Genomic DNA, 42,401 nt, shown 5'->3' with positions numbered 1-42,401 from the left:
ACCTACGAGGATGCGCTCATCGCGTTGATCGACGCAAAACGCAAGGGCAAGCAGCCGCCCAAACCGGTGCCCCCGCCGAAGGAGAACGTTATCGATCTGGCGTCGGTTCTCCGCAAGAGTCTCGCCAAGGAAGGCATCAAGGACCGCCCCAAAGCCAAAGCCGGACGCAAATCGGCATAGTCGCGGCATCTGAACGCCGCGCTGTTCAGATTGGGCGCTCGGGCTCGAGGCTTCCGCTCGAGTCAGGAGCAGAGTGTGAAGCTTTTTCAGGTGACGGCGATCCGGCAGCCGCGATGCTGTCCACCATCTCCAGCACAAGATGCGGCGCCGAATGATGAACCATGTGACCGGCACCGGCAACGATGCGTATCATCGAGCCGGTAGGACCGCGTGCAAAACGTTGGGAATGATAGTTGGTCTCGAGCAGGCTGTCCGCGTCCCCGGCCATGATACCTATCGGCGCGTTTGTCCTCCCTGCGGTCTTGGGAGCTAACGCGGCAACGGGGATCAGCAGACCAGATTCCGCGGCAGTCATTCGCAAGTGCGACGGTGCGCTGACCAGATCTCGCAAAGCATTTGAAAACTCTGGCGGGACAGGTTGCGGCCCAAACAGGCGGCGCATCAAAACGGGCCAGATCAGCCTGACGACAGGCGGCAGGATGGTGTGGCAAATGATGGTTCCCACGATTGGCAGTGCCGGCAGGGCGGCAAGCATGGCATCGAACCTTGCGGAGGGGAAATGATAGCCGGAGAGGAAAACCGCGCCACCAATCTCGTCCGGATACCGGGCCGCCCACTGAAGGGCGACCGATGCCCCCCAAGAACGATAGGATTGTCTGCCCCGATCCTCTGCGTGGCGCTCTGGAGCAGATCTGCCTGGGCCGCGGCGGTCCATAGGCGACCGCGCAGCCGAGTACTTCCGCCAAACCCGGGGCGGTCGAATACAATAACGCGATAACGCTTGGCTGCTTTGTCGACTAGACCGCTGGTTTGGAAGTCCTCAGCGGCGGAACCGTTCCCGTGCAGCAGAACCAGGTCCCTGCCGCTTCCAGCCTCGACATATCGAAGGCGGACACCGTCGACCTCTATGGTCCTTCCTTTCGCGCGGACGGAAAGCGCTTGCTTGGTCGCTGCTCGATTGTTCAACGCTAGCAAGGCCACCGCCGCAACCAGGCCGCCGACCCAGACGCGTGATGATCGTTTCAGTGAGAATTGAAACTGGAAAGACAAGCTGCCGTGCTCCTTGCGTAGGTTGCGGCGACTGGCGAATCGCCGCTGGGACGTCGCACCCAAAAGGCTCACCGTTTTCGCCATCCGAACTGAGACGCCACAAGGTTGTTCCGGCGCCTGATCGCCTGACCTTCGAACGAGGCTACGGGCTTAGCTCGGCCTAGGGCTCCTCGAGATTGAGCCCGCGGAAGGTCGAATGACAGCCGGGGGAGGCGTTAGTCTTGCCAGCCGTTTCCACAGACTGGATAGCCAAAAGAGCACCGGTGACGAGTAACCCTTGGGCTCCAAACATGGCGACGTGCTCGCGTTCAACTCGCACGATCAACCCACGCAGGGGGTCTGTAAATCTAAGGGAGCTAAAAAAGTTTTGGCTGATGGAACATCGCGCGGTTCAGCGTGTTTGCTTTCGACGAAAATGGAGAAATCAGGCCGTGAACAGCGTCATTTATCTCATAGGTCTCGTTGTCGTCGTGCTGGCAATTCTCTCCTTCCTCGGTTTTCACTAGGAGCCATTATGCAACGCGAAGGCGATCCAGGACGTCCAGCATCCGATTTCGATACGGCAAAGAGCGAGCTCTCCGACTGGCTCCAGGAAGAAACCCAAAATGCCACCCGGTTGATTCACGACGCCAGTGACGAAGTCGTCAGCAAAGCTGGCGAGTACGCGTCGGAAGCGCAGGAGGCTTTGTCAGGGAAGGCGCAGGAAACGCAGCGCGACATGAGCGCGAGCTTAGCCGCTTTTGGGGGCGCGTTGCGGGCAGCAAGTGAGCATCTGGCCAACAGCGATCAAGCCACCGTTTCGAAGTTCGTGCTTACTGCCGCTGGCGGGCTGGAGCGCCTCTCGTCCTCTTTGCGGGACAAACCAGTCGAACAAGTCTTAGGCGAGGTCAGGTCCTTCGGGCGCGAAAACTCTGGAGTGCTTATCGCCGGGTCGGTTCTCGCCGGTTTGGCTCTGGGACGCTTCATCAAAAGCTCGCCACCCGCTGATTCGAGCGAAGGGGACGGTCGGCTGAAAAGCAGTGGCGCCCCAAAGACTGTAACGCGCCCGAAGACCACAGGCAGCTCTCCACGGGACGACCTCACGTCATAACGAATGCAGCCACTTTCTTGGCCGAGCACGGAGCATGACCGATGAACAACGATCAGGACGGCCGCAGTCTCGCGAGCCTTGTGAGCGACCTTACACAGCAAGTGACGACCCTGCTACAGACCGAAACAAGGCTTCTGCGGGCCGAAATATCCGAAAACGTCAGCAAAGCCGGGCACGGCGCGGTCGAAGTCGTAGGCGGTGCCGTGTGCTTGCTGGCATCGCTGGTGGTACTGCTCCAAGCGCTCGTGATCGCTTTGGCTAAGGCGGGTCTGGGGGCCGGGTGGGCCTCGCTGCTCGTCGGTGTCGTCGTGGCGATCCTGGGGGTGATTCTCCTTCGCACGGGAATGGCCGGCATTGCGCCTTCCGGATTGGCTCCTGACCGCACACAAGAACAACTCAACAGTGATGCGCGTGTGATCAAAGGACAAATGAGATGAGCGAGAAATCGGCAGCCGAACTCGAACGCGAAGCCGAGATTGCCCGCGCAGCGGTCGTCGATACCGCCGAATCCATCCGCAGCAAAATGACACCCGGTCAGTTGATCGACGAATTCACCGGGTTGTTTGCTGGCGGCGCAGGGACCGCCGCCCTCAGCAGATTCCAGACCCAAGTCAGCGACAACCCTTTGGCCCTGATGCTGGTTGGGACCGGCCTGGCTTGGCTGATGCTTGGCAGCGGTGCGTCGGCGGGTGGCTCTCCTGCAACCCAGGCTGTCAACAATCAGGCCGACACGGATGGGGGGACGTTCGGGGTCAGCGATGTGACGGGGGCTGCGGAAGGGCCGAGTTCCGGACAAGAGATCCCCAATGGTGGACCATCGGCGGTCGCAGAGATGCTCTCGGATGCCGGCGGTACCGCTGGCTCGATTGCGAGCAATGCAAGCGAAGCGGCCGCAACTGCGGCTGGCGAGACCAAGGATAAGGTTGTAAACACCGTGGGGCAGCTTGGCTCCAGTGCGAGTGATATGGCTGTGCAGGCGAGTCGAACCGCGCAGGAACTATTTGAGCGCGAACCACTGGCACTTGCCGTCCTCGGCCTGGCGGCGGGTACGGCTATAGGCGTGCTTCTGCCTCGCACAACCATGGAAGACGAGCAACTCGGCGGCTACCGCGACAAACTACTTGGCAGCGCCAACAGTGCTTTAGAGGACAGCGTGGAGCAAGCGAAAGAGATCGCTGCCGAAGCTTACGAGACAGTCAAGAGCGAGGCGGACCGGCAGGGCTCGAGCGGCACCGCCGACACGTTAGCCGGTAAGGTCGGTGAGGTCGTCAAGGCCACCGCAAAAACTACCGAAAAGGCGGTTCGAGATCGACTTCCCGAATCGGATCAGTCCTCCACGGCCAAGCCCTAAGCCATCTGCAGGGTGCCAGGGCAGCGGTCAAATTGAACTTAGAGACACCCGTCGTGAACAAAACCGCGCGCCGACGGTTTGATTGCATGGAAACTGAGACACTGGTCGGCTATCTCGCGGCACTATGTTCAATGGTGAGCTTTACGCCGCAAGCCTGGAAGATCATAAAGACGCGCGACACGGGCAGTATCTCCGCGCCTATGTATGCGATTACGGCAGCAGGCTTCGCCCTCTGGCTCATCTTCGGGTCCATGAAAGGCGAGTGGCCGCTCATCATCACAAACGCCGCCTGTCTCGTCGTCTCGGCATTCATTCTTCTGATGACGGTCCTTCCTCGCGCGAAGAAGGACGCGGTCGCGGACGTGCTGGATCCCGCTGCCTCGAGGACTGAGCGATGATCTTCGTTTGGGTGCGTTCTGAGGTTTACGAGGCGCTCAGCGGTGGCAGCCAGGAATGACGCGCTCATGTCGGGAGTTCTCTTGTGGTTTCAGACGATGAAATCCGTCCTGGCGAAACATACGACTGCCTGGTCGTCGGCGGCGGACCAGCCGGCCTGACCGCCGCGACCTACCTGGGGCGTTTTCGGCGCCGGATCGTCCTTGTGGACGCCGGCCAAAGCCGCGCAAAGTGGATACCGGTAACCCACAACTGTCCCGGGTTTCCTGACGGTATTGCCGGTGTTGAGCTGCTTGATCGTCTGCGGCAGCAGGCACTGCTGAGCGGAGTCGATCTCGTGGACGATACGATCCACGACATTAAGCGGGGTGGGACCGATTTCATCGCCACGGCATCGGTTCCCATTCGGGCTCGCGCGGTGCTCATGGCCACCGGTATTGTCGATACGCTTCCAGACACGCCCGACGCCGCCGATATGATCAAGGCCGGCACGTTGCGGCTGTGTCCGATCTGTGACGCCTACGAGGTCATCGACGGACGGGTTGCGGTGATGGGCCCGGCAGATCACGCAATGAAGAAGGCGTTGTTTATGCGAAGCTACACAAGTGACGTCACCATGTTGGTCGAGACGACAACTCGATTCGACCCCGCCGCCGACGCCTTGCTCAAAAAGGCTGGAATCAAGGTGCACGCGTGCCTCCCGGGCTCGATCCGCTCTGCCGGCCATCAGGCGACCGTCAGGCTCGTTGCCGGAAACACGCTGTCTTTCGATACCATCTATCCCGCATTGGGCTGCACGATGCGATCGAAGCTGGCCACCAACCTCGGCGCGGAATGTGACGAAATCGGCAATCTTGTCGTGGATTCGCGCCAGCGAACCGCAATTGCGGGCCTCTACGCCGCAGGCGATGTGGTTGACGAAATCAACCAGGTCGCGGTCGCCTTCGGACACGCGGCGATCGCCGCAACCGATATGCACAGCTATCTTGCGCAAAACGAGTGAACAGGTCCGCCCTCGTTCAGTCGTACAGGATGGCGCGTGGCCCTCGCGGGGATATTCGTCGCTTCCCCGGCATCCTGGTGCCCCATTGGCGCCGTAAGAGCCTCAATGCGGCATTGACGAGACAACACCAATTGTGTGCGCATTCAGGCACTGCCGTCGATGCCGCTTATTCGCAACCGACGGGGTGCCGGCGTCTGCTGGGGAAAAACGGCGGAACAAACAAGGAGCCGCCTCGTTTGAACGGGGTGCCGCCCGGCGCGCTTTCAAGCAGGAGATGAGGATGGCAACCAAGAAAGCTTCGCAGACAAAGGGACTTGAGGATCTCTTCCACGACGGCTTGAAGGATATCTACTACGCTGAGCGCAAAATCCTTTCCGCCTTGAAGAAGATGGCGAAGGGAGCTGAATCCGAAAAGGTGATTGCTGCCTTTGAGAAGCATCGAGGTGAGACGGAAGGCCAGATCGAGCGCCTGCAGCAGGTGTTCGAGATCTTCGGCAAGCGGGCACAGGGAAAGACCTGCCCGGCAATCGACGGCATCATAGAAGAAGGGCAGGAGATCCTGGAGGACTTTCAACAGGCTCCAGCCCTGGATGCCGGGCTCGTGGCCGCCGCGCAAGCCGTCGAGCATTATGAGATCGCCCGATATGGAACGCTGATCACCTGGGCCGGTTTGCTTGGGCTGAAAAACGCCGTTCCGCTGCTCGAACAGTCGCTCAAGGAGGAGAAGGCGACCGATGAAGCACTGACGCAACTCGGGGAGGCCGGTGTGAACGAGAGAGCGATGCAAAAGGCGGCCTAGATATCCGCACTGGATCACGCCGAGGAGGTCCGTCATGGATGTCCGGCAATTCATGGCGCTTGACCAAGCAGCGGCCGCGCCTATGTCGCGGAACCGGCGTCGAGCAAAAGACAGCTCCTGTCCGAACGTCGCACCAAAGCTGTTGAGATCGATGAGATCGACCCAGGCGACGGCCGGGTGATCAACCATGATGGCGAGCAACTCGCTATCAGCGAGGCGGCAGACGGTTCGAGTGCCGGCTGCATCGACGGTTGGAACCCGGTCGACCGGACATGGTACTGGTCCTGCCACAGATGGGCCTTCGACGAACAAGGCGTGCTGCCGGCAAACAGGCCGCCGGAGGCTCGAGCGACGCCGCAGGCCGGGCTCACGGGATGAAGATCCTCGTCACCGGCGCTACAGGTTTGATAGGCGCCTCACTATGCGCGCGCCTGGAGGCGGAGGGACACGAAGTACGGCGCGTGCTCCGCCGCTCCCGACCTGCCGGCTCTTCGAAAAGTTCGGACGTCATTTTGGACATGACGGAGGCGGTCCGACCGGAGGACTGGAGTTCCCCTCTTTCAGGCGTCGATGCCGTCGTCAACTGCGCCGGCGTTCTGCAGGACAACGCGCGGGAAAAGGTTCAGGAGGTCCATGCCATCGCCGCTTCCGCTCTCTTCAGGGCCTGCGAACGGGCCGGCATCAAGACGGTCATCCACTTCTCGGCGATCGGTGTCGACCGCGATCAGCCGTCCGCCTTCTCCGCCAGCAAGCTGGCCGGCGACAAGGCACTGATGGCGCTCGACGTCGGCTGGGTGATCCTGCGTCCCTCGGTGGTGCTGGGGCGCGGCGTCTTTGGTGCAAGCGCATTGTTGCGTGGGCTAGCCGCGCTGCCATTGTTGCCGGCCATGCCCAATACCGGCCGCCTGCAGGTCGTTCAGCTCGATGACATTGTCTCCACCGTTCTTTTCTTTCTCCTGCCCACGAGTCCTTCTCGCTTGACGCTGGAGCTTGCGGGGCCGGAGGCGCTCACCATGACAGAGCTCGTCAGTCGTTACCGCCAGTGGTTCGGATGGAAGAAGACAGCCATATTCACCTTGCCCGGCTGGGCGGCGAGAGGCCTCTATCATTTGGGCGATCTGGCTGGATGGCTCGGCTGGCGACCGCCGATCCGCAGCAACGCGCAAAAGGAAATCGCGCGAGGCGCTGTTGGTGATCCGCAACCTTGGATCGTGACGACAGGCATTCACCCGGCAAGCTTCGCATCAGCATTGGCGGCAGATCCGGCAACGGTCCAGGAGCGATGGTTTGCCGGGCTCTATTTCATCAAGCCGGCGATCTTCGTTGTGCTGCCATTCTTCTGGATCATGACCGGCATCATCTCGCTCACGACAGGCTGGCGTAATGGCGTCGAACTGCTGATCGGCACTGCGGTGGCGCCCCACGCCGAGGCCGCGGTCGTGGCCGGTGCAATCGCCGACGCGGCTGTCGGCGCTCTGATCGCATTCCGGCCGACAAGCCGCCCGGGTCTTTGGGGTGCGATCGCGATCTCGCTGTCCTACGCCATCGCCGGCACCATCCTGCGCCCGGATCTCTGGAACGAGCCACTCGGCCCGCTGATGAAAATCCTGCCGATCCTCGCCTTGCACTTCGTTGCGCTGGCGATCTTGGACGAGCGCTGATGCTTTATTTCGTGGTCAAATATCTGCACGTCATCGGCGCAGCCGTGCTGCTTGGGACAGGGGCGGGGATTGCCTTCTTCATGCTTCTCGCTCACCGGACCGGCAATGCCGCAACAATCGCGGCAGTTGCCCACATCGTGGTTGTCGCTGATTTCCTCTTTACCGCGACTGCCGTCGTCGCGCAGCCGATCACCGGCGTGGCCCTCGCCTGGCAGGCTGGCTATTCATTGAGGGAAGGATGGATCGTGCTGTCGATTGTGCTCTATGTCGTGACCGGCCTGTTCTGGCTGCCGGTCGTTTGGATGCAGATGGAGATGCGCAATCTGGCGACGCGCGCCGCCACATCTGGCGACCCGCCGCCGGAGCGGTACAACAAGCTGTTTCGGTTGTGGTTTGTCTTCGGTTTTCCTGCCTTCGCCGCCGTGCTCGCCATCTTCTGGCTCATGATCACGCGTCCGCTCATCGTTTTGTTCGATTGACGGTGACAAGAGCTTCGCTGGCCACTGATGGGCAGCAGGTCCTTTGGCCAGGTGGTGAGTTCGGGAACCAACACGGCTTCTCACCCTGAACAGAAGGCGCGACGCCATAGGTGCTTTCCCCCGATTGGAGGGAGAAAGCGTTGCCATCAGCCTAAGCTGGAGGATGACACTAGCCGCGAGCGCCGTTACCGTCTGACCCCCTGGCGCGACTGGAGCCCCGGGTAGAACCGATCTGTTCGCTCTGTGCTCCGCTGTCCACGCGGGGGGAGCCAAGCATGGGTTCCTCACCCATCGGCTCGCCCGCGACCGTCGTGAACTCTCCGTTGCCGTCAATGGATTTGCCGCTCGACCAACGGCCCTCGGGCGGCGGCACGCCGTCGACGAAACAGTTGACGAAAGCATAGCTGACGTCGCGAAGTTCCTGTTCCTGGGGGAAGGAATTGGGAACCGGCAGTGAAGCCGCGAGCCCGCCCATGTCCTCGATGGCTGCTAACCATTGCTGCTGGTGCATCGTGTCGCGGGCGATCAGGAACGACAGCATCTCCTTCATGCCGGGATCGTCGGTCATATTGTAGAGGCGTGTGGCAAGCACTCTGCCACTGCTTTCCGCCGTGACATTAGCGATCATGTCGGCGGCGAGATTGCCGCTGGCGTAGACGTGTGAAGCATTGAAGGGCACGCCGTTTGAATTTTCCGGCAATGCCGCGAGTCCGGTGGAAAGGATGTGGCGGAAGTTCATGCCGTTCAACACGGAGCCGCCGATCGTATCGGCTGAAATGTCTTCTTGCAAAGACAGCGGCGCCCCTTCCAGATTCAACGCCACGGCCGTCGCGAGCATCTCGATGTGGGCGAGTTCCTCAGTGGCGGTGTTCAGCAGCAGGTCCCGGTACTTGCTTGGGCCGCGCGCCCCCCAGGCCCTGGAAGAAGTACTGCAGCGCAACTCGTATCTCGCCTTCGACGCCCCCGATCGCCTGCTGCAAGGCGCGAGCGAAGATCGGGCTGGGCGTTTCCACGCGCACAGGGAATTGCAATTTCTTGTCGGTGTAAAACATCTCATATTATCTCCATTGATCTCGCCCAACCGACCGCAGAACCAGATGTTCCTTCTGTTCGACAGTATTTATCCTGACCATGTCGAGTTGCACGCGCGTGCGCGAAACGTGTGCAATCCGCTTCGGCAGGGCGCGGTTGTTTGGCCGCAAGACCACCATGAAGCGACCCGCGGGGTGATCGCCTTCACCCCGCCCTCAAGGCCGCCCTGGTGCCCGGTTCGTCCCCCCTCATGGCGTCAAGCAGCTTGGATAGGAACGCCGCTAGCGCTTGTTCAGGCTGAGCCGCCTCTTCACTCAACATTTCGATGCCCCATCGACCCAGCACCGCCTCCTGGACGACGCTCGGGCTTGGCATGAATACGAACGATCTGGGGCGGTCGGTCTCATAGCCGGACAGCCTCCAGGTCTGCCACAGGCGGTGCAAAAGCAGGCGGATGTTCATATCCGACATGCTGTAGCCGATGAAAAGGATCGTCCGCCCCAATGCATCCGCGCGGAATTTCACATCCAGGGGTGAATCGAAGGACAGCCGGTCGAAATAGTCGGTCTCGGCCAGAATGAGGGAGGAGTCGTCGTCGAAGTCGCCGTGGTATTTGACGATCTGGGTGATACCGTTGCTGGCTTTGGCGATGTCTTTTGCGTTTGCGACCTTCACGTAGTCGCGGCTATGGACCTCGAAGGCGACCTCAAGGTTGCGATCGTAGTTGGTCGTGTAGATGATCGGGAAGTCCAGTGCCACGATCAGGCGGTGGATCTCCGAACGTCTCACTTTCTCACGCGAGACACTCCAGTTCCGATCCATCCAGCTTCGCAGCGGTCCGATGGTGCCCCGCTTCAACCGGTAGAACTCCGCCAGGGTCTGGTAGCTGACGTCCGACGGCGCGATGATGCCGTGATCGATGCCCAGGTCCTCGACCAGATGATCAATGAGCTTACGCCAGGAGGGCAGGCCGACACTCATTGACACGCCAGCCCCAACGAACAGGATCGCGCGCCGCTCCCTGACGGAACGCGCGAGCTCCTCGATGGGGGAAAGCATGGACAAACCTCCGACCGATAATCATCCCAACTACCGGGACGGTCGCCGGTTCCATTCTCGTGCAGGCGGTGACCCGCCGTGGGGTTTGCGACGCGCCGGGGAACAATCATCCGCATGGGGTTCGTAACGGGCGCAGCCGGAACAAAGCATTGTGCTCGCGGTTTAGCTCCGGCGCCGATCGCCAGCGGAGAAATGCATCAATGACAATCAAGGAGCCGGCACACTCGGGTAGGCTAGCCTGGCCGCACACAGCCAAGCGCGGCATGGACGAGCAGGACAGAAGCCAAGCAGAGGCTCGCGCCAGTCGGCATCCTGAAGCCGATCCTGTCGACGAATCGCGTAGCACCGTGAACTGTAACGAGCTACGGGCAAATCGCCAGACCCGCGAGAGAGCATGATGGCCAGGCCGGCCCCCACCGAACGATCCGGCCCGGTCCAGGATGTGGTAGACGGTGGTCAACACCGAGCGGTCGGCCGAACCTTCGAAAGCTTTTTCATGGCCGGCTTTGAATGTTCCTCTCACAGGCGGAACGACGGTGTCCGGCTCGATCTTGTTCGCGCTACCTCGCACAACATCCATGCCTTGGCGGACTACCGGAGCTGTGCCGAGCTCGGGCTTCGAACGATCCGAGACGGGTTGCGCTGGCACCTGATCGAAACGGCGCCGGGCATCTATGACTGGTCGAGTTGGGCGGCCATGATCGAAGCGGCTCGTGCCGTTGGCGTGCAGGTGATCTGGGATGTTTTTCATTACGGGTCGCCCGATCACATCGATCAGGGATCGCAGGAATTCATCGACGCCTACGCCGCTTTTGCCGCGGAGGCCGTGCGGTTCCATCGCTCCTTCACGGGCACCTCTCCGCTGCTTTGTCCAATCAACGAAATCTCGTTCTTTGCCTGGGCCGTCGAAGTCGGCTACTTCCCGCGTGTCGGCCCAAAGAAGCGCGGATGGTTCAAACGGCATCTCGTTAAGGCAGCGGTCGCGGGCATCCGTGCAATGCGACAGGCCGACCCCGACTGTCGATTCGTCTGGGCTGAGCCGCTGATCCATATCGCGCCTCGCGACGGCAGCCGAGCGGAACGGCAACGCGCGCAGAACGCCCGGCGAGGTCAGTTCGAGGCGTATGAGATGCTGATGGGACAGGTCGAGCCTGAACTGGGCGGCAGCCAAGATCTTGTCGACGTGATTGGCCTGAACTTTTATCCTCACAACCAATGGTATCTAAACGGTCCGACCATTCCCATGGGCCACCATGAATATCAGGCGCTGTCCGAGATGTTGCTCGAGGTCGCTCACAGGTTCCGCAAGCCGATGTTCATTGCTGAAACCGGGTCCGAAGGATCCGCCGGGCCAGCATGGCTGCATTATGTCTGCGATGAGGTCCGCGCCGCGATGAAGCTGGGCGTCCCCATCCAAGGCATTTGCATTTATCCCGTGACAGCCTATCCGGGTTGGGACAATTCCCGCCACGCCGAAGTCGGCTTGTTTTCTACCGTGCACGCGGATGGTTCGCGCAGCATCCGGCAGCCAGTTGCGGACGAGCTGGCGCGCCAGCGCCTTCTGTTCGCGTAAGCCCGGCCATCACGCGTGCAGCATGGGCCTGTCGGGTAGAACGGCATCGCGTTCGGCTTCGTCCGGCAAATGGTTACGGCGCGAGCACAGCAAATGTCGGCGCCTCCAACGAAGCCGAGGCCGGCAGGGTCTTCTGTATCCTCGCGAATGTGGCCAAGGCCTGACCCACCACTTGATCCATGTTGTAATAACGGTAGGTCGCTAGCCGTCCAACGAACCAGACGTTTGGGCAGGCGTCCGCCATTGCCTCGTAGCGTTTGTACAGCTCCTCGTTTTCGGCTCTCGGAACAGGATAATAGGGATCGCCTATATCGGTCGGGTATTCGTAGGTGAGGCTGGTTTTCGGATGCCGTTGGCCTGTCAGATGCTTATACTCCGTGACGCGGGTGTAGTTTTCCGTCTGCGGATAGTTCACCACCGCCACTGGCTGGAATTGTTCGCAATCCACTGTCACATGGTCGAACCGCAAGGAACGGTAAGGCAGACGGCCGAGCCTCCAATCAAAATATTCATCAATCGGCCCAGTATAGATGAGCTGCCGAAAGCCGATCTTGTCGCGTATCTCGCCATAGTCGGTCTGCAGCATCACCTTGATTTCAGGCCTGTCCAGCATCCGCTCGAACATCCGCGTATAGCCGCCGGCGGGCATGTTCTGGAACGTATCGCCAAAATAGCGGTCGTCGCGGGTGGTGCGGGTCGGCACCCGTGCCGTTACGGATTTACTCAGTTGGGACGGATCCACGCCCCATTGTTTGCGAGTATAGCCGCGAAAGAATTTTTCGTAGAGTTCCCTGCCCACGGTGCTGACCACCACGTCTTCGGCGGTTCGGACCTCCTCCACCGTTTCTCGTCGCGAAGCGAAAAATTCTTCCAGTTGTTCGGAGGTGAGATCAAGTCCGTAGAGACGATTGATCGTGTCGAGATTGATCGGGATGGGCAGCAGTTTGCCGTCTACCGAAGAGAGGACGCGATGTTCGTAGGGCCGCCACGCCGTGAACTGCGACAGGTAGTCGACGATGGATTGCGCGTTGGTGTGGAAGATGTGGGGACCATAGCGATGGATCAGGAGTCCCGCTTCGTCGTAGCAGTCATAGGCGTTGCCGCCGACATGATTTCTGCGGTCTATGAGCAGGACACTTTCGCGGCGTTGCGATGCAATGCGCTCGGCAAGCACGCTGCCGGCAAAGCCGGCTCCGACGATCAGCCAGTCGAACATCGTCAGGCTCTCCTGCGCAGCGGAACGACAGTTTTCATCGCCTGGACACCGTGGATGTGTGAGGTCATGGCATCCCAAGTGCGTTCCCACGACTTGTCGGCGAGATAGGCATCAACTGCCCTCACCTGCAGGTCTCTGGGGCGGGCAAGCATGCAGCGAAGCTTGGTCGCAATGTCGTCGGCGTCGACGATCTCGACGAGACCAGCCGCACCGTAGGTGCGAACGACATCAACGATCGCGGTGGAGATCACGGGCAGTCCGGCCGCAAGAAACTCGGGTGTCTTGGTTGGGCTGATGTATCGCGTTGCCTCGTTGAGCGCGAACGGCATCCAACCGACTGCCCAATGACGAAGATAGCTCGGCAGGTCGGCATAGTTCTTGGGCCCGAGCCAATGCAAATTGTCTGCCCGTGGCAGGGTCGCCGGATCGATCTTGACCACCGGCCCAAGCATGACGAACTGGATGTCGGGCATCGCGGCAGCCGTCTGGCCAACAAGGGCGATGTCGAGCCGTTCGTCGATCACGCCGAAATAGCCAACCCTTGGATGGGGAATGGCTGCCTGGTCGGATGGTTCCTCGCCCCCCTCTCTCGCCATGTTGAAATGAGCAGCGTCGATGCTGCTTGGAAACGCAAAGATCGAACGATGCTGACTGCGCTTTGCCTCATAGAGGCTTTGCCCGCCCGTGAAGACCAGATCGGCACGGCGGAACAGCGCCCTTTCCAGCTGTGCCAGTTCCGCGGGCGCGTCGCGGAAGGCGGACAACTCATCCATGCAATCGTAGACACACACATTGCAGCGCAGATGACTGCTGAAGCGCAGCGCCATTGGCGTGTAATACCACGCAATCAGCCGGTCATGAGGAACGGGTGCGACGAGTTCATTGACGAAGCTTCGCTGGATGGCGTCCACCTTTGTCGCGGATGTTCCAAGCGGGACGACCGGCGTGACAACCCTGATTGCCGGAGCTACGTCGTTCACGCGCATGAAGGGACCGCGGACATCTTCGAAGGCTGGTTCTTCGAAGTAAATTACCTGTTGCTGCCGGGCGGCGAGGGTCAGGAGGTGCTGTGGCCTTTGAAATACAAAATTCCATCGGAGATGTGAAAAGCAGATAACTACTGCATTGTACGCAATAGACGTGCTTTTTTTTGTTTTTGCCGGCGCGATTTCCATATATTTTCCCTTTTAATACGAGTCAAGTCTCGAAGAATTAACCTAGGTTAATTTTCGACACTCCTGCCTGATGCTTTCAGTTCCATCTAACTTTCGATTTAGTAAGTTGTTCCCGCGGTATTAATTGATTTGCGTGGCCGATCATCGGCCTCAACGATCAGAGGTAGGGCCGCTCGACTGCTTCGCGGGCGGTCCGAATGGGGCACGAGATCCGCTGGAATTGGGACCACGGCGCCCTAACGTGGCGCTTTGTCACTCCTCGAGCTGTTGAAGGCCTGTGGGAAAATCGACACGTGTTAGCCGACGCTGCTAGAATAAGAGCGCCTCGAATCAGTTTGTTTGGACCTGGGTGTCGGAAGCTGAGAGAGGCTGTCGAGGTTTATGGACATGCAGATCAATTTTGAAACGCACGTCTTTCCGTTGTTTCACCCGCAGCAGGTGGACGACCTGAAAGATCCTTGTCCCGTATTCGACGGAACGCTCTGGCACATGTTCGGATCGAGCGGCACCGTCACGAGCGAGGAATGGAAGATACTGCACGCCACAGCGCCGGATCCGCGTGGCCCCTGGACCGAGCATGAACCGATCGCCTTGCCGATCACCGGCTCGGGTGTGGCGGCGCCCGGTGTCATCCACGAAGGCGGGGTTTTCCACATGTTCATCCAGACCGAATTCATGAAGTCGGGTGGGCGGTGCGAGCATGCGGTGTCTAATGATGGTTTCCACTGGGTTGTTTTGACGTCGGCGATATTATCCCTGCCGGACACCGATGAAGATGGCATCTACGATCCCCATCCGGCGGTCATCGGCGGCAAGCGCTACATCGTCTACTCGGGAATGCCGAAATTCAGCAGGGTCCCGCAACCCGACGTCTATCTCGCACGCAGCCAGTCCGACTCCTGGTTCGGACCATGGAAGCGCGCTGGCAAGATCCTGGACCACCTGGACGTTCCGCATCACAACGCACGCGAGCATCCCGACTATGAATGGGGCATCGAAGGCGCTCAACTGGTCGAGTTGCCGGATGGACGCGTGCTGCTCAATGCAACCTGCTTCCTGCCCGAGGGGCCGCGCGGCAGCCGCCAGCGTGTATTCTTCGCAATTGCCGATCGCGTCGAAGGACCTTACGTGTCCGTCGGCCCAGTGCTGGATCCGGGCGAGCCGGGAGAGAACGGGCACTCGACTGTGATGATAGAGGGCCGGCAACTGACGCTGTTCTATCAGAGCCGGCGCGAGGCAACGAATCACAGGTGGCGCTATGGGCTGGCCACGTGCGACCTGGATCAGCAGATTTTTTCAAACGTCGCTTAACCCAGCGCGCCCGGAAAGGCGCCATCACCGCGACGGACAACCGTCCCTACGCAGTGCTCGTTTCGATCGAGAGTCGCCCTCAGGGCCGACCGCCGATGCATTGCGCGCGATAGGACGGCTCAACTTATTCGCTGAATCCAAGTGAGCCCGAGGGCGGGATTCGGCACCTGACGCTGTCGGATCGGACGTGGAAGATCTGGCGGCGGTCGCAGCAATAGTGAGCATCCATCCCGAGAGTCCGGCTACTGTCGTGATGGACCGGACGAGGCGACGGGCGCCACTGGAAGCGCGCGCTTGTGTGCGGTGCCGGCGTGCGCTTGAAATATGCGCGTGCGCGCGGCTTCGTCGATCTCTCGACCTTCAAGGAAGTCATCGATTTGATCGTAAGTTACGCCATAGGCATCTTCGTCCGGGCGAAGCGGAATTAGGTTCTCCAGGTCGGCAGTCGGAACCTTGGCAACTAATTGAGGCGGAGCGCCCAGATGCGCCGCCAAGGCGCGAACCCTACGCTTGTTCAACCCGGAAAGGGGAAGGATGTCGGCAGCACCGTCGCCGAACTTGGTGAAGAAACCCATCAGTGCTTCGGCCGCATGATCGGTACCGATGACCAGCCCTCGTGTGGCGCCGGCAAGCGCAAACTGGGCAATCATCCGCTCACGAGCCTTGATGTTGCCAAGCAAAAAGTCCTCTCGGCCGGCATCGCCGAGTTCGGTGCCCGCAAGCTTGATCGAATCCAGCATCGCGTCGGCGGCGGGCTTGATGTCGACCCGGCGCACTTCGTCTGCTTGTATTGTATCCAGTGCCCGCTGCGCGTCGCTCTCGTCGGCCTGTAAGCCGTATGGAAGCCGAACGGCCAGGAATCTGGCCTCATATCCTGCCGTTCGCAGTTCCTCCACGGCCCGTTGCGCAAGAAGAGCGGCGGCAAGCGAATCCACGCCACCGCTTACGCCCAGAACGTAGGTGTTGAGATTCGAGGCACGCAGATAGGTGCCGAGAAAGTCGATGCGTCGGCGCGCTTCAAGCGCGACGTCAAAACTGGACGAGACTCCCAATGCTTCGATAATCAGTTGTTGGTCGGTCATGCGCAGTTGCTCCTGACATCATAGCGTTCTGTCCAGTCGCCATACCACAAGGTCGGTGGCGGTCACCGTCTCGGTCTGCCAGCTGAAGCGGTTCTCAAAAAGCGATGATGACGCGCCGGTAGCGCAAAAACGGTGATGTACATTGGCGGGCTCGACGTTGGGTCCCCTTAGGAGAAAAAGGAACAGCGACGAAGAGCCTCACAGGTTCCCGACCTCGGCCGGGATCCTGCTCGGGCTTGGCTCAGGCTGGTTCTTCGAGGGAATCGTTCTGCATCAGTTGCTCCAGTGGCATCATATGGCGACCAGCCGGCTATCCCGCCGGCAGTCTTGAGAACCTTCGGTTCAACACGCCGCTCGATGGCTGGTTCCACGCCGACACATACGTGTTCGTCGCACTAGGTCTCATTGTGCTATGGCGTGCGACGCGCCAACCTCATCTCGGGTGGTCAGGAAAGTTGCTACTTGCAACGATGCTCATGGGCTTTGGCATATTCAACCTGGTCGAGGGAGTGGGCGATCACCAGCTTCTCGGCACACACTATGTCAACGAAACCGTCCCGCGGTTCCAGCGGGTCTACTGGGAGATCGGGTTGTTTGATTTGGGGTGCGCTGATGCTGCTCGGCGGGTGGGCCTTGTCAAACGGCAAGCGGAAATCCCGGCTGTGGCAGCTAAGAAGCGTTGGACTCTAGCGCTTATTTCAGTTTGCCTTGGAACCGGATTGTAGCAGCGATGTTGTTATAGACCTCTCGAGAACGCGGGGAAACATCGCACATGCTGACTGCCATTCGATCCTTCTTTGGCCGCAACACCCGGAGGAGGAACGCGGAAGAGCAGACCGATCGAGAACTGCCCATCAGGAAGGAACTCGACACCCTTGAGGCTATCCGCTTGACCGACATGGCCGGATTGGGCTCCTGGTCGCTCCACCGCTAGCCATACCTCTGATATGCCGCTACCATCAGATCGCCCCGAGCTTGCGTGCCGAGCATGTTGAGCCGGCAGCATCAGACCGCGGCACCGGCGGCTTCCAGCGGTTAGCGCCTGCCGTCCGAAGCATGCTCACGGAGGCCGCATCCAGCGATTGAGAGTGTTCGACGGAGTGGCTGGCGTCCATTGCGAAGCCCGAGGCCTTGATGACATAGATCACGCCGGCTTCAGCACCCCCTTGCCAGTTCGACTGCGGCTGACGGGTGATTGCATCCGAAGTCAAGTGTACCGATGCGACGCCGGAAGCGCGCCATCTTGCACGGCTCGAAGCGATAGCCGTTCGGCCACCGGGAAGATGCGACGGGAGTTTAGAGGTTTGGAGTACACGGGCTCCTACTCCAAGAGCGCGGTGCCCGGGCTCAAGCGGCCAGCCCCGACGACTTAGAGGGCTTGGTTGCACTATCCCACGGAGTGCTGGTTGTTACCCATGAAGCCTTGGATCCCAAGGCTATCGGAACCGTTGGGGTTTTCCTTCAGGTCCAGCCGAATTGTTCATCCGCCTGCTGTTCGGTGATGCCGGTGGAAGGCATGGCGCAGTGACGTTGAACTGAAGGCGAACGGGCTCGGTATGAACGGCTCTCGGGCGAGCACGTGAAGGAGTGTGAGACGGGGGACAGGGCGGCCGCCATTGAGGAGGTGCAATCCCGCTCTCATGTCCGGCTTTCCTGGTTCAGGTCCTGGCCTTCCACAATCAACCCGCAAGGGGTTCGCTACGCAAGCGTGCGACCTCTGCGGCTGCGCCTTCAAGGTGACCGCGGCCATGCCCTGAACACGTCGGCCGCCTGTCGAGCGGGGATGGACCCCGCCCAAAGACGGGAGCCAAACGATGTCGCACAATTTCACCCTTGCTCAGCACCATGCCTTCAATCTCGCGCAGACCTTGATGGTCCCGGTCACGCTCTTCCAAGTCGATGGCGAGTTCGGCGTCATGGTGTCGAGCGAATATGACGGTGACGAGGGCACGGCGGTCCACGAATACGATCCCTACGAGTACCGCCCGGCTCACTAAGCGGGGCTCGTTGCCTGCCACTTGCGCCCTACAGGGCGCAAGTGAGGCTTCGCCGCGAACACACCCCGGCAATGACGACGAGGTCGACGGCCTCTACCTGTACGACCCCACGGGTAGTCAGCCGGTTCACTGAACCGGCTTTCGTCAGGCGTGTCGCTTACGAGCGGCAGGCCGCAAGGGAAGCTGCGCCGCAGCCGGAGCCGCGCCCTTGCGCCCTTTGCTCTTCGCGCCGGTCGCTAAGGTGTTCCGCAAAGTGTGCGGAGAAGGTAACTGGATGAAAGGTCGGCCGAAGGCGGCCGGGAGAACAGAATGGAAAAGGCGGATATCGAAGAACTGCGTAGCCGGGTGGGATGTGATGCCGTGCTGGAGACGGGCGGTTTTGCGATCGACTTGAAGGAAAGCACGCGCAAGGCGATGAAGTACCGCCGCGCCGATGACATCATTATCGTCATTCACAATGGCAAAGGCTGGTTTGACCCGCTCTCCGACGCCAAGGGCGATGTCTATTCGCTGGTTCAGCATCTGGACGGCTGCGATTTTCTGGAAGCATTTGTGCAGGTGGGATCCCTGGTCGGCTTCGAGCCCCGCGAGCCGGAATGGAAACGACAATCGCCTGAAACGGAACATGATCGATCCATACCGGATCGTTGGGCGGCTCGGCGCAAGCCTCGGCGCGGATCGGCGACCTGGCGATATCTGCGCTACGAGCGGCACATTCCTGAAGAGGTCATCCGCGCAGCCATCGCCCAGAACCTTCTGCGGGAAGGGCCGTGCGGGAGCATGTGGGCCGCTCATCAGGGCGCCAACGGCGCGGTTACCGGCTGGGAGGAGCGTGGTCCCGAGTGGCGCGGCTTTGCCACCGGCGGCAGCAAGGTCTTGTTCCGTTTCGGGTTCAAACCTGCCGCTCGCATCTGCGTGACCGAAGCGGCCATCGACGCCATGAGCCTTGCGGCGATCGAGAAGGTCCGGCACGATACGCTTTATGTCAGCACCGGCGGCGGCTGGTCGCTGGCCACCGATGGCGCCATTCGCCTGTTAGGGGAACGGCCCGACGCGCGCCTCGTCGCGGCCACCGATGCGAACACGCAGGGTGAGGCGTTCGTGTCGCGCCTGCGTGAGCTGGCCGGCGAACTCTCCTGCGACTTCGAACGTCTGAAGCCGCTCGCGGAGGACTGGAATGCGATGCTGACGGACGCCGCAATCCCCTGATCGGGCAGAGAACGACCGCCTGCGCTTATGGTGCGCGATCGTGGATCGCGAGCCCGACCTTTGTCGTCATCTCAATCTGCAACGGCGCGCCAAGCCGCGACTCGGCCTCCAGCTTTAGCGCTTCGACACCGACCCCTGAGCCTCTGGAGTGTAGATTTCAAGGACAATCCCGCCTGTACCTTCGTCTGCATAAGTTACCTGCAGGCCAGCGTATTGGAGCTCTTCCCTCGTACGCAGCAGGTCTGAGAGGAACTCGATGGTCAGCGACTCTCCGCACACCATGATTCTGTCGACAGGCTCGTCGCCTGTCAGCCGCAGGACCAATCTGCGTTCGTCTCCTCCGTCTGCCAGGATAGCCCGCCCAGCCGAGAGGCGTTGGTCTCTCGTAACTGGCGCACGAGTGCGTCCGCCGTACTGCACTCGCAACAGTTTTGCTGTCTCCGGTGTGTCGGCATCGAGAACTGTTGTTGAGCAATCCAAGACTGGATCCACCGGTGCGGCGCTTCGGCTTCCGTGGCCGTGGGTGCGCCCGTAGCGACAAGGACGAAGGCTAAGACGAGCGTGCGGTTCATCGCCGGAGCCCGGCCATGCGGCCGAAGAGGGGAAGAAAATAAATGGACCCGGCTGCCGCATGCCCGCCTGCCGCGTCAAGTGTGAAGCTTCGCCCGGCTTTGCCGGCACTTGACCCGCCCGGACGGAGAGGCGGCCGCTGGGGAGGGGTCAGGAAGGGCTGAAGATGATGGTGATCCCCGAGGATGCGCCGCGCTCCAGTCCGACGAGGCTGAAGGAGCCCGCCAATGAGCCAATTTTCTCCGATCCGTAAAGTCTACCAGGGTATCGCCGACCGCCGGCAGATGTTCCGCATGTTCGATCGCCATGCCCAGCGCTCCAATCGGTTCGAGGATGCCAACGGCAGCCTTTATAGCGGCGAGTGGTTCGAGCTTGCCCAGCCCGAGCATGCCTACATGTTCAACATCCTGCCGCCGCTCTTCATCAAGGGCGAGATGTTCGCCATGCGCGAATTCCTGACAGGCAGCATCACCAGCGTCTTTTTCACGTTAAAAATCGACGACCGCATGCGGTTCTTCCACGCCTATTGCGACCTTGCCGACAAGGGTTCGCCCGCAAACATGCGAGCGGCGATCGTGGAGCGGGAGAGCCGGCCCGTCCGTGCAATGACACGCGAAGAGCGGATCGAGCATATCTATAGCAGCCAAGCTGCCAGTCCATCTCCGCTACCTTCCTTGTGCCGTTGCAGCGTGAGGGGGCGGCGATGTTCACGTTTCCCATTGTTGCGGTTCGCAAGGTCATCGATCGCGGCACGGCGGATGCCGCCATCAACGGCGGATTCCGCAATCCCTACTACGGCATGAAGCCGGGCGAGGGCGAGATTCCAGGGCTCTGGCTCGTCGGAGACCAGGGGGTCTACATCATGTCGAATGGAAACTCCCCGATGGCGAGCGCCCGCTCGTCACCTACTCCGAGGAGTGCCATCCGGTCGGAAATCCGGACTGGTTTCACTACAAGCATCGCCATTTCGGCGGCGATGACAGCATCGAATTCATCAGTGCCGAGCAGTTGCTCCCGATGTGCTGGCCGGTCACGCCTCGCGGCGTGGCCGGCCTTTCTTTTTGTTAACCATAACGGGCTGTCCTCGATCGCCGCTATCGCGACAGGCGGTTTTCATCGTCGATCAGGGTGAGACGGCAGGGCGCCACATCGCTCCATGTCCAGAGGACGAGATTAAGGTCGTCGTCCGTCGCTCCGGGGGCGAAGCTTCTGACGAGCAATCCATGATAGCCAGCCGCGACAAGTCTTCGTGCGAAGGCTTGCGTCTTCGCCTCTCCGGTTCCTTTCATCTGATCGCGCCAGGTCGTACCGGCGAGCCCCGCCGCATCCATCCCCTCCGCACGCAGTCGCTCATGGTCGCGGCTGTCAAAAACCGCCTCGATATCCGCATCATAAGACACGAGTGTCGTCGGCTGCAAACTGCCGGCCTGATTGGCTTCGCGCAACGCCGTCATGACCGACAAGGACATATAGAGCGCTGGCGTTCCCTTCCGGTTGAAACGGCCACCGTAAAGCTCCGCGCCATGGCCAGACATCGGCTCGCGTGCATAGATCGGATTCAGCGCCCGATAGAGTTCCCCCTTGAAATGCATCGACCGGATCAGGCGTGAACGCCGGCGTCGACCGCGTCGATATAGTCGAGCACGTCATCGGCGCGCCCATCACGGACCAGTTGCATCGCGGTCAGGCCGGAAAAGCCGGGCAGGGGCTCGGAGCGATACCAGGCATAGGCCATCAGCGCCGAGCCGAAGCGGGGCTCGACCTTGTTGACGATCTCCGTCATCTCGCGCAGCCGTCGCTGCGTCTTGTCCGAGCCAATGCGGTCCTTGCGCTGGATGGCATCCTTTCCGAGACCAGCGGTTCGGGCGATCTCCTCGCTGGTAGTACGCAAGGCGTCCGCGATTTTGCGCGGTGAAAAAAGTCCGCCGTCAGCATATTGGGCAAGTCCCATGACGCTTACCTCCATTCCTGTATGCCAATTATTATGACGCAATATAGCGTCAGGAATAGCGGAGTTCAATCCAAATTTGGGAAGAAGGCTGAAAAGAAAGGGGAGGCGAAAACCTGCTCGCAGATCGGGCGGACCGCTGACGCTTGCGCTGAACCGCGCCGCTCGCGATCCCGGCCACGTCGTCCTTCGCAGGGCTGTTAGCCCCGCTTGTCCTGCCGTGCAGGGATGCTCGGCCGCAGTTGCACCGGCCCGCTCGCTCCGCGGGCCGGGGGTGTCTTCGAGAAGAAGACGAGAAAGGACGCAGCGACGGGCTGTGTCCGGCAACCCCGTAAGGAGCATTTCCATGGAACTGAAATTTGTCGATCCGCGCGCGCTGAAGGGCAACCCCGACAAGGCGCGACGTTCCAAGTCCAGCCCGCAAGCCGACGCATTGCTGCTGGCGACCATTCGCGCCGTCGGTATCGTGCAGCCGCCCGTCGTTGTACCCGAATCCGATGGCGGCAACGGCTTCGTCATCGATGCCGGCCATCGCCGGGTCAAGCAGGCCATTGCCGCCGGGCTTGAAGAAATCGCCGTGCTGGTGGTCGAGCGCGCCGAAGATGGCGGCGCCATGCGCTCGCTCGCCGAAACGCTTGCGCATGAACAGCTCAATCCCGTCGATCAGTGGCGGGCGATCGAGCGTTTGCTCGCGCTCGGATGGACCGAGGAAGCGATCGCCGTCGCCCTGGCTCTGCCGGTTCGCCAGATCCGCAAGCTTCGTCTGCTCGCGAATGTCCTGCCGGCGATGCTCGATCAGATGGCCAAGGGCGATATGCCCAATGAGAGCCAGCTGCGCACCATCGCTTCTGCCTCGCTCGAGGACCAGAAGGAGGTCTGGAAGAAACACAAGCCCTCGAAGGCCGACCCCAAAGTGTCCTGGTGGAGCGTGACACAGGGCCTGCAGAAGACCCGCATGTATGCCCGCGATGCCAGCTTCGGCGACGAGCTGGCGCAGGCCTACGGCATTGCCTGGGTCGAGGATCTGTTCGCCCCGGCCGATCAGGACAGCCGCTACACCACCGACGTCGAGGGGTTCCTGGGCGCGCAGCAGGAGTGGATGACGCAGAACCTGCCCAAGAAGGGGGTCATCACCGAGACCAACAATTGGGGCCAGCCGGAACTGCCGAAGAAGGCGGAGCGCGTCTATGGCAAGCGGGGCAAGTCCGACCATACGGCCCTGTACCTCGATCGCGAGGGCAAGGTGCAGACGGTGCATTTCCGTATGCCGGAGGCGAAGAAGCCGAGGAAGGGCGAGCAGCCGGTCGGGGAGGGCGACGATGCTGCGATCGTCGTGAAGGCCCGTCCAGATGTCACCCGCAAGGGCATCGAGATGATCGGTGATCTGCGCACCGATGCTCTGCATGAAGCGCTGTCGCGGGCTCCGATCGATGACGACACGCTGATGGCGCTGTTGGTTCTGGCGTTCGCAGGGCAGAACGTGACGGTGGCGTCCGGCACGCGCGACATCTCGTATTACGGGGCTGCCGGCCTAGGCGAACATGCCGCCTGCCTGTTCGACCAGGAGGGCAAGCTCGACTTCGACATGGACACGCTTCGCGTCGCCGTGCGCTCGCTCCTGATCGACGTCTTGTCGTGCAGGGAAAACCGTTCGGACAGCGGCGTCGTGTCCCGTGTGGCTGGCGATGTGATCGGCGCGGACGGCTACCTGCCGAATATGGGTACGGAAGACTTTCTCTCGTGCCTGTCGCGACCGGCGCTGGAGGCCTCGTGCGCGGACACATCGGTCCTTCCTCGTAAGAAGGTCAAGGACACCCGCGCGGCCCTGGTCGAGCACTTCAAGGAAGGTCGCTTCGTCCATCCGTCAGCGCTATTCGGTCCCGACCAGACCAAGCTCGCGTCGTGGCTGAAGAAGAACGAGTGCGCCGAGCAGCCTAAAGACGACGGCACGCCGGAGGACCAGGACGAGCTCGATGGCAATGCGGTAGTCGAGCCGGCGCATGACTACGCCGATGAAGCTCCGGCTTCGGCCGACCAGGATCTCGCCGACGAGCAGCGCGAGGCCTACAAGGTCGCCGCCGAATAAGCCTCACATCTTTCCTCCTGAACGATCATCCCGCCGCCGGTCCATTACCGGCGGCGGTTCTGTTTTCCACCCGACATCATGGAGAAACCATGTCCGCTCAGTTGATCTATGACCTCGTGCCCCTGGGCTCGACTCTGATATATTCCGACGGCTCCCCGCGTCCGCCGGAACGCCATCGAAAGAAGCTTCCCGCCTGGGAAAACAGCAACTCTGGTGGCCGCCTGATCCGCAAACAGGCCGAAGCGCGTGTCGGCAACACGACAATCCCAGCCTCCATCACGCTCCACGACGGCGACTATGGCAGCCAGGAGACGATTGTCCTGCGCGTCCACCGGAACTTTTCGGTGAACAGCGAACTCAAGTTCGCGGTCAAGGAACGGCCCGCGATCGGCTCGGTCCTCGTCCTCGATCGGGCTGGAGACGACGCCGAGCTTGTCCATCTTGCCGCCAATCGCGCGGCCGCCGAGGAATGGCTGACCCGCCACGGTTATCCGCATGCCGTGCTCCAGGAAATCAGAGCCGACGTGGAAGCGGCGGACATTATCGAGGGGAGAGCGGCGGCATGAGCGCACTTGATTTCGAAACCAACGTCATTGAAGCCCCCGGTTTTCCGGAGGTTTCTTTTGGAAAAAGTGCCGATGGTCTCGTCGTTGCACTTGTCGGCGAGCACGCCTTTGCCATGGCTCCCGCCCGAGACGGGCGCCATTTCCTTGTCACCGGCTGGCGCATCCGACGGCCCATCGCCGAATGGACGCGGCGCGACTTCTATGGTCATAGCGGCGACCTCGCCGATGAGAATGCGTTCCGGGTAAAGGTTCTGGAAAACGCCGAACACCAACGCGAGAAGATTGCGCTCGGCCGACGCGAAGGGCGATCCACGGCCAATACGCCGTGGGGTCAATCGCAGGGAGCGACCGTCTATGCCGATGGCGTTGTCTTCCACTCAACCACCGGCCATGGCGGGTTTCTTCTTTCGCCCGACCGCAACCGCAGGATACACCACTCGATCCGCGTCGCCGGCGGAGCCTATGAGGAGGATGAGGCCTGGGCGATCGTCGCATTCAGCTTTCCTCATTTGTTTACCGCCTTCGAGCGGCGGGCTGCTGAAAAGACGATGAAGGACAGCTTCCCGGACGCCTGGGAGGCGATTACCGGCAATGTGCTTGGTCCGGGTGAGTCCTGGAAGAAGGATGAACGTACATTCTTCGCGGAGCACCGCGATGACTGGATCGTCATCTCGGCGATCATCTCACAGCAGCAATCCGGCTTCACCGAGGTTATCGCCACTCCCGGCGGCAAACGCGGGCCGGGCAGCGAGGAACGTCGCTTCCTCGTCCCCTCAGGCGAATATCGTGTCGGCCGCTTCGGCTTCGTCATCGATCCGGAGCGCCACGCCGTCTATGGCGGGCCGTCGAGCTTTGTCAGCTGGCAAGGGAAATCAGCGTGATGGTCGCGCGAGGTCGCCGCGCCCGGCCCTTTCGCATGGAAGAAGCTCGCCGGCAAATCCAGCGTCAGCTGGACATGATCGACCGGTAGATCAAGGTGTGGCGGCGCTAATACCGGAATTGCATCTGCGCCAGACCACGTATCGGCGCGGGAAGTCGCCTGACCCCGGCGCTTTCCTCGAACGGTATCGTGTCAATCTGGCGGCCATTACGCCAGAATGTCAGCCGGAATCGACAAACTGGCACGCCAGGAACGCGCCATAGCGGCGTTGCGGGCGCAGCTCGAACCGGAAGAGCTCTGTGCGTGACGCGAATATAGTTCTCTCACCGGCCGGCATTCATCCATGGCGATGATGCTGAGCCACGAGATACGACAGCATCGCCATGCCGTGGATGCCTCTCGGCAGCGCGGCAGGCCATGGAACGCCATGGCGGTGCGGGTCGACCAGGCGCTTACCGATCCCCATGCCGGTGTCGCAGATATCCCTCGCCGCTCTTCCCCGCGGGTTTGCTGCGGTCTGGACCAGCGGCTGGCCCCTTCAAGGCCGCTATCGCGCCGCAGAGCGGCCGGAACCCCGCCGATCTCGGCAAGGCCGGCCCGCGTCCCGCGCGGGGACCAGTTAAGAACTGGCCCCCGCTTCTCCGCAAGCCGACCTCGCTCGCCTGGCAGGGTCCGGACCCTGAAGCGCCCAGCTCCCGCCGGTTCCTTTTGACCGCACCCGCAGGAAAGAACGGCCGAGGGCCGATCACCTGAAGGGCATCGCCAGAAAGGTAAGCTCAATGTCCAGTTCAATCCGCTCCCCCAAGTCCAAATCCCTCGTCCTCCCGCTCCGCAAGGGCACGACCCTCGAAATGGCCCGGCTCTGCTGTCCGGACAGCAGCCAGGCCGCAATCATCTCCGAAAGCTTCGGCCTTCCGGTCCTCGACAGCGACGGCATCCGCGACTTCCACGAGCGCAGCCTCATCGAAGGCGCCGACACCCTCTCCGAGGGGGTTTCCGACAAGGCGATGCAGATCCACCTGCAACGGATCGTCGGCTCCTATGTCGGTTCCGCCTACGGGGCAGGCCAGTTCTACTCCAAGGCCGTCACCGAGGCGAAAGACGCCACGGCCAAGCTCGCCAACGACATCCGCGACGAGGATCTGGACGGACCGGTAGGCTTCGACAGCAACGCCCAGCGCAAGCGCGAATTCGCCGCCGACATGGGCCTTCAGTCCCACGCCCTGCGCATGGCCGCGGAGGGAGCCGTCGCGGCCTACGAGCATATCGTCGGCGAGGCCTGGAAGCCCTACGAGCGTCAGGTCGAGAATCCCGGCCAGACTGTCAGCCGGCAGGCAGCCGACCTCCAGATGGCGGCGCTCGGCTAGCCGCACCGGCCGGAGCTACGGCTCCGCCCCATCTTCTCACATCGAGGCTGGTGTCCTTGCGGACACCGGCCTCTTCGCGTGTGCGTCGCCAAGGAACCCGACAAATGAATGTGATCCTGCAGGCCGCGCCAGTCGCGGCCGTCACGAACGTTGGTCCTGTTTCGGTCCTCGCCCCGCGAAACGGCTGCGCCGTCCTTCACTGACGTTGCGGCCCGCACACGACATCTCTCCTCCTTCCGATCGCTCGCGGCGGGTTCGCGAACCTGCGGTCCTGCGCATGCGGACCTCGTGACGGCCGCGACTGGCGCGACCTCGAATGGAGGTTTTGGAAAATGAGCAGGAAAGAGAGCAAACCCCGTCTCGATATCTACGCGAAGATCACCGATCGGATCGTCGCGGATCTAAAAAAGGGGGTGCGCCCGTGGGTGAAGCCCTGGAGCGCGGGAAATAGGACGGGTCGCATCACGCGACCGCTCCGCCACAATGGGCTGCCATACCAAGGCATCAATACACTGCTTCTCTGGTCGGAGGCGATGGCGCGGGGGTTCGTCTCGCCCACCTGGATGACGTTCAAGCAGAGCATTGAGCTCGGCGGTCATGTCCGCAAGGGTGAGACCGGCTCGATGGTCGTTTACGCCAGCCGTTTCACCCGCACCGAAACCGATGCGAAGGGCGAGGAAGTCGAACGCGGCATCCCCTTCCTCAAGGCCTATACCGTTTTCTGCGCCGATCAGATCGACGATCTGCCCGCGCAGTGTTACGACCATCCCGCGCCTGGGGCCGATCCGGTCGAGCGGATCGAGCATGCGGATGCCTTCTTCACAAATACTGGTGCCGTAATCCGCCACGCTGGCGACAAGGCGTTTTTCAATCCGACGCTCGATATCGTGCAAATGCCGCCCTTCGAGAGCTTTCGCGATGCCCAGAGTTATTACGCCACCTTAGGGCACGAGCTGACTCATTGGGTGGGCGGGGAAAAGCGGCTCGATCGCAATCCCGCGCGCTACCACAAGGATCGCTCCTTTCGCGCGCACGAAGAACTGGTCGCCGATCTGGGCGGTTGTTTTTTAGCGGCCGATCTCGGCATCGTCCCCGAGCTGGAGCCGAGGCCCGATCACGCAAGCTATCTGGCGAGCTGGCTTGAAATTCTCAAGAACGAGACGCGCTTCATTTTCGCCGCGGCGGCGCATGCCCAACGTGCCGTCAACTATCTGCACGATCTCCAGCCAGGGGCGACACAGGTCGCGGAGGCGGCGTGATGCTGCATGCTCCGACCATCATGGGGAGGGCGCCGAGCCTTCCCCATCCGCCTGCGCGCGCTGTCGCTTGGCGCCAGCGTGCAATCCACCACGCTCGCCCTGATGGCGGCCCATGGCGAGATCGGCCCCATGCTAGATTGCGCGATTTTCGCCGATACCGGCTGGGAGCCACAGGCCGTCTACGATCATCTCGCACGGCTGGTGTCGCCCAAAGTCTTGCCGTTCCCGGTCCATATCGTCTCGGACGACAATATTCGCGAGCAGCTGAGCGCGGCCGGGTAGGCAACCGCTGGGCCTCGATCCTCGCCTTCGCCAAAGACCGTCACGCCGGCTGGCGCGGTAGTTCAATGTCAACAATCCGGAGGCTGATGCGCTGACGCGCAGGTTCGCCGATATGGCCGGCGTCAGCATCACCGATGCCATCATCATCGCGATGAAGGAGGCGATCGAGCGCCGGCGTGATGCCGAGAGCCCGCTTCAGACGGCTGCACGTCTGCGTGAAAAACGTGGCGTCTACCTGCGGAAGGCGGCTAAGAAGCCGCTTCCGCGAGTTTTTCGACGAGCGGAGGATCGAGGTTCGAGACTTGCCGCCCGCGCCCGAGACCACCAGGCTGGCGCTGTCGGCGGCACACCGGCATCGGTCCGGGGCCGATGGCCTAAATCTCGGGGATAGTCCCAATTATGCGTGCGCGAAATATTTCTCGACGCCCATTCTTGCGGCGGCAGGTGAGTTTCGGCAAACCGATCTCATCAAGGTTCCTTGAAGAACGACCGGCAGCTGCGCCTCGGACGACGTGAGTCGGCTGCTGGATCGACTATCAGGTATGCGGCTCCGCACCAAAACTTGCCGATTAACGAACCTCCGCCTGTGCGCCCGGCTCTATCGGTTGCCGATTCCGTTTGAGACGAGAGCCGGATAGGCAGTTGCTGGCCGCTTCCCCAAATTGCGCGCCATAAACGCAGCATCGTTTCAACGGGTGGGTCAGTCTGGCACGTAGCTCGCGCGCTTCTGTCGCTGATCTCCCGGTGCATCACCGTTTCGAAGCCGGTGCGAGACAATGGGGCTGCGGTTCTCGCCTTTGGGATCGGAGGCGATCCGTTGCCTGACCGTGGCGGCGATGGGGCTCTCGAACGAACAGTCGCTGACTTGCGGGTATAACGCCGTCGACGGAAACGCCGGTCTCATTCCGGTTTCGACAAAGGCCACGTCCATCTGCGTGCGCGATGTGACTGGTCTGACCGAAGGCCGATCCCGCTATCGCGGGCTCTCGATCTTGTCCGGCAACGGCCTTCGCGACTTTCTTCCCCTGACGGCTGCGCCGCCATTCCTCGCGGATCAAGAGAGTCTCTCACGACCGCCTTCCACTTCGTTCCAGCCCTGCGGGTGCCAGTCGATCGCCTCAGGTCCACTGACCGTCATCGAGGTCGCGATGGGCGCGGCCCGAGCAACAAAGGATGAGACTTATGGCTACCATCGGCACCTTCGCTTCCACCGGCAATGGCTTCAGCGGTTCGATCAAAACCCTCAACCTCAACGTCAAGGCCAAGCTAGTCCGCATCGAGAACCCTTCCGACAAGGGGCCGCACTTCCGCATCTTCTCCGGCAATGTCGAACTCGGCGCCGCCTGGCAGAAGACCTCCGCAGAGGGTCGCGACTATCTCTCGGTCAAGCTTGACGACCCGAGCTTCCCCGCTCCGATCTACGCCACCCTGATCGAGGTGGAAGGCGAGGAAGGCCTGCAGCTGATCTGGTCCCGCCCAAACCGGGACTGATTGCCCGCCAGAGGACCCCGCCACAGGCGGGGTTCCTCCTACCAATGGTGAAGCCGGAACCAGGCATCGAGCCCGGCCCCGCTTTTTTGCTGCCAACCGGGTGGGGGAGGTCTGCTCAGATCGTCCGAGGATGCCATGGCGTTCCGAAGGCGCCCAAGGACTTCGTGGTATCTCCAACAAGTTGACGCATTTCGGCTCCCCCACTCGCCGGCTCCGCCGGTCGCTGCGCGCCCTGGCCCCTCCGACCCATCATGACCGGCGGTGTCGCCCTCCACCAACGTCAAGGAGACGAACATGTCGATCGATTAACACATTGAGGAATTGCGCGCCGAGCTGCGGAACGCTGTCTGCCGCGACGAGCGCCGCGAGACCGAGGCCGCTCTGGAGCTCGCGCTTGCCGGGAGCGAAGTCATCTGGGCCGAGCAGGAGGCGCTCATGAAGCGCTTTGAACGACAGGTCGAGAATCCCGGCGCCGGCATCAACTGACAAGCAGCCACATCCAGATACCGGCATTCGAGAGTTTTTGCGACGCGGGTTCCTATGTCGCGGTGCTGAGTGATGAATTTGACCACCGGACGGCGGCACCCCATCGGGTGAATCGCGATGTCAGCCGCTATCCGAAGGATCGTAGCGAGCGGGCGAGGGAGGAACTCATTGCCGAATTTGGCAGCTGCTTCCTTTGCGCCGATCTCGGCATCGTACCCGGACCATACCAGCGATCTCGCATCCTAGCTCGAGGTGCTCTCCAACGACAAACGGTTCATTGTCTCGGCCGCAGCCCACGCACAGGGTGCCGTCGCCTTTCTGCACGATCGCCAGCCCAACATGGACAAGATCGGGAAGGCAGCTTGATGTTGCACGCGCATATCGTTGCTATCCCCGATTGGCCTTCGCGACCTCGGCGCCGGTTCAACTCCGGATCGGTGGACATCCCGCTTCTTGTTGACGTTATGGGGCTCTGGACCAGGCAGCGAGCTTTCCGGCATGTGGCGGTCACGCGTCGTTTCGTTCCTGTTTCCGGCGTGCCGCCCGTTATCTCTCAAACCGGCCCGTGTAATGCGGAAGGTCCGTTCCTGTTGGAGCTGCCTTTTCCGATGTGCCAGAGCATGTCGGGAGGCGGGTATGATCATGCCCGGCCATTCCTGCGATTTCGGTAGGTGACGCTGATCGCCTGCTTTCATTCCGGTGCTTTCACACAAGACACACCCACCTACGACTTCGATGTGGCCTGTCTGACTGGAGGCCGCCTTCGCTGCGCTCCGTCTCGCTCTCACACCGGCAACGGCCGCTCGCGACTTTCTTCCCCTGGTCGCTGCGCGTCCATTCCTCGCGGAACAAGAAAGTCTCTTCCATCCGCCCTTCACGATGTTTCGGCCCCTGCGGGGTGCAGGTCGATCGCCTCCGGTCTGTCGGCCCTTATCGAGGTCGCGATGGGCGCGGCCCGAGAAACCAAAGGAATGAAACAATGGCCACCATCGGTACCTTCACCTCCACCGGCAACGGCTTCAACGGGACGATCAAGACCCTCAACCTTGACGTCAAGGCCAAGATCGTTCGCGCAGAACGCACCAGTGACAAGGCTCCCGACTTCCGCGTCCTCGCCGGCAATGTCGAGTTCGGTGCCGCCTGGCAGAAGACTTCGAAGGAGACGGAACGCGGCTACCTCTCGGTCAAACTGGACGACCCGAGCTTCCCCGCTCCGATCTACGCCACCCTGATCGAGGTGGAAGGCGAGGAAAGCCTCCAGATGATCTGGTCGCGGCCGACCCGGGACTGAGACTCCAAAGATCGAGGCCCCGCCACCCGGTGGGGGCCTCGAGCTTTGACTTGGCAGCAGCGTTCAGCCGTTGAGCGCGTCCTTGGCGGGTGTGAAAGTCAGCTTCTTCGAAGCGGCGATCTTAATGGCGGCGCCCGTCGAGGGATTGCGCCCCTCGCGCTCCGGCGCCGTCTTCACCTTGAACTCGCGGCGGCGTCGGCAATCGTCTTGAAGACGCCATCGACAACGATTTTGCTTACGCCTTGTTCAGGCGGTTGTCGGCGGCGACCTTGTCGCCGATTTCGTTCGCTGTCGCCATCGAGATGGCTCCTTTTTGTGTTGTTGCCTCCTCATGTTTGACACGCACAATCCAGAGAATGAGTAGCTGACGGCACCTACGAATCGCTATTTTCCGTCGGGCCCACCGCAGCAGGGGCGCAGCAATTACGTGACTTACGTATACAACATCAAATATAGCAATCATCAGGAGGGCAAATGCTCCGGCTAAGTGGTTCCTACTCAACCAGTGACCTGTCGCGGAAATCCGGCGATATCATCGCCGAGCGCTACGCCATCCGGTCACGATAACTCAGCGCAACAAGCCTCGTCTGGTGCTTCTCAATATCGAGGAATATCAGCGGCTGATGAGCTAGGCCGATGCGCGGGCAGCAGGGACGATCGAAACGATGTCCGATAGCCTGCTCACCGAGTTCGAGGATGCGGTTGAAGCCTGTTCGGAAGTGGAACAAGCGGGCGGCAAGGAGCTACCGACCAAATCGAGACGTGGTGCCTCATCCGCTGTCCATGTCTGTTGGCACGCGAAGCCAGCCATGGCGAAACCGAAGGTCGTAAGAACAGGCCGATCGCCGTTGGCGTTCGTCTGGCACGCCCTGGCGGCGATCTGGTGCTGTTCTTTCCGATCATTACCAAGCAGCTGGAACCGGCCAGGTTCGCCGTTGAGGTTCCGTCCATCGAGAAACGACGAGCAGGGCTTGATCCTGACATGCGTCTTTGGATCATCCTCGACGAGTTCAATACCGACATTGTCGGCCGATCGTTTTATGTTGAACCTGAGCCGCCGGTCGGCCGGTTCAGCAAGGCATTCTTCCTTCCGCTGCTGCGCGGGTTCATCGCACGCCGCAAAACACTCACCGAGGTAAATCGGCACCGGTAGCGCGCGGGTCAACGTAACCTCGCCGTCGCTTTGCGCGCTCAAGCCGGAGGAATGCGCCCTCGACCTCTTGCGGGTCATCAAAGGTTTCGACTTTGGCTTGGCCGTTCGTGCCGATCCGTCCCCAGTTGCGGATGAGCGACGCACCACCGAACAGGGTCGGCTGAATCGAGAGCGAATAGAACCGCGCCATGTTGCGGGTGGCGTCGATACGGTGAAGATAGGCCGGTCCTGTCTCGGAGCTAAGCATCGAGCGAGTCTCGCTCCCGAAACATACAACGTCCAACGAGTTCGTCGAATCGATCTCAGCCAAATGATTCATTACGCTGATGGATTGATATCGAAATGGCTGCCCAAAGGGCCGCCGCCGGCGTTGCCGGCGGCGAAGCGGAGGGGCTGAACGCGCTATCCAAACTGCGCCGAAGAGAAGCCCCGGAGCTTCCATGGGGAACGAAATTCGTGGCCGATCGGCCGGGTCATTTCCTTTTCGGCCCGAACCTGTTCGCGCCAGCGGTTGCGATCATCTCCTTGCGCCGGAAATAGATCGCGCGGCCGCACCGCAGTGGCGGATTGCCAGCGGTGAAGACGATCTGTTCGTCCGTGCGCATTTGCATGACCTCGTGTGGAAGGATCAGAGGGCGTCGGGCGAGTTGCTTCGAGCGGGTTCTCGACGTGCCGTTCATCCGTGAGGAAGTGCTGGTCTGATCGACCTCGACCGTCGTGTCGCCGCAACGCTTCGAAATGTATTCGGCCGTTTCAGGGTCATTGATCGCGGCGAACGATGTCCACGAGGCGGATTCGAACCATTTCGAAGAGGCGTCGCGTCCGCCATAGGCTTCGCGCATCTGCCCGATCGACTGGAACAGCATCAGGAGACTGATTCCGTATTTGCGGCCTGCGTCACGGGCGGTTTCGAGAATGCGCATGTAGCCGAGGCGCGCTACCTCGTCGAGCAGGAAAAGGGTGCGGTCTTCGACGTCGCCATTGCGATTGTAGATGGCATTCATTAGCGACCCGATGATTACGCGCGCAAGGCCCGGATGGTTCTCGAGTGTCTTCAGGTCGAGGTTGATGAAGATGTCGGTGTTTCCCACTGCAACCTCGTCGGTCGCAAAACTTCTGCCAGAGACGAGCGCGGCGTAGTTCTCGTAGGACAGCCAGTGCGTTTCCTTGGACGCAGCGCCATAGATGCCCGAGAATGTCTCCGGTGTCATGTTGATGAAGGGCGCAACGTTCTCGCGGACAAATGCGCTTTGCGACGAGTCGTAGATTTCCTGTAACCGGGTTCGCAGTTTTGGTTCCGGCTCGGCAAGATTGGTCCGGACCTGGCGTAGCGTCTGGTTCCCGGTTGGCGTGTGCCCGGAGAGGCAGACGTCCGCTATCAGGGCCGTCACCAACTGCTGCGCCGATCCACGAAAGAAATCGTTTCGGCTGGCGTCGACCCGCGGATTGTCGGTCATGATCCAGGATGCAACCGCGGCGATGTCCTCCTCTTTCGTGCCGCCAAACCTGCCAATCCAGTCGAGCGCATTGAAGCCGGTGCCGTCACTTCCCGGATCGATGACATAGACCTGTCGATTGAGCGATTTGCGATGCGCGGTAACCATCGGGGCGACCTCGTTGGAGGGATCCAGAACCACTAGTCCACTCCTCCATTGAAGGGTGGTCGGAATGGTCACCGACGTTGTCTTGAAGCCGCCGGACCCGGCAAAGACGATCGCATGACCCGATCCGAAGTTGCCCGCGAAGCCGAGCAGTGGTTTGCGCCCGCCACTGCCCCAGCTGTCGTGATCGCTCGCCTTGAACGATCTGGGGGCAACTGTGTCGCGGTCGACACGATAACGCTCTCCGACGACGATGCCGCCTCCTGCGGGAAAAAGTTTTGCCGCCTCGGTCAATCTCATCCAGTCAGCGTCGCCGTGGATGGAGCGCTTGCCCGGGATCCGCTTCGGCGCAGGTGATACGAAGGCCGCGTTGCCGAGAAGTGTAACTCGAAGGGCGAAGATACCAGCGCCCAAGGCGACCATTGCGCCGCCGAACGCAAAAGGATCGGCATATGACAACAGCGTTCCCTCGGCGACGCGATCCGCGAATGAAAGGAGCCTGCCGCTTTCGTTGATGACGGCGGTCACGACCACGATCATCCCGCCGAGAAGCGCGCTGAGGCCCGCCGACCTGATCGATGCCGAGCCGGCGGCAGCAAACAGAAAGATCAGTCCGATGCCGCCCGCCGTAGCATAGGGAAGAGCCAGCCCGACCTTACCGAGAAACAGATATGCGGAACGTGATGTTCCAAGCGAAGCGAGCCAGGTCTCAATCCCGGTCAGGCCCCACAGCATTGCGATCATAAGTGCCGCCGGCGCGATTGTGAGTACGAGTTTCTTCCATATCATTGCCGAAGGCAGCCTTTCCGATTGCGCGCAGGCGCGCCCATTCCGTCTGGTTGTCAGTGCGGCGCGCCAGATCGACGAGAGCCCCCAGGATCACGGCGCGATCGGCCGAGCGAAGGCCGGCCTTCACGATCAGACCGCCGAGTTGGATTTTCTCGCGAGTATCGCGCTTGCGCTCCTCCGCCGAATGCCGTCGCTGCATGTTCATCACTCGCTCAAGCATCGCCTTCAGCAGGCCGAGCCGGCTTCGGCGCGGCTTGCCGGCGCTTCTCGCTTCCCGGCTGAAATCGTACGGCGATCTCCGCGAAAAGGTCCGAGAGCTTCGCCTCGTCGACATCGAGATCGCCCAGACCGGCCTTGACCGCGATGCGGCCGATCCGTTCGGCCTCCTTGGCCTCGGCCGCCTTCAGTTGATCGTGCAGGCGCTCGATCTCCTCTTTAATCTTCGACGATGATTTTCTCATGTGTTTGCTCCGGCTCATGACGCTCATTTCGAGAAGCCGATCATTAGGGTGAAGCCTGGTGCCGACACCTGCGGATTTCCGAAGCTGTCGTGCGGCAAGCGCTGCCGCAGTATCCCGCCGAACAAAGTGAGGATTGAAGGGCGCACTTATACGTCGCTTGCGCGACGGTGTGCTCCCGGCGGGAGCTTTGAAGCCGGATGGCCATCTACCACTTGCATGCGCAGATCATCGGCCGGGGAGAAGGCCGCAGCGCGGTCGCGTCCGCCGCCTACCGGCATTGCGCACGGATGGAGATCGAGGCGGAGGCGCGGGTCGCCGACTATTCGAACAAGCACGGGCTTGCCCATTCCGAGTTTGCCTTGCCTGAAGCAGCGCCAGCATGGCTTCGCAGCCTGATCGACGGGCGCGACGCGGCAGGCGCTTCCGCGGCCCTCTGGAATGCCGTCGAGGCTTTCGAGAAGCGAGCCGACGCGCAATTCATGCGCGAGATGGATCTGGCGCTCCCAGTCGAATTTTCTCGCGAGCAGAACATCGCGCTGGCGCGGGCATTCGTGGCGGAACAAATTCTTCCGCGCGGCATGGTTGCCGATTGGGCCTATCACGACAGTCCCGGCAATCCGCATATCCATCTCATGACGACGCTGAGGCCGCTGGCGCAAGACGGATTCGGGCCGAAGCAGATCGCGGTGCTTGACGAGGATGGCAACCCGCTTCGGATCAAATCGAAGCTGAATCCGCGCGGGAAGATTGTCTACCGCCTGTGGGCCGGAGATGAGAAGACCCTGAATGAGTGGCGCGAAGCCTGGGCGGCCCTGCAAAACCGAGATCTCGCCAAGCAAGGGCTCGACATTCGTGTCGATCACCGCTCCTTCGACGAACGGAGACTGGAGCTCGTGCCAACCTCCAAGATCGGCGTCGGTGCAACACACATCGCCCGGGAGGCGGCAGCCAGGGGGCGCGGCGTCGATCTCGACCGGATGCGTATATTCGAGGAGCAGAGACAAGAATCGGCGAAACGGATTGAACGCCGCCCAGAAATCATTCTCGACATGATCGCGCGCGAACGCAGCGTCTTTGCCGAGCGCGATCTGGCGAAGCTGGTGCATCGCTATGTCGATGATCCGGCAAGGTTCTCGAGCGTCATGGCGCGGCTGGTGACTAGCCCCGAGCTGGTACGGCTGCAACGCGAGACGCTCGACTTCGAGACTGGCGAACGCATTCCGGAAAGGCTTGCCACAAGAACGATGATCCGCACCGAGGCCGAGATGGCTCGGCAGGCATTGCACCTGTCTGGGGAGGAGACTTTTGCCGTCTCGAACGACGCGCTCGCGGTCACGTTCCACGAGCATGCCTATCTGCACGACGAGCAACGCGCCGCGGTTGAATATGTGACTGGTGCATCCCGCATCGCTGCGATCGTCGGCCTCGCAGGCGCGGGAAAAACCAGCGCGCTGAAAGCGGCACGGAAGGCTTGGGAACGCGAAGGTTTTCGCGTCGTTGGCGGGGCGCTCGCCGGCAAGGCGGCCGAAGGCCTGGAAAAGGAAGCGGCAATCGCGGCGCGCACATTGGCGTCATGGGAGCTTCGGTGGGGGAGGGGTACTGACCTCCTCGACGGCAAGACGGTTTTCGTAATGGACGAGGCCGGTATGGTCGCATCGAGACAGATGGCGTTGTTTGTCGAGGCGGTCGCCCGCGCCGGGGCCAAGCTCGTCCTGGTCGGCGACGGCGAGCAGCTTCAGCCGATCGAAGCGGGCGCTGCTTTTAGAGCGATCCATGACCGCGTCGGCTATGTGGTGCTCGAAAATGTCCGCCGCCAGAAGCAGGACTGGATGCGCAAAGCGAGCGTGGATTTCGCGCGCGGCAGGACGGCGGATGCGATCAACGCCTATCGCGCCCGTGGCAAGGTTCTCGGCAGCCAGACCAAGGCTGAAGCGATCAAGATGCTGATCGGCGACTGGAACCGCGATTTCGATCCTGCAACCTCGTCGATCATCCTCGCGCACCTTCGCCGCGATGTGAGGACGCTGAACGAGCAGGCCCGCGCGGCACTTATCGAGCGTGGCGTGATCGGCGAAGGGTTTCGATTCCAGACCGAACAGGGACCACGGAACTTCGCAGGCGGCGACCAGATCGTATTCCTGCGAAACGAGAATTCGCTAGGTGTGAAGAACGGCATGATAGGCCGCGTCGCCGAGGCGAAGCTGGGTTGCATCATCGTCGAGGTAGGCGACGACAGACGCCGGGTCGAGATCGCCCAGACATTTTATCGCGATATCGATCACGGCTACGCAACGACGATCCACAAGTCGCAAGGCGCGACCGTTGATCGGGTAAAAGTGCTCGCCTCGCTCTCGCTCGACAAGCATCTTTCTTATGTTGCCATGACCCGCCATCGCGAGGATGTCGCGCTGTATTACGGGCGTCGATCCTTTGAGAAGGCGGGCGGCCTGATCCCGCTCCTGTCACGCCGCAATGCCAAGGAAACGACGCTCGACTATGCCGGCTCGCGCGAATATCTCGATGCTCTTCGCTATGCGATGAACCGCGGCCTCCATGCGTTCCGCGTCGCCAGAGCCCTGCTCGACGACCAGCTGCGTCTCATCGCTCGCGCCAGGGAGAAGGTGGCGAGACTGGGTGTCAAGCTCGCGGCGTTCGCCTCAAGCGCTAGCTTGCGACCGGTCAAGCAAGCGTCGGCTCCGAATGCTTCTTCCCGCTCATGGGTCCTGAGACCCGCTTCCACGGCCAACGCGCCCACCAACGTCGTCGAACCACTGGTGCGCGGTGTGACGCAATGGGTGCAATCGCTCACTGAGATTGTGAAGGAAAATGTTTTGTCCGAAACGTCAGTGAAGCTGCAATGGCGCGAGGTGTCGGACCGCTTTGCGCAGATCTATCGGGATCCGCATGCGGCCGCGAACGCCATGAAAATCGACGCGGTGGTCGAAGCGCCCGATCGTCATCGCGCCGTGCTCGATCGACTTGCAGTCGACCCCGAAACTTTCGGCGAGTTGCGAGGTAATGTCGGGCTCTTCGCCTCGAAGGCCGAGAAGCAGGAACGGCAGATGGCGATCGAAGGAGGTGCCGCGCTCAACACAGAGATCGAGCGCTACATCCGCCTTAGGTCGGAGGCTTCCAATCGGTTTGAGGTCAAGGAAACGGAAGCGCGTCAACGCGCATCGATCGATATACCGGCGCTTTCTCAGTCCGCAACCGTCGTCATGGAGCAGGTACGCGATGCGATAGACCGCAACGATCTGCCGGCCGCGCTCGGCTTCGCACTCGCCGACCGCATGGTCAAGGCCGAGATCGATCTGATGAATGCCGCACTCGGCCAGCGTTTCGGGGAGCGCGCCCTGCTGGGACTGGACGCACAAAAGATCGATGGTCCAGCCCATAAGACGCTGTCAGCGAGTATGCCCGCCGCCGAGAAAAAGAAACTCGCGGAAGCCTGGCCGACCTTGCGTGCGGCACAGCAGCTCGCCGCGTATGAGCGGTCCGTCCAGGCAATGAAGCAGGCAGAAACCGCCAAGCTCGTTCAACGCCCGACCCTCAAATCTGGTTTGTGACGATGCACCATCAACGTCGAAACGCTTTCACCATTCTTGGCGCCGGCGCCGCACTACTGCTGTTGATCGCCGCGGCCGGAGCATGGGGTGGTTATCGGCTGAACATGACGCTGAGCTATCCGCTTGGTCTCTGGCGGATCGAGGTGATGCAACGGGAAGCAAAGGTGGGTGACATCATCTTCATCTGTCCGCCGGAAGCATCGGGCTTCGAACTGGCGCTCAAGCGCGGCTATCTCCCGCGAGGTCTGTGCACCGGAGGAACCGGTCCGCTGATCAAGAAGGTCGCGGCAATCGCCGGACAGGACATCGCCGTCGATGCTCGCGTGCATATCGATGGCCGCCTCCTCGATCATTCCGAACTCCGCGCGGTCGATGGCAAGGGCAGGTTGCTCCCAGCCTTCGCCGGCGGCGTGGTTCCGGCCGGCAAGGTCTTCCTTTACTCCAGATTTCCAGGTTCATATGATTCGCGCTATTTTGGGCCGGTTTCGGCCGCTGGCATTCTCGGCCTTGCGAAACCGATCCTCACCTTCACGCCTTGATCGACTTTGTTCGATGATACTCATCGCCGGGGGTGTCGCTGCTGGCGCGATCGGCTGGAGCGGAAATCCGCTCGCTCTTCCGATGGCCATGGCATTTCCTGCGCTGTGGGCGCTTTCGCCTTCGCGCCTGGTTGCCGCCTGCGCGTCCGCAGGTTATTTCCTGGCGGCGTCGCGGGGTCTGCCGCAGGGCGTAGCGAACTTCTACGGCTCGCAGTTCGCGGTCGGCATCGCGCTTTGGTTTACTGCGTCGCTCGCTTTCGTAGCCGTCCATGCGGTCCTCTGGACGTCGAGCCAGGGCTGGCGCGTGCTACGCTACGCGATCGCCGCGGTGGCGATGAGTATCCCGCCCTTCGGTGTTGTCGGCTGGGCGCATCCAATCACGGCCGCCGGAATTCTGTTTCCAGCATGGGGTTGGTTCGGGCTAGCTGCGGCTGCAATCCTCATGCTCACCATGACGACGAAGCGATGGCCAATCGCGGCCGCGCTGCTGGGTGGGTTTTGGACTTGGTCCGCCGCACATTGGACGCCGCCAAATCCGCCAGAAGGTTGGGTGAGTGTCGATACACGGTTCCGGGGTTCGGCCGGTCACTATGCCGGCTATGCACAACAAGGCGAGACGATCATTGTCGCCAAAACAGCGGCCATGGACGGCGCGCGCATCATTGTCCTACCGGAAAGCGCCGCTGGTCTCTGGACACCGACTGTCGAACGGCTCTGGACACGGGCGCTGACTGGGAGCGGCGTGACTGTCATTGCTGGGGCCGCCGTGGTCGACCAGGGTGGCTATGACAACGTCATGATGCGGATATCGGCCGAGGGAAGTGAAATCCTCTATCGAGAGCGCATGCCGGTGCCGATCTCCATGTGGCAACCATGGCTCGCGTGGGTCGGGCAGCGCAGCGGGGCGAGGGCACATGTCTTTGCCAATCCTGTCGTCGATGTCGAGGGCGTGAAGGTTGCGCCGCTGATCTGCTACGAGCAGCTCATCGTCTGGCCGGTGCTACAATCCATGCTCTATCGCCCGGATGCCATCGTCGCGAGCGGGAATGGCTGGTGGACGGCAAGCACCAGCATCCTCGCGATCCAAGAGGCGAACGCACAAGCCTGGGCGTCTCTGTTCGGCTTGGCGCTCGTTTCGGCGGTCAATCGCTGACGGAAAAGGCCGGTCGTATCGAGGGACTGGGCGATAGCGTAGGCTACGGCCTTCTTGTCAAGGCTCGCTCCATGAGTTATATGACTACTTTGGTCACAGGGTTATCAAGATGAAAGAGGTTCAGCTTAAAGATGTGAAGGCGACGTTCTCGCATGTCGTCGACGAAGCGGTTGCAGGCGCCCCGACGGTTGTCACCCGTCACGGCAAAAGAGAGGCTGTCGTAATCAGCTATGCGGAGTACCAGCGCCTTTCCCGTGTGCCATCGCTGGGTTGGCTGCTTACAAATTCGCCGTTGGAGGACGGTGACCTGCTAGCGCGAAGCCGAAAGCCCGCACGAGCTCTGCGTGACCCGGCGTTTTGACGTTGTACCTTCTGGATACGAATGTCGTCAGTTTGCTCGCCCCCTCGAGACGCAGGACACCCTCCGATGAAAGACTAGTTGCCTGGATCGTCGACAGATCCTCCGACCTTTGGCTGTCCGTCATCACCTCGGCTGAGATCGAGGACGGTATTGCGAACGCCAAGCGAACCGGTGCCACCAAAAAAGCGGCCGCGCTCGCTGAATGGTGGGGAGAAATTCGTCACTACTACGGTAGCCGCATTCTGCCTCTTGATCTCGAGACGGCAACGATAACCGGGCAACTTATGGCAGTCGCCCGCGGAGCTGGCATCTCTCCCGGTTTCGAGGATATCGCGATTGCTGCCACAGCCACGCAACACGATCTAGTCGTGCTCACGGACAATGAAAAGGATTTCAGACCGCTCGGAGTTCGGTGTCAGAATCCGTTCATCGGGCTTCCCGGTTAGCTTGCCCAATCGAAATATTGAAGTTCACATAAGTATCTGAATAGTAATCACAAATGTTAGTTCCATAATACATGTTATGCAACTCTAAGTTATTGCCGCAAAATAGAAATGTCTTGATTCCGCAAAGTAGGAATGTCGCCCTGCTCGCCGATGAGCGAGGGAGACGGCGGGTTGGGACTGATCTTAATGAGCGAGCGCGAGCTGCAACGCATCGAGGTGCTGTCGAAGGTTTTGGAGCGGCGCATGACGGTTGTCTCGGCGGCGCATGTCCTGGATATGACAACGCGCCAGGTCCAGCGTCTGCTGAAGGCGTTCCGGACTGAAGGCGCCGCGGCACTTCGGCACAAGGCTCGAGGACGACCGTCTAACCATCGATATGTCGCCGGCATCGGTGAGTTGGCGGTTCGGCTGGTTCGGGAACACTATCTCGACTTCGGGCCGAC

42 protein-coding genes and 8 pseudogenes are annotated in these 42,401 nt (G+C 61.2%); 37 read left to right on the top strand and 13 right to left on the bottom strand.

Annotated elements, in window-relative coordinates; all coding sequences use genetic code 11:
- Nucleotides 1-180: pseudogene (locus FJ949_RS29555) on the top strand (Ku protein); the annotation flags it as partial.
- A gap of 25 nt (nt 181-205) precedes the next feature.
- Here FJ949_RS29555 and FJ949_RS29550 read toward each other — a convergent pair.
- Nucleotides 206-715: an alpha/beta hydrolase gene (locus FJ949_RS29550; protein WP_140781922.1), complete on the bottom strand. Its 510-nt coding sequence runs from the start codon at nt 713-715 to the stop codon at nt 206-208.
- Between the two features lie 1,029 nt (nt 716-1,744).
- On the opposite strand from FJ949_RS29550, the gene FJ949_RS29540 reads away from it, so the two are divergent.
- The 9 genes from FJ949_RS29540 (at nt 1,745) to FJ949_RS29500 (ending at nt 8,009) form a co-directional block, all read left to right on the top strand.
- Nucleotides 1,745-2,320 carry a hypothetical protein gene (locus FJ949_RS29540; RefSeq protein WP_140501413.1) on the top strand — a complete coding sequence of 192 codons (576 nt, stop codon included), beginning with the start codon at nt 1,745-1,747 and terminating at the stop codon, nt 2,318-2,320.
- Nucleotides 2,321-2,361: 41 nt separating this feature from the next.
- Nucleotides 2,362-2,757 carry a phage holin family protein gene (locus tag FJ949_RS29535; RefSeq protein ID WP_140501411.1) on the top strand — a complete coding sequence of 132 codons (396 nt, stop codon included), beginning with the start codon at nt 2,362-2,364 and terminating at the stop codon, nt 2,755-2,757.
- A complete protein-coding gene (locus FJ949_RS29530) occupies nt 2,754-3,671 on the top strand; it encodes a hypothetical protein (RefSeq protein ID WP_140501409.1) in 918 nt (305 codons plus the stop codon). Before FJ949_RS29535 ends, FJ949_RS29530 begins: the two co-directional genes overlap by 4 nt.
- 53 nt (nt 3,672-3,724) lie before the next feature.
- On the top strand, nt 3,725-4,069 hold the full coding sequence (locus tag FJ949_RS29525; RefSeq protein ID WP_224647523.1) for a SemiSWEET family transporter: 345 nt from the start codon (nt 3,725-3,727) through the stop codon (nt 4,067-4,069).
- Between the two features lie 83 nt (nt 4,070-4,152).
- Entirely contained in the window at nt 4,153-5,070 is a 918-nt protein-coding gene (locus FJ949_RS29520; RefSeq protein WP_224647525.1) for an NAD(P)/FAD-dependent oxidoreductase, read from the top strand.
- A 280-nt stretch (nt 5,071-5,350) separates the two neighbouring features.
- A complete protein-coding gene (locus FJ949_RS29515) occupies nt 5,351-5,869 on the top strand; it encodes a ferritin-like domain-containing protein (RefSeq protein WP_140501426.1) in 519 nt (172 codons plus the stop codon).
- Nucleotides 5,870-6,046: 177 nt separating this feature from the next.
- Complete coding sequence (locus FJ949_RS29510; protein ID WP_140501407.1) at nt 6,047-6,247, top strand: hypothetical protein; 201 nt, start codon at nt 6,047-6,049, stop codon at nt 6,245-6,247.
- Complete coding sequence (locus FJ949_RS29505; protein WP_140501405.1) at nt 6,244-7,530, top strand: SDR family oxidoreductase; 1,287 nt, start codon at nt 6,244-6,246, stop codon at nt 7,528-7,530. Before FJ949_RS29510 ends, FJ949_RS29505 begins: the two co-directional genes overlap by 4 nt.
- The gene (locus tag FJ949_RS29500) at nt 7,530-8,009 is read left to right on the top strand and encodes a DUF2269 family protein (RefSeq protein ID WP_140501403.1); all 480 of its coding nucleotides are present in this window, start codon (nt 7,530-7,532) and stop codon (nt 8,007-8,009) included. The genes FJ949_RS29505 and FJ949_RS29500 overlap by 1 nt, the downstream gene beginning before the upstream one ends.
- Before the next feature lie 169 nt (nt 8,010-8,178).
- On the opposite strand, the pseudogene FJ949_RS29495 reads toward FJ949_RS29500, so the two are convergent.
- Nucleotides 8,179-9,061, bottom strand: a pseudogene (locus FJ949_RS29495) (manganese catalase family protein).
- A gap of 184 nt (nt 9,062-9,245) precedes the next feature.
- Nucleotides 9,246-10,100 carry an SIR2 family protein gene (locus tag FJ949_RS29490; protein WP_140501401.1) on the bottom strand — a complete coding sequence of 285 codons (855 nt, stop codon included), beginning with the start codon at nt 10,098-10,100 and terminating at the stop codon, nt 9,246-9,248.
- Between the two features lie 394 nt (nt 10,101-10,494).
- On the opposite strand from FJ949_RS29490, the gene FJ949_RS29485 reads away from it, so the two are divergent.
- The gene (locus tag FJ949_RS29485; RefSeq protein WP_224647526.1) at nt 10,495-11,673 is read left to right on the top strand and encodes a beta-glucosidase; all 1,179 of its coding nucleotides are present in this window, start codon (nt 10,495-10,497) and stop codon (nt 11,671-11,673) included.
- Nucleotides 11,674-11,746: 73 nt separating this feature from the next.
- On the opposite strand, the gene glf is transcribed toward FJ949_RS29485, so the two are convergent.
- Entirely contained in the window at nt 11,747-12,889 is a 1,143-nt protein-coding gene (gene glf / locus FJ949_RS29480) for a UDP-galactopyranose mutase (RefSeq protein ID WP_140501399.1), read from the bottom strand.
- A gap of 2 nt (nt 12,890-12,891) precedes the next feature.
- Entirely contained in the window at nt 12,892-14,064 is a 1,173-nt protein-coding gene (locus tag FJ949_RS29475; protein ID WP_140501397.1) for a glycosyltransferase, read from the bottom strand.
- 387 nt (nt 14,065-14,451) lie between these two features.
- Here FJ949_RS29475 and FJ949_RS29470 point away from each other — a divergent pair, with 387 nt between their 5' ends.
- Nucleotides 14,452-15,375, top strand: coding sequence for a hypothetical protein (locus FJ949_RS29470; protein WP_140501395.1), 924 nt, complete (start codon nt 14,452-14,454; stop codon nt 15,373-15,375).
- A 242-nt stretch (nt 15,376-15,617) separates the two neighbouring features.
- Here FJ949_RS29470 and nadE read toward each other — a convergent pair whose 3' ends face one another.
- Nucleotides 15,618-16,457: an ammonia-dependent NAD(+) synthetase gene (gene nadE / locus FJ949_RS29465; protein WP_140501393.1), complete on the bottom strand. Its 840-nt coding sequence runs from the start codon at nt 16,455-16,457 to the stop codon at nt 15,618-15,620.
- Nucleotides 16,458-16,614: 157 nt separating this feature from the next.
- Here nadE and FJ949_RS29460 point away from each other — a divergent pair.
- The 6 genes and pseudogenes from FJ949_RS29460 to FJ949_RS29435 all read left to right on the top strand — a co-directional run.
- A pseudogene (locus FJ949_RS29460) lies at nt 16,615-17,147 on the top strand (DUF2243 domain-containing protein).
- Between the two features lie 82 nt (nt 17,148-17,229).
- Nucleotides 17,230-17,391 (top strand): hypothetical protein, encoded by a 162-nt coding sequence (locus FJ949_RS30480; protein ID WP_181167365.1) that lies wholly within the window; start codon nt 17,230-17,232, stop codon nt 17,389-17,391.
- A gap of 880 nt (nt 17,392-18,271) precedes the next feature.
- Nucleotides 18,272-18,454: a hypothetical protein gene (locus FJ949_RS29450; RefSeq protein ID WP_140501391.1), complete on the top strand. Its 183-nt coding sequence runs from the start codon at nt 18,272-18,274 to the stop codon at nt 18,452-18,454.
- 309 nt (nt 18,455-18,763) lie between these two features.
- Nucleotides 18,764-19,663 carry a DUF3991 and toprim domain-containing protein gene (locus tag FJ949_RS29445; protein WP_140501389.1) on the top strand — a complete coding sequence of 300 codons (900 nt, stop codon included), beginning with the start codon at nt 18,764-18,766 and terminating at the stop codon, nt 19,661-19,663.
- Nucleotides 19,664-20,460: 797 nt separating this feature from the next.
- The gene (locus FJ949_RS29440; protein ID WP_140501387.1) at nt 20,461-21,036 is read left to right on the top strand and encodes a DUF1419 domain-containing protein; all 576 of its coding nucleotides are present in this window, start codon (nt 20,461-20,463) and stop codon (nt 21,034-21,036) included.
- Nucleotides 20,937-21,253, top strand: a pseudogene (locus tag FJ949_RS29435) (DUF3085 domain-containing protein); the annotation flags it as partial. The gene FJ949_RS29440 and the pseudogene FJ949_RS29435, both read left to right, overlap by 100 nt.
- A gap of 74 nt (nt 21,254-21,327) precedes the next feature.
- Here FJ949_RS29435 and FJ949_RS29430 read toward each other — a convergent pair.
- Nucleotides 21,328-21,825 (bottom strand): RES family NAD+ phosphorylase, encoded by a 498-nt coding sequence (locus FJ949_RS29430; protein ID WP_140501385.1) that lies wholly within the window; start codon nt 21,823-21,825, stop codon nt 21,328-21,330.
- A gap of 8 nt (nt 21,826-21,833) precedes the next feature.
- Nucleotides 21,834-22,184 (bottom strand): antitoxin Xre/MbcA/ParS toxin-binding domain-containing protein, encoded by a 351-nt coding sequence (locus tag FJ949_RS29425; RefSeq protein WP_140501383.1) that lies wholly within the window; start codon nt 22,182-22,184, stop codon nt 21,834-21,836.
- Nucleotides 22,185-22,527: 343 nt separating this feature from the next.
- Between FJ949_RS29425 and FJ949_RS29420 the strand changes: the two genes are divergently transcribed.
- The 11 genes and pseudogenes from FJ949_RS29420 (at nt 22,528) to FJ949_RS29355 (ending at nt 31,889) form a co-directional block, all read left to right on the top strand.
- Nucleotides 22,528-24,267, top strand: a complete 1,740-nt coding sequence (locus FJ949_RS29420; RefSeq protein WP_140501381.1) for a ParB N-terminal domain-containing protein — start codon at nt 22,528-22,530, stop codon at nt 24,265-24,267.
- 89 nt (nt 24,268-24,356) lie between these two features.
- Nucleotides 24,357-24,833 carry a hypothetical protein gene (locus tag FJ949_RS29415; protein ID WP_140501379.1) on the top strand — a complete coding sequence of 159 codons (477 nt, stop codon included), beginning with the start codon at nt 24,357-24,359 and terminating at the stop codon, nt 24,831-24,833.
- Complete coding sequence (locus FJ949_RS29410) at nt 24,830-25,714, top strand: hypothetical protein (RefSeq protein WP_140501377.1); 885 nt, start codon at nt 24,830-24,832, stop codon at nt 25,712-25,714. Before FJ949_RS29415 ends, FJ949_RS29410 begins: the two co-directional genes overlap by 4 nt.
- Before the next feature lie 778 nt (nt 25,715-26,492).
- A complete protein-coding gene (locus FJ949_RS29400) occupies nt 26,493-27,080 on the top strand; it encodes a hypothetical protein (protein WP_140501375.1) in 588 nt (195 codons plus the stop codon).
- 332 nt (nt 27,081-27,412) lie between these two features.
- Nucleotides 27,413-28,339: a zincin-like metallopeptidase domain-containing protein gene (locus tag FJ949_RS29395; RefSeq protein WP_140501373.1), complete on the top strand. Its 927-nt coding sequence runs from the start codon at nt 27,413-27,415 to the stop codon at nt 28,337-28,339.
- Between the two features lie 6 nt (nt 28,340-28,345).
- Nucleotides 28,346-28,621, top strand: coding sequence for a hypothetical protein (locus tag FJ949_RS29390; RefSeq protein ID WP_246680049.1), 276 nt, complete (start codon nt 28,346-28,348; stop codon nt 28,619-28,621).
- Nucleotides 28,622-28,685: 64 nt separating this feature from the next.
- Nucleotides 28,686-28,889: pseudogene (locus FJ949_RS31105) on the top strand (type II toxin-antitoxin system VapB family antitoxin); the annotation flags it as partial.
- 914 nt (nt 28,890-29,803) lie between these two features.
- Nucleotides 29,804-30,112 (top strand): DUF736 domain-containing protein, encoded by a 309-nt coding sequence (locus tag FJ949_RS29375; RefSeq protein WP_140501371.1) that lies wholly within the window; start codon nt 29,804-29,806, stop codon nt 30,110-30,112.
- Nucleotides 30,113-30,433: 321 nt separating this feature from the next.
- Nucleotides 30,434-30,598 (top strand): hypothetical protein, encoded by a 165-nt coding sequence (locus FJ949_RS29370; protein WP_224647530.1) that lies wholly within the window; start codon nt 30,434-30,436, stop codon nt 30,596-30,598.
- Between the two features lie 8 nt (nt 30,599-30,606).
- A pseudogene (locus FJ949_RS29365) lies at nt 30,607-30,964 on the top strand (zincin-like metallopeptidase domain-containing protein); the annotation flags it as partial.
- A 613-nt stretch (nt 30,965-31,577) separates the two neighbouring features.
- Nucleotides 31,578-31,889, top strand: a complete 312-nt coding sequence (locus FJ949_RS29355) for a DUF736 domain-containing protein (RefSeq protein ID WP_140501369.1) — start codon at nt 31,578-31,580, stop codon at nt 31,887-31,889.
- Between the two features lie 63 nt (nt 31,890-31,952).
- On the opposite strand, the pseudogene FJ949_RS29350 reads toward FJ949_RS29355, so the two are convergent.
- A pseudogene (locus FJ949_RS29350) lies at nt 31,953-32,187 on the bottom strand (HU family DNA-binding protein).
- 176 nt (nt 32,188-32,363) lie between these two features.
- Between FJ949_RS29350 and FJ949_RS29345 the strand changes: the two are divergent.
- Nucleotides 32,364-32,623: pseudogene (locus FJ949_RS29345) on the top strand (type II toxin-antitoxin system prevent-host-death family antitoxin); the annotation flags it as partial.
- 56 nt (nt 32,624-32,679) lie between these two features.
- Complete coding sequence (locus FJ949_RS29340) at nt 32,680-33,042, top strand: hypothetical protein (protein ID WP_224647531.1); 363 nt, start codon at nt 32,680-32,682, stop codon at nt 33,040-33,042.
- Here FJ949_RS29340 and FJ949_RS29335 read toward each other — a convergent pair.
- The 4 genes from FJ949_RS29335 to FJ949_RS29320 form a co-directional block, all read right to left on the bottom strand.
- Nucleotides 33,017-33,289 carry a WGR domain-containing protein gene (locus FJ949_RS29335; RefSeq protein ID WP_140501367.1) on the bottom strand — a complete coding sequence of 91 codons (273 nt, stop codon included), beginning with the start codon at nt 33,287-33,289 and terminating at the stop codon, nt 33,017-33,019. The two genes, FJ949_RS29340 and FJ949_RS29335, sit on opposite strands and share 26 nt — an antisense overlap.
- A 226-nt stretch (nt 33,290-33,515) precedes the next feature.
- Nucleotides 33,516-35,432 (bottom strand): Ti-type conjugative transfer system protein TraG, encoded by a 1,917-nt coding sequence (gene traG, locus FJ949_RS29330; protein ID WP_140501365.1) that lies wholly within the window; start codon nt 35,430-35,432, stop codon nt 33,516-33,518.
- Nucleotides 35,353-35,637, bottom strand: a complete 285-nt coding sequence (gene traD, locus FJ949_RS29325; RefSeq protein WP_318013632.1) for a conjugal transfer protein TraD — start codon at nt 35,635-35,637, stop codon at nt 35,353-35,355. The genes traG and traD overlap by 80 nt, the downstream gene beginning before the upstream one ends.
- Nucleotides 35,638-35,644: 7 nt before the next feature.
- Complete coding sequence (locus FJ949_RS29320) at nt 35,645-35,893, bottom strand: TraC family protein (RefSeq protein WP_140501363.1); 249 nt, start codon at nt 35,891-35,893, stop codon at nt 35,645-35,647.
- 197 nt (nt 35,894-36,090) lie between these two features.
- On the opposite strand from FJ949_RS29320, the gene traA reads away from it, so the two are divergent.
- The 6 genes from traA to FJ949_RS29290 all read left to right on the top strand — a co-directional run.
- On the top strand, nt 36,091-39,459 hold the full coding sequence (gene traA / locus FJ949_RS29315; RefSeq protein ID WP_140501361.1) for a Ti-type conjugative transfer relaxase TraA: 3,369 nt from the start codon (nt 36,091-36,093) through the stop codon (nt 39,457-39,459).
- A 2-nt stretch (nt 39,460-39,461) separates the two neighbouring features.
- Nucleotides 39,462-39,998 (top strand): conjugative transfer signal peptidase TraF, encoded by a 537-nt coding sequence (gene traF, locus FJ949_RS29310; RefSeq protein ID WP_140501359.1) that lies wholly within the window; start codon nt 39,462-39,464, stop codon nt 39,996-39,998.
- Between the two features lie 13 nt (nt 39,999-40,011).
- On the top strand, nt 40,012-41,151 hold the full coding sequence (locus tag FJ949_RS29305) for a conjugal transfer protein TraB (protein WP_140501357.1): 1,140 nt from the start codon (nt 40,012-40,014) through the stop codon (nt 41,149-41,151).
- Between the two features lie 109 nt (nt 41,152-41,260).
- The gene (locus FJ949_RS29300) at nt 41,261-41,512 is read left to right on the top strand and encodes a type II toxin-antitoxin system Phd/YefM family antitoxin (protein WP_140501355.1); all 252 of its coding nucleotides are present in this window, start codon (nt 41,261-41,263) and stop codon (nt 41,510-41,512) included.
- Nucleotides 41,513-41,514: 2 nt separating this feature from the next.
- Complete coding sequence (locus FJ949_RS29295) at nt 41,515-41,958, top strand: type II toxin-antitoxin system VapC family toxin (protein ID WP_140501354.1); 444 nt, start codon at nt 41,515-41,517, stop codon at nt 41,956-41,958.
- Nucleotides 41,959-42,129: 171 nt separating this feature from the next.
- The coding region (locus FJ949_RS29290; RefSeq protein ID WP_246680050.1) for a helix-turn-helix domain-containing protein at nt 42,130-42,401 on the top strand (272 nt) is incomplete at its 3' end.

Source organism: Mesorhizobium sp. B2-4-1 (assembly GCF_006442185.1).
Taxonomy (GTDB): domain Bacteria; phylum Pseudomonadota; class Alphaproteobacteria; order Rhizobiales; family Rhizobiaceae; genus Mesorhizobium.
The sequence above is the reverse complement of the archived record's forward strand: the minus strand, read 5'-3'. Positions and strand labels throughout refer to the sequence as shown.

Coding starts and splice junctions, on each gene's coding strand:
- traF (WP_140501359.1), top strand. CDS start 39,462: ATGCACCATCAACGTCGAAACGCTTTCACCATTCTTGGCGCCGGCGCC.
- FJ949_RS29535 (WP_140501411.1), top strand. CDS start 2,362: ATGAACAACGATCAGGACGGCCGCAGTCTCGCGAGCCTTGTGAGCGAC.
- FJ949_RS29430 (WP_140501385.1), bottom strand. CDS start 21,825: ATGCATTTCAAGGGGGAACTCTATCGGGCGCTGAATCCGATCTATGCA.
- FJ949_RS29500 (WP_140501403.1), top strand. CDS start 7,530: ATGCTTTATTTCGTGGTCAAATATCTGCACGTCATCGGCGCAGCCGTG.
- FJ949_RS29540 (WP_140501413.1), top strand. CDS start 1,745: ATGCAACGCGAAGGCGATCCAGGACGTCCAGCATCCGATTTCGATACG.
- nadE (WP_140501393.1), bottom strand. CDS start 16,457: ATGACCGACCAACAACTGATTATCGAAGCATTGGGAGTCTCGTCCAGT.
- FJ949_RS29440 (WP_140501387.1), top strand. CDS start 20,461: ATGAGCCAATTTTCTCCGATCCGTAAAGTCTACCAGGGTATCGCCGAC.
- FJ949_RS29425 (WP_140501383.1), bottom strand. CDS start 22,184: ATGGGACTTGCCCAATATGCTGACGGCGGACTTTTTTCACCGCGCAAA.
- FJ949_RS29320 (WP_140501363.1), bottom strand. CDS start 35,893: ATGAGAAAATCATCGTCGAAGATTAAAGAGGAGATCGAGCGCCTGCAC.
- FJ949_RS29390 (WP_246680049.1), top strand. CDS start 28,346: ATGCTCCGACCATCATGGGGAGGGCGCCGAGCCTTCCCCATCCGCCTG.
- FJ949_RS29445 (WP_140501389.1), top strand. CDS start 18,764: ATGGAAAAGGCGGATATCGAAGAACTGCGTAGCCGGGTGGGATGTGAT.
- FJ949_RS29515 (WP_140501426.1), top strand. CDS start 5,351: ATGGCAACCAAGAAAGCTTCGCAGACAAAGGGACTTGAGGATCTCTTC.
- FJ949_RS29335 (WP_140501367.1), bottom strand. CDS start 33,289: ATGCTTAGCTCCGAGACAGGACCGGCCTATCTTCACCGTATCGACGCC.
- FJ949_RS29305 (WP_140501357.1), top strand. CDS start 40,012: ATGATACTCATCGCCGGGGGTGTCGCTGCTGGCGCGATCGGCTGGAGC.
- FJ949_RS29400 (WP_140501375.1), top strand. CDS start 26,493: ATGTCCAGTTCAATCCGCTCCCCCAAGTCCAAATCCCTCGTCCTCCCG.
- FJ949_RS29530 (WP_140501409.1), top strand. CDS start 2,754: ATGAGCGAGAAATCGGCAGCCGAACTCGAACGCGAAGCCGAGATTGCC.
- FJ949_RS29485 (WP_224647526.1), top strand. CDS start 10,495: ATGATGGCCAGGCCGGCCCCCACCGAACGATCCGGCCCGGTCCAGGAT.
- glf (WP_140501399.1), bottom strand. CDS start 12,889: ATGTTCGACTGGCTGATCGTCGGAGCCGGCTTTGCCGGCAGCGTGCTT.
- FJ949_RS29415 (WP_140501379.1), top strand. CDS start 24,357: ATGTCCGCTCAGTTGATCTATGACCTCGTGCCCCTGGGCTCGACTCTG.
- FJ949_RS29505 (WP_140501405.1), top strand. CDS start 6,244: ATGAAGATCCTCGTCACCGGCGCTACAGGTTTGATAGGCGCCTCACTA.
- FJ949_RS29395 (WP_140501373.1), top strand. CDS start 27,413: ATGAGCAGGAAAGAGAGCAAACCCCGTCTCGATATCTACGCGAAGATC.
- traG (WP_140501365.1), bottom strand. CDS start 35,432: ATGATATGGAAGAAACTCGTACTCACAATCGCGCCGGCGGCACTTATG.
- FJ949_RS29550 (WP_140781922.1), bottom strand. CDS start 715: ATGCTTGCCGCCCTGCCGGCACTGCCAATCGTGGGAACCATCATTTGC.
- FJ949_RS29300 (WP_140501355.1), top strand. CDS start 41,261: ATGAAAGAGGTTCAGCTTAAAGATGTGAAGGCGACGTTCTCGCATGTC.
- FJ949_RS29410 (WP_140501377.1), top strand. CDS start 24,830: ATGAGCGCACTTGATTTCGAAACCAACGTCATTGAAGCCCCCGGTTTT.
- FJ949_RS29420 (WP_140501381.1), top strand. CDS start 22,528: ATGGAACTGAAATTTGTCGATCCGCGCGCGCTGAAGGGCAACCCCGAC.
- FJ949_RS29470 (WP_140501395.1), top strand. CDS start 14,452: ATGCAGATCAATTTTGAAACGCACGTCTTTCCGTTGTTTCACCCGCAG.
- traD (WP_318013632.1), bottom strand. CDS start 35,637: ATGAACATGCAGCGACGGCATTCGGCGGAGGAGCGCAAGCGCGATACT.
- FJ949_RS29475 (WP_140501397.1), bottom strand. CDS start 14,064: ATGGAAATCGCGCCGGCAAAAACAAAAAAAAGCACGTCTATTGCGTAC.
- traA (WP_140501361.1), top strand. CDS start 36,091: ATGGCCATCTACCACTTGCATGCGCAGATCATCGGCCGGGGAGAAGGC.
- FJ949_RS29490 (WP_140501401.1), bottom strand. CDS start 10,100: ATGCTTTCCCCCATCGAGGAGCTCGCGCGTTCCGTCAGGGAGCGGCGC.
- FJ949_RS29450 (WP_140501391.1), top strand. CDS start 18,272: ATGTCGCACAATTTCACCCTTGCTCAGCACCATGCCTTCAATCTCGCG.
- FJ949_RS29355 (WP_140501369.1), top strand. CDS start 31,578: ATGGCCACCATCGGTACCTTCACCTCCACCGGCAACGGCTTCAACGGG.
- FJ949_RS29375 (WP_140501371.1), top strand. CDS start 29,804: ATGGCTACCATCGGCACCTTCGCTTCCACCGGCAATGGCTTCAGCGGT.
- FJ949_RS30480 (WP_181167365.1), top strand. CDS start 17,230: ATGCTGACTGCCATTCGATCCTTCTTTGGCCGCAACACCCGGAGGAGG.